Source organism: Gilliamella sp. B3892, assembly GCF_026536305.1.
Taxonomy (GTDB): Bacteria; Pseudomonadota; Gammaproteobacteria; order Enterobacterales; family Orbaceae; genus Gilliamella.
This window is the reverse complement of record NZ_JAFNOK010000003.1, coordinates 57,672-115,342: the sequence shown is the minus strand read 5'-3', so window position 1 is coordinate 115,342 and position 57,671 is coordinate 57,672. Positions and strand designations below refer to the sequence as shown.

The following is a 57,671-nucleotide window of genomic DNA, read 5'->3' as shown; positions in this document are numbered from 1 at the left end:
AGTGAAATAATCGGTTTTTGCTCGATATTATCAAAAACAAACTGTTGTTTGGCTTCGGTTAAATTTAATACATGATTAATCGCTTGCTGATTATGTGTCAGGGCAATTGTTTCGCCATTATGTTGATACAACTCGATATCAACCGGAATATGCAGCGGGCTTTTTTGTGCTTGATCTTGCGTCGCTGGGGTTGTTTGCTCAATGGTTAAGGTGTACTGTTTGGCGTTTGCATCATAACTATCGGTTATGGTTAATTGCGGTGTGCCCGATTGGCTGTACCATAATTTAAATTGCGTTAAGTCAATACCCGAAGCATCTTGCATTGCGGCGACAAAATCGTCACAAGTCGCTGCGCTGCCGTCATGACGCTTGAAATAGAGTTTCATTCCAGCTTGAAATTTCTCTTCACCTAATAGGGTGTGCATCATGCGAATAACTTCAGCCCCTTTTTCATAGACAGTGACGGTGTAGAAATTGTTCATTTCAATCACTTGATCCGGACGAATAGGGTGCGACATTGGGCTGGCATCTTCGGCAAATTGTACTGTACGCAGTAATTTGACGTCGGCAATACGCTTAACCGCTCTTGATCCTTGATCGGCAGTAAACTCTTGATCTCTAAATACGGTTAAGCCTTCTTTTAAACTTAGTTGGAACCAATCCCGACAAGTGACACGATTGCCTGTCCAGTTATGAAAATATTCATGACCAATGACCGATTCAATGCCGATATAATCATCGTCAGTGGCGGTTTGTGGTTTGGCCAGTACATATTTAGAATTGAAGATATTGAGTCCTTTGTTTTCCATTGCGCCCATGTTGAAAAAATCAACCGCCACAATCATGAAAATATCTAAATCGTATTCTAAGTCAAATCGGGTTTCATCCCAGCGCATGGCATTTTTTAAGCTGGTCATTGCCCAGTGCGAACGGTCTAAATTACCTTTATCAACGTAAATTTCAAGCTCGACTTTACGATTTGATCGAGTGATAAACTCATCTTTTAAAATATCAAAATCTCCGGCAACTAAGGCAAATAAGTAAGCTGGTTTTGGAAACGGATCTTGCCATTGTACCCAATGACGTCCGTCAGCAAGTTCACCTTGAGCAATGCGATTACCATTGGAAAGCAGATAAGGATACTGTTGTTTATTGGCTGTGATTCGAGTTGAAAAACGAGCTAAGACATCTGGTCGGTCCAGATAATAAGTGATGTGGCGAAAGCCTTCGGCTTCACATTGTGTACATAGCGCTTCGCCGGAAACATATAATCCTTCCAGTGCGGTATTATCAATCGGTTTAATTTCATTAACAATTGTTAAGGTAAATTCATCTGAAGGAACATGATGAATAATCATGCCACTATCGGTGATTTGATAATCTGTCCAAGGTTGTTCATCAATATTTATAGAGACTAATTTTAAATCTTCGCCATCTAACACCAAATCTTTTGCTTGTGCATTTTTTTGGATAACCCGGCTACGAGCAGTTACTGTTGTAATGTCGGCTGACAGATTAAAATCAAGATCGATGTCAGTAATAGTAAAATCCGGCGCCTTATAATCCAGACGATATTTTGCCGTTGGTTGGGTATGGGGTTTGTTTGTACTCATTATTATTAACCTTATTAATCAAACACAATTAATCTTCAATTTAGTTTACTAGTATAGCCTAATAAAAATAATCTTATTAGATAATTGATCTATCTCTTCACTATTATTCTGCTATAATCTTTGCAATTTTATAAATGTACTGATAATAGATTCACATGTTACCAGCTATAATTACATCAATACTTGATACTGATGCTTATAAATTGCATATGCAACAAGCTGTTTTTCATCACTATCCGAATGCGACTGTGGTTGCTGAATTTCGATGCCGTAGTGATGATTTATTAGGCCACTATGCAGATCAAATAAAGCATCAAGTTAAATTAATGGAATCATTAACTCTCACTGATGATGAGTTTAACTATTTGTCCAACATCTCTTTTTTTCAAGCTGACTATTTGAATTGGTTAAAAAATTGGCGATTTAATAGCGATTTATTAACTATTCGCAATGAAAATGGCCGGTTAGTTATCCGAATTGAAGGCAAATGGTTAGATGTGATCTTATGGGAAGTGCCACTGCTGGCGGTTATCAGCGAAATTGTCCACCATGATCGTTCGCCTTATATCGGTGTAGCTGAGGCAATAGATCGATTGAAAGACAAACTGGAAATATTTAACCAGCAAACGGCAAATATCGATATGTCCGGGTTTAATTTAATGGACTTTGGTACACGTCGTCGCTATTCATTTGCCGTGCAAGAAGCCGTTATCGGTTATTTAAAAGACCATTTTGATAATTTTCATAGTACCAGTAATTATTTATTGGCTTATCGTTTGGGGTTGACGCCGGTGGGTACGCAAGCGCATGAATGGTTTCAAGCGCATCAGCGTTTAAGTCCGTCTTTACCAGATTGTCAAAAAACTGCGCTACAGGTTTGGTTAGATGAGTATCCTAATGATTTAGGGGTGGCTTTAACCGATTGTATTACTATGGATGCGTTTTTGCGGGATTTTGATTGGCATTTTGCCTCTCGCTATCAAGGACTGCGCCATGATTCGGGTGATCCGATTCAATGGGGTGAAAAGGCGATCAGCCATTACCAGCAGCTGGGTATCGATCCTAAAAGTAAGTTATTAGTCTTTTCTGACAGCCTCAATTTTGATAAAGCGCTGAAAATTTACCAGCATTTTAATCAGCGAGTAAAATTGGCCTTTGGCATCGGCGGTCATCTGGCATGTGATATTCCCTCGACAGTGGTTAATACTAAAGCCTTAAATATTGTTATAAAATTGACTGAGTGTAATCGTCAGTCAGTCGCTAAATTATCGGACAGTCCCGGTAAAACCATATCGCAAGACCAAGCTTTTATCGATGAATTAAAGCGTACTTTTAGGGTTAAGCATTGACAATTAACGTTATGTTAATGTCAAAAAAATCAGTAATTACGTTTTTTGCATATCAACTTATTTGGGTGCTTACTTAATCAAGTTGCGAAACATCATTTAGCAAAAACACGATTACTTAAATTATGATGAATAGATAAATTAATATAGAGATGGATAATTAAAATGAATTCAGTTGCACCTATTGTTGACGTGCTTCAAGGCAAAATTGCTGTTGGGAGCACTATTTCTGTACAAGGTTGGGTAAGAACCCGACGTGATTCTAAAGCCGGCATTTCATTTTTAGCTGTTTATGACGGGTCATGCTTTGATTCTATCCAAGCTGTAATTGAAAAAGATCTGGCAAATTATGAACAAGATATTTTACGCCTAACTGCTGGCTGTTCAGTCAAAGTCACCGGTAAAGTGGTTGAATCACCGGGGCAAGGTCAAAAATATGAACTGCAAGCTACGCAAGTTGAAGTTTATGGTTTTGTTGACGATCCGGAAACTTACCCAATGGCGGCAAAACGTCACTCCATTGAGTATTTACGTGAAGTTGCCCATTTACGAGCCAGAACAAATATTGTTGGTGCCATTACTCGTGTACGTCATACTTTAGCGCAAGCTATCCACCAGTTCTTTGATGAGCGAGGCTTTTTTTGGCTTTCAACTCCGATTATTACCGCATCGGATACCGAGGGGGCTGGCGAAATGTTTCGTGTGTCAACGCTCGATATGTTAAATCTGCCAAAAACGGATAGCGGTAAAGTTGATTTTGATAAAGACTTTTTCGGTAAAGAAGCATTTTTAACCGTATCGGGGCAATTAAATGCTGAAACTTATGCTTGTGCATTGTCAAAAGTGTATACCTTTGGTCCAACTTTTAGAGCTGAAAATTCCAACACAACCCGCCATTTAGCTGAGTTTTGGATGATGGAGCCGGAAGTCGCCTTTGCTGATCTTGATGATAACGCTAAACTTGCTGAAGATATGCTTAAGTATGTATTTAAAGCGGTGCTTGAAAAACGCGCTGATGACATGCAGTTTTTTGCCCAGCATATCGATAAAGAGGCCATTAATCGTCTTGAAAGCTTCATTAATGCCGATTTTGCTCAAGTTGATTACACTGATGCAATTACCATTTTACAAAACTGTGGAGCGAAATTTGAAAACCCGGTGAGTTGGGGTATCGATTTAGCGTCGGAGCATGAGCGTTATTTAGCTGAACAGCATTTTAAAGCGCCGGTAGTGGTAAAAAACTATCCGAAAGATATCAAAGCGTTTTATATGCGCATGAATGATGACGGCAAAACGGTGGCCGCAATGGATGTGTTAGCGCCCGGTATCGGTGAAATCATTGGCGGTTCACAACGTGAAGAGCGTTTAGACATGTTAGATAAACGTATGGATGAAATGGGGCTGAAAAAAGAAGATTATTGGTGGTATCGTGACTTGCGTCGTTATGGCACCGTACCTCATTCTGGTTTTGGTCTTGGTTTTGAGCGACTGATTGTTTATGTAACCGGGGTACAAAATGTAAGGGATGTGATCCCATTCCCGAGAACGCCACGTAATGCGCATTTTTAACGTAAAAATAAACCGGCAAATTGCCGGTTTATTTAATCTAACTTATTGTAGTGTAATTTGATTTTTGTAAAATTTGTAAAAATAGTTGAAAAAGTAATCAAACAGTCGATATTTTAGACTTAGACACTGCATTTAACGAAAAGTTCACTTGATTTTAAAAAAAATTTATACATAATTTACAGTACTTGAATAAAGTACATAAAAATAATAATCGAATTATTATTTTTGGATGAATTATTGTAATGAAATTGACACTAAACTTATGGGACGTGTCTTTTTAGAAAATAACCATGAGGGTAAGAAATGAAACGTAATCTATTAGCAATCGCTATTCCCGCGCTTTTAGTAGCAGCTAGCGCAAATGCATCTATCGAAGTTTGGAACAAAGACGGTAATAAAGTTGATTTTTATGGTCGAGTAAAAGCAGCTAACAACATTACTGATCGCGGACAAGTTGGTGAAGGTGATGATACTTCAGCTCGTTTAGGTATGTCTGGCCAAACTCAAATCACTGACAGCCTTACTGGTTATGGCCGTTGGGAATACGAAGCTAAAGCAGGTAAAGATTCACATAACGAAGTTCGTTATGCATTTGCTGGTTTAAACTTCGGTGATTTAGGTTCATTCGACTATGGTCGTAATGACGGTGTAGTTAAAGCAATCACTGCTTACACTGACGTATTACCACAATTTGGTGGTGACGCAGCTAACAACGACTGGCATGTATTATCTGCACGTACTAAAGCCGTTGCTACATACCGTAACAACAACTTCTTCGGTTTATCTGACGACTTCAGCTTTGCTCTTCAATATGCAGACAATGGTGATAACTCAAATACAAAAGACGCTATCCATAGTGGATCAAGAGAAGCTTACGGTGCTAACGCTCAATGGCGTATTTTTGACACTGGTCTAACTGCTGGTGCAGCTTATGCTCGATCATCTTCAAGCTACTACCGTCACAGCACTTGGACTGCTGGTCTTAAATATGAAAACTACGATTTATATTTAGGTGCTAACTACTTCCAAAGCAAGTTAAAAAATCGTGTAGCTTATAATGATGGAACTGAAGATCTTAAAGTTAAAGGTTTTGAATTAGTTGCTCAATATGGTTTCGACTTAGAAGTGGGTCGTTTAACTCCATCTTTAGCTTATGTTCAACATAAAGTAAGCAGCGATCATTCTCGTTACCACGATCATTCTTCAAGCTCACCTTTAGTTAAATATGTATCTTTAGGTGCAACTTATGATCTTAACAAAAACTTCAGCGCAATTGTTGAATACAAATTCAACTTACTTGATCGTAAAGATGTTGGTGCAGCTGAAAACACTAAAGTACAACGTGGCAAATATGCTAACAAACCAGGTACTAAAGATGTGTTAGGTGTTGGTTTAATTTACCAATTCTAATTGCTTAAGACTTAATTCTTAAAACTTAATAAAAAGGGCACTTCGGTGCCTTTTTTTTCGCCTTCTATTAATCTTTTCAAACAAAAACACATTTTATGCTTAAAAAATTTGATATTTAAGATTAAAATAAACGTAAATTCGCAGAATTAATCTAATTATCATTGTTAAATAGATAGTGTGTACAATAAAATCTATATACTACATATTAAGAATAGATATCACAGTAATAATATAATTGCTATTAGCTAGCAGTTATTTATTAAATCGAGAGCAAAGTAATTTGCATCTTCAATAATAAAATACCTAAGAGGGTAACAAAATGAAACGTAATCTATTAGCAATCGCTATTCCTGCGCTTTTAATTGCAGGTACTGCTGGCGCTTCTATCGAAGTGTGGAATAAAGACGGTAATAAAGTTGACTTTTATGGTCGAGTTTATGCCTTAAACTATATTACTGATCGTAACAACCAAACAGGCGAAGGCGACAAAACTACTGCACGTCTAGGTATGTCTGGTCAAACTCAAATTACTGACAGTTTAAGTGGTTATGGCCGTTGGGAATACGAAGCAAAAACAGGTGCTGATGCAGATAACGAAACTCGTTATGCTTACGCTGGTTTAAACTTTGGTGACCTTGGTTCATTCGATTATGGTCGTAATGACGGTGTGTTAAAAACCTTAACTTCTTATACTGACGTTTTACCTGAGTTTGGTGGTGATGCTTCTGATAACAATCTTTATGCATTAACTGCACGTACTAAAGCGGTTGCAACTTACCGTAACTCTGACTTCTTCGGTCTAGTAGACGGTCTTCGTTTTGCTGTTCAGTATGCGGATAATGGTGATAATAGTTCAACTGGTCGTTTCAATAAACACGATCGTAATGGCCACAATAGTGCAGAAGCATGGGGTGCCGTGGTTGATTGGGATGTGTTAGAAACTGGTTTATCAGTTGGTGCCGGTTATGCACAAACTGGTGGTCATAAAGATGCTAAAGCTTGGTCTGCTGGTGTTAAATATGCCAATGATAACCTTTACTTAGCTGCATTATATATTCAAGGCAAACAAAAATATGGTTGGGATAATGGATCAGCGTCAACTAATGCTGATGATTTAAAAACCAAAGGTTATGAATTTGTTGCACAATATGGTATCGACTTCGAAGTGGGTCGTTTAACTCCATCTGTTGCTTATATTCAACATAAAGTAAGCGATGCATCTCGTTATTCAAGCGATGCTGGTCTTAAAGGTAATGACTTAGCAAAATATGTTGATGTTGGTTTAACTTATGACTTCAACAAAAACTTACAAGCTCTTATCGATTATAAAATCAACTTGTTAGATAAAGATGATATCGGTGCTCGTCGTGCTTTATATAATGACAGCACATTTAGCAAATCACAAATCAAAGCTACAACAAAAGATACTGTAGCACTTGGTTTAATTTACCAATTCTAATTGATTGCAATTTGCTATCAAATAAAAGGCACTTCGGTGCCTTTTTTATTGGCTTTATTTTAATCAAATATTTCTTGCACTTTCGTCGATACTCTGTTAAAAATTGCAAAGATAATAATAGATTAGGATAAAATCAATGCGCTTAACCACCCGTATATTACCTGCCAAAAAGAGTATCGCTTTAGTCGCTCACGACCACTTAAAAGATTCACTGCTTGAATGGTGCAAGAAAAATTATCATGAACTGACTCATCACCATTTATGTGGCACCGGCACTACCGGTACTTTAATTAAAAAAGAGACGGGACTTGAAATTACCCCTATGTTAAGTGGACCAATGGGCGGGGATCAACAAATAGGCGCTTTAATTGCAGAAGGTAAAATCGACATTCTTATCTTTTTTTGGGATCCGCTTAATGCTGTTCCGCATGACCCCGATGTTAAGGCGTTGCTTCGCCTGTCAACCGTCTGGAACATACCGGTAGCGACTAATCAAGCAACAGCTAACGCTTTAATACAATCATCTATTTTTGCTCAAGAGGTCGAAATAGAGATCCCGGACTATCAAGGTTATTTAGCGCAAAGAGTCAAATAGATGCCAATTCCTTCGCAAATCCGTAAAACCGGTCGAAAAATATTATTATTTGATAATTTATTTATCGTATTAGGATTTTATGTCGTTTTTCCGCTAGTTTCGACTCATTTTGTCAGTCAAGTTGGCTGGAGTGCATTATTTGTCGGTTTTGCTTTAGGATTTCGGCAATTTGTACAACAAGGCTTTGGTATTATTGGCGGTGCCATAGCCGATAGATTTGGCGCTAAGCCAATGATCGTCACCGGTATGTTTTTGCGTTCCATTGGTTTTATCTCTATGGCAGTTGCCAACGAACCATGGTTATTACTGCTATCGTGCTTGCTCTCGGCACTTGGCGGTTTATTGTTTGATCCGCCACGTATGGGATTAACCATTAAATTTACTCGACCGCATGAGCGTGGCAAGTTTATCTCTTTGCTAATGATACAAGATAATGCTGGTGCGGTGATTGGTGCATTAATCGGCGGTCTGCTGATCGATTATGATTTTCATCTGGTCTGTTGGTGCGGCGCATTTATCTTTTTCTTATGTGGCATTTTTAATGTTATCTATTTGCCGGCCTACCATATCGCAATTGGTAAAGCGCCCATTATCAATGGGATGAAAATGGTTGTCAAAGATCGCAAATTTACCCGTTATGTGTTGACCTTGACCGGTTATTATGTGCTTTGGGTGCAGATCATGTTGATGTTGCCTTTAACTATAACCAATGTGTCGGGCAGTCCTAGTTATGTCAAATGGATGTATGCCATTCAAGCTTGCATATCATTAGTGTTACTTTATCCATTGGCGCGATTAAGTGAGCGCTATTTTCGATTAGATCAAAGACTTAAATTTGGTCTGTTTCTGATGACTTTTGCCTTTATTATCATTGGCTTTACGCATCATTTATCTATCTTATTGTCTCTTATTGCACTGTTTTATTTAGGGGCAATTATTGCTGAACCTGCGAGAGAAACGCTATCAACAGTGTTAACCAATCCGAAAGCAAAAGGAAGCTATATGGGATTTAGCCGACTAGGCTTAGCTTTAGGCGGATTTATTGGCTATACCGGTGCCGGCTGGTTATATGATGTTGCGCAGGCGATAGGTTTCCCGCATCTTCCATGGATAGTTTTAACCTTTGTCGGCTTGCTGACTTTAGGTTATTTACAATATCTATTTAAAGATGAGCAACCTATGGTACGTATTAAGACCAGGAAGATTGGATAATCTCACCATTTTTAAATAACATCGCATCGCCGGTATTTAATTTATGCCATGTTTCATTCGAAGTTAATGGCAAAGTCGAAATAATAGTGACCACATCATCAGGTGTGGTATGTTTTTGAAAATCAATTTCCACATCTTCGTCAATCAATTTTGCTTTACCAAATGGCGCTCGGCGAGTGATCCAGTGCAAATTGGTTGAACAATAAGCAAAAACATATTGTCCGTCAGACAGTAACATGTTAAATATCCCTAGTTTATTTAATTCATCAGCGCACTGTCTAATGTCATTAAAAAGTTTGATATCATCAGTCGGTTTTTCCGGATATTTTTTAAGTAATTGATTGATCAAATAGCAAAAAGCATACTCGCTATCGGTCATGCCTACCGGTTCAAATATACCTCTGTCTAAACTTTCATAATCGGTTAATTGACCATTGTGAGCAAATGTCCAGTTTTTCCCCCATAATTGTCGAGTAAAAGGGTGGGTGTTTTCTAACGCCACTCCACCCCGATTCGCTTGACGGATATGGGCGATAACTGCGGTGGATTTGATTGGGTAGTTTTGTACCATTTTAGCGATAGGCGAATAGCTACATGGCTCCGGATCTTTAAATGTCCGGCAGCCTTTTCCTTCATAAAAAGTGATGCCCCAACCATCTTTGTGGGGCCCTTTATCGCCACCACGTTTGATTAAACTGGTAAAGCTAAAACAGATATCGGTTGGTACATTGGCACTCATACCCAATAGTTCGCACATTTTAAGCCATCTCTTTTTCAATTAGCATTATAAGAATATGGATAACTTTGATATGGATTTCTTGTACTCGATCGGCATAGCCAAAGTGTGGTACACGAATATCGACATCAGCCAGTCCATTCATTTTTCCACCATCTTTACCGGTTAAGGTGATAATCTTCATGCCTTTTTGTTTTGCCGCTTCGATGGCTTTTAGTACATTTGTTGAATTGCCGGAAGTTGAAATACCTAACAGCACATCGCCCTTTTGCCCAACACCTTCAACGTAACGAGAAAAGATATAATCGAAACCAAAATCGTTACCTACGCACGATATATGGCTAACATCGGATATGGCAATGGCTGGGTAGGCAGGGCGGTTATCACGATAACGACCGGTTAATTCTTCAGCAAAGTGCATTGCATCACAATGAGAACCACCATTTCCGCACGATAAAACTTTTCCGCCTTGTTTAAAACTATCAGTAATTAAAATAGCGGCTTGCTGAATTTGTTCAAGATTTTTATTATCCGAAACAAAATTGGCTAACACGTCAATAGCTTGGTTTAACTCATCACGAATATTATCAATGTACATTAATATAACCTCATAAATAGAAATTCTATTTAGTATTGTAAATCGTTCAAGATAGCTTGCAAGCGATAAAAAATAAAATGCCTATCCTTGTCAAGAACTTTCAGAAACAACCTACGTTTAAGCATAATTTTTCTGAGAAAAATCCTAGAGTTAAACAGCTGTTATTTTTGCCTTACTCTTTTTCCAAAAATAAAATGATTTGATTGGTTAAATGTTATCGATCAATTTTCAAAAAATTATTTATTAAAACGTTGTTGTAGCGTTATATCCTAATAGGACAAGCCTTTAAATTGTGATAAAATGGCAAGATTATTTTCGCTTACCGTAATAGTTAAATAAGTGGTAATTAAATAATTGTGAGTTAAATAGCATTTAAAATTAATCTATAAGGAATTGATATGCAAACAGTAAAAGGTAAAGTTGCGGCACCCAAAGCTAAAGTAGCTATAATCGTCGCTCGTTTTAATCATTTTATTAATGACAGTTTAGTTAATGGTGCTGTTGATGCATTGACCCGTATCGGGCAAGTTGATGATAAAAATATTACTGTAATTTGGGTTCCGGGCGCTTATGAAATTCCACTTGCTGCTAAAGCCGCAGCACAATCAAAAAAATATGATGCTATTGTTGCGTTAGGCACAGTGATTCGTGGTAGTACTGCGCATTTTGATTTTGTTGCCGGTGAGTCAAGTTCTGGCTTATTAAGCGCCAGTTTAGATTTTTCAATTCCGGTAGGGTTTGGTATTTTAACAACTGAAAGTATAGAACAAGCTATTGAACGTGCAGGCACTAAAGCCGGTAATAAAGGCGCTGAAGCTGCTTTAACTGCACTGGAAATGCTAAATATTATTAAAGCAATTAAGGAGTAATTTAGTGGCGTTAGTGAATCCTCGTCGCCGTGCAAGAGAGTGTGCCGTTCAAGCAATTTACTCTTGGCAAATTTCACGCAATGATCTTGCTGATGTTGAAGCAAGTTTTATGGCTGAGCAAGATATGAAAGGCGTTGATGCCAAATATTTTAGAGAGTTACTTAGTGGTGTGGCTAAAAACACTGCTGAACTCGATGAAAAAATGTCACCTTATTTGACCGAACGTAGTGTTGATGAGTTAGGGCAAGTCGAGTTAGCCATTTTAAGAATTGCACTTTATGAATTAATGAAACGTCATGATGTGCCATATAAAGTTGTGATTAATGAAGCTATTGATCTAACCAAAACGTTTGGCGCTCAAGAGAGCCATAAATTTATTAATGGTGTTTTAGATAAAATTGCACCCACTATACGTACTCGCTAACTGAACAATATTGAGACAAATATGAACGATAATACTGAAAAAAATAAACCCACTGTTTACTATGCTAAAAAACAAGAGAATCCAAAACACTCTTTTGCGACTAAAGAGAAATCGAAAAATAGCCGAAATAAGCATAGGGAAGATTCTTTTCAGTCTAATTCAAGAAGCAAACGTGATTTTAATGATCGCATTGAAACGTTTCGACCTAATGTTAGTGGCAGAAAACCAGATAACAAAGCTCGATCCGATCAATCTCAATATGATTTAAATGATTCACCATGGCAAAAGAAAGTTCGTAATAATGAGCAGACTCCGACTTTTGGGTTTGATGAGTATCGTCAACGTAAAGAAGAGTCTTTAGTCTATAGTGAAAACAGTTGTAAAGCGGTGTTTAAACATCGTCGTTTAGCGATAGTCAAACTGTTTATTACTCAAGAGATGACTTATCAATTTAAAGATTTAATTAATTGGTTAGTCAAGCAGCGTTTGGGCTATGATGTTGTATCATCTGAGCAAATCACTAAAATTACCCAGACTCCTCATCACGGTGGTGTGTGCTTAATTGTAAAAAAACGTGTTCCACTTAGTTTAATTGACTATTTAGCTAAACAAAGTGATAAAACTCAAGATTGCCTTTTGGCTATTGATGATGTGAATAATCCTCATAACTTAGGTGGCTTGATTCGTAGTGCGGCTTTTTTTGATGTAAATGGTGTAATGTTACGTCAAACCAATTTACTCGATAGTGGTGCTGCTATGCGGGTTGCCGAAGGGGGTATTGAAGCGGTTGAATCAATCAAAAGTGATGATTTTATTGCTTCGTTAGATCTATTAAAACAACATGGCTATCAAGTTGTTGCGCTATTACCGTGTCAGGTTAAATCAATGGCATCAACTGAGCTACATAAAGCACATATTAATCAAAAAGTTGCTTTGGTCATTTTCCAGCAAATTAATTTAAAATTAGTTAATTGTGCTGATGTAGTTGTTCATCTTAAAGGAAATGATAATATGCCTGCACTGAATATTTCAGTTGCTACAGGGATTGTATTATCGCATCTGCAAAATCAGTAGTGTTTATGTTGCAGATGAGTTGGATTAGCTTTTTTGTCATTTAATATTTCTAAATAGCATCATTTGAATAGAAAATGGTTATTTTTTCTGTACATTGGTAGCTAGTTATTCTGTTCTGGTAATCATTATGGTGTTGAAACATAAAGTTGGTTTAATTTTTGGTAAGTTCTATCCTTTACATTGTGGTCATATCTATCTGATTGAAAAAGCGATGAGTCAAGTTGATGAATTGCATATTATCCTTGGCTGCGAGGCTGAACGTGATAAACTCCTTTTTCAAAAAAGCCAATTACCAAAACAACCGCAAGTCTACGATCGCTTTTCTTGGTTACAAGAAACTTTCAAAGATCGTCACAATATTCATGTACATATTTTAGATGAAGCCGGTATTGAATCTTATCCCAATGGCTGGCGAGATTGGAGCGATCGTGTTAAACATATTTTAGCTGAGCACAAAATTGAACCTACCGTCGTGTTCACCAGTGAGCCGCAAGATGCTAAAAATCATGAACACTATTTTGGCTGTCCGGTTGTGATTGTCGATGCCGATCGTGATTTTGTTAATATTAGTGCGACAAAAATTCGTGAAAATCCTTATAAAAATTGGAATTTCATTGCAAAAGCGGCTAAACCTTTTTTCGTTAAAAAAGTCGCTATTATCGGACAAGGTAAATTTAACGATTTACCCCTTCAGCTTGCCAATATATACAATACTCAATATGTTTCTAATGGCTATATTAATTACATTCAACGCGAAATAACCACACCGCAACATCAGCGTTATTTAAGTGAAAATGATTATATGCGAATAGCTATGCTTCATGTTGAACGTGTGGCGAAAGCGGTCGAAACTGCCAATAAACTGGTCTTTACATCGATTGATTTTGATAGTTTAGCGAAAAACTACAATCAGATTTTTAATAAACAAAGTGATGCGTTAAGAGATTTAAAAATCAATTGTCCTTTTGATTTAGTCATACATGAGTCAGATTTACCCGCAAATAGCTCACCTTTAGAACATTTTGAAACGGTGACGAAAATGGTTGAGTCATTATTGATTTAGTTCATCACATTTATTAATGCTTATGCTAAAATACCCTAAATCTTTATGATAGGTGTATTTTTATGTCTCAATCTTCTGATAAACAAGATAATAATCAAGAGAAAATCGATTTCGGTTATACCCAAGTTTTAAAACAAGATAAAGTCAAACGTGTAGCAGAAGTTTTTCATTCGGTTGCAGATAAATATGATGTAATGAATGATTTGATGTCATTTGGGATTCATCGTATCTGGAAAAAAAACACCATTGAGTATAGCAGTGTCCGTAAAGGTCAAAAAGTTCTCGATCTCGCTGGTGGAACCGGTGACTTGACCGCTAAATTTGCCCAGTTAGTTGGTGATGATGGCTTAGTTGTGCTTGCCGATATCAATGAATCGATGTTAAAAGTTGGTCGTGATAAGTTACGTGATAAAGGCTTATTTAAAAACATTGAATATGTGCAAGCAAATGCTGAACAATTGCCGTTTGCCGATAACTATTTTGATTGTATTACTATTTCTTTTGGTTTACGAAATGTTACCGATAAAGAGAAAGCCTTGCGTTCGATGTGGCGAGTTCTAAAGCCGGGCGGACGATTATTAATTCTTGAGTTTTCCAAACCTCAATATCAAATCTTAAATAAAGCGTATGATTTGTATTCCTTTACCATGCTGCCATTAATGGGCAAGTTGGTGGCAAATGATTCAGAAAGTTATCGCTATTTAGCTGAATCAATTAGAATGCATCCGGATCAAAAAACGTTGAAAAAGATGATGGAAGATGCCGGATTTGTTGATGTGAAATATCACAATATGACCGGTGGCATTGTCGCTTTACATATTGGCTTCAAATTTTAATACGATAAAACATCATGACATTTTTTCGACTTTATAAAATTCTGGCAATTTTTCGGGCTTATCGATTAGATGAGTTGTTGCCCGCTCATCAGTCATCCAAATGGCTGCGATTTTTATTGATCTGCTTATTTTGGGTCAGACCGAAAGCGAAACATCAACCAATTGGCGAACGCTTACGTCAAGCCCTTCACGAACTTGGTCCGGTTTGGATAAAGTTCGGGCAGATGATCTCGACAAGGCGTGACATATTACCTGAGCATATTGCTGATGCGCTGGCTAAGTTGCAAGATCAAGTCCCGCCTTTTGACGGGAAAATAGCGAAACAACTCATTGAGTCTGCTCTTGGTAAGCCGATTGATACCTATTTTTCCGATTTTGATGAAATTCCATTAGCTTCAGCGTCCATTGCGCAGGTACATACTGCGACATTAAAAAGTAGTCAAGCTGAAATAGTGATAAAGGTGTTGCGACCGAATATTTTGCCCGTGATTCAATCCGATATTCGATTGATGTATTGGGTGGCAAGACAGCTAACTAAACGCATCAAATTTGGTGAAAGGTTGCGAGCGGTTGAAATTGTTAATAATTATGAAGTAACGTTACTTAAAGAGCTCGATTTACAGCAAGAAGCTTATAATACTATTCGCCTGCGTGAAAACTTTATTAATAGCGATATTCTTTATATTCCTTACATCTATCAAGAGTTATCTCGTAAAACGATTTTAGTTGAACAGCGAGTTAGAGGCGTTGCGATAGCCAATATTGATGAGCTAAAACGCAATAACGTTAATATGAAATTACTCGCCGAGCGTGGTGTTCAAGCCTTTTTTACACAAGTATTTCGGGATAATTTTTTCCATGCAGATATGCACCCGGGCAATATATTTGTTGATATCACCGATCCGCAAAACCCTCGCTATATTGGTATTGATTGTGCCATTGTTGGCATTCTAACTGAAGAAGATCAGCGCTATTTAGCTGAAAATTTTCTGGCCTTTTTTAATCGTGATTATCGTAAGATTGCTGAAACTTATATCGCATCGGGCTGGGTACCGGAGACAACCGATCCCGCTGCGCTTGAAATGGCGATGCGCAATGTGTGCGAACCGGCTTTTGCAAAACCACTGGTGGAGATTTCGTTCTCACAAATATTATTGGATTTATTTCAAGTTGCCCGTCAGTTTGAAATGGACATTCAGCCGCAATTAACGTTGCTGGAAAAAACGTTATTTTATATCGAAGGATTAGGTCGTCAGTTATATCCTGAGTTGGATTTGTGGCAAACAGCTAAACCTTTTTTAGAAAAATGGTATGAAGATAAATACAGTGCTAAAAAGATCTTACAACAAGCTTGGGCTTCACTGCCGGAATGGCGGGCAATTTTACCCAATTTACCGGCAAAATTGAATGATCAATCACGAATCACAAAGCAGATTAATCAACAATTAGTCAGCATCAATCAACAATTACAACGCAATAAGAAAAGCCAACGTTATTTATATTGTATCATTGCTGTTGTGAGTACTTTATGTGTTGCATTATTGATACTTCGCTAATTTGGTCACTTTAGAATCTTATTATTTAAGTGTATAATTTATTTATTTAACCCCTTTGGAGATAGTCATTATTATGCTAAGTATGCCCAAACTCCTTATAATTATTGCCGTTATTGTATTATTGTTTGGAACGAAAAAACTACGCTCTTTAGGATCAGATCTTGGCGCATCGATTAAAGGTTTTAAAAAAGCCATGAATGATGATGACGAACAAGATAGCAAAAAAGAGGCAGGTGACAGTTCAGCAAAAGTTGAAGATCTGACTTCAACTGATGATGACAATAATAAAAAAGAGTAACTTATGTTTGACATAAGCTTTGGTCAATTATTATTAGTGCTCATTATTGGACTGGTTGTGCTTGGGCCTGAGCGCTTACCTGTGGCGATTAAAACTGTCGCTGGTTGGATTAAAGTTATGCGCCGCATGTCTGCAACCGTGCAATTAGAGTTAAGCAAAGAGCTGAAACTACAAGAGTTACAAGACAGCTTAAAAAAAGCTGAGCAAAGTGGTTTAAAAACCCTTACCCCTGAAATTCAAGAATCAATTGATGAATTAAAACGGGTGACCGAATCATTACAAAAAGAGATTGATTCGGCTACCCATATAGATATTGAACACTCAGACAAAGATAAATCATGACAGACGACGCAACTCAACCTTTAATTGGACATCTTGTTGAACTTAGAACACGGCTACTACGTTGCATAATCTGTATTTTAATCGTGCTGGCTTGCTTACTCTATTTTTCGAATGATATTTACCATATTGTTGCTAATCCTTTGATTAGACAATTGCCTACCGGCAGTAGTATGATTGCAACAGACATTGCAGCGCCTTTTTTTACCCCAATAAAGTTAACTGCGGTTGTGGCAATATTTGTCTCGATTCCGTATGTGCTTTATCAAGTTTGGGGATTTATTGCCCCGGCACTTTATCAGCATGAAAAACGCTTAGTCATGCCACTGATTATTTCAAGTACGATTCTATTTTACATCGGTATTGCTTTTGCTTATTTTATGGTCTTTCCATTGGCATTTTACTTTTTTATTCATACCGCACCAGTGGATGTGGCAATTAATACCGATATTACCAAATATCTTGATTTTGTCATGACGCTTTTTATTGTATTCGGATTTGCATTTGAAGTACCGGTAGCCATTATTTTACTTTGTTGGACAGGGGTGACAAATCCCCAAAGCCTACGAAAAAAACGCCCCTATATTATTGTTGGGGTTTTTGCTGTTGCGATGTTTGTTACACCACCGGATGTATTTTCACAAATCTTATTAGCAATACCAATTTGCTTATTATTTGAAATCGGTACTTTTTTTGCACGATTTTACCAACCACGTAAAAATAGCCAACTTGACAATGAAAGCCAACAAGATTTAAATGAAAATCAATAAATAGTTAAGTTATAGCTTAAATGACTAGTAAAGGATAACTCATCATAATGAAAACATCATTACCAGACTTTAATTTTGCCAATATTCTTGTTGTTGGTGACATTATGCTAGATCGCTACTGGTATGGCGGCACTAATCGTATTTCACCTGAAGCGCCGGTTCCGGTTGTGAAAATTGATGCGCTCGAAGAGCGCCCGGGTGGCGCTGCGAATGTGGCGATGAATATCACAGCGCTTGGCGGTCATGTGCGGCTCATTGGCTTAACAGGCATTGATGAACCAGCTAAAATCCTTGATGAACAATTAACCCAATACCATGTGCAATGTGACTTTGTCTCCGTTTCAACGCATCCAACGATTACTAAATTAAGAGTGCTTTCTCGCAATCAACAGCTTATCCGAATTGATTTTGAAGAGGGCTTTGATAATGTTGATCCTTCGCCAATGCTCGAACGTATTAAAACCGCACTCGCCAGCCATAATGTATTGGTGCTGTCAGATTATGCCAAAGGGGCATTATCTTCTGTTCAAGCTATGATTCAACTGGCTAATCAAGCTAATGTGCCTATTTTAGTTGATCCTAAAGGTACAGATTTTGAACGTTATCGAGGCGCCACACTACTCACACCAAATATGTCGGAGTTTGAAGCGGTGGTGGGAGCTTGCCATAATGAAGAGCAGATCATCGAAAAAGGCTATGAGCTAATTAAGCGATTTGATCTCAAAGCATTACTGGTCACCCGTAGCGAAAAAGGCATGACGCTACTCCAGTTAGATAAGCCGGTTTATCACTTACCGACTCATGCCAAAGAAGTCTTTGATGTGACCGGAGCAGGCGATACCGTGATTGCTACATTAGCTACAGCGTTAGCCTCGGGCCAATCTTTAGAAGAAAGCTGCTTTTTAGCCAATGCCGCCGCAGGTGTGGTTGTGGGTAAACTAGGAACTTCAACCGTTTCTCAAATTGAGTTAGAAAATGCCATTCGAGCCCGTAAAAATAATGGTTTTGGGGTGATGACTGAAGATGAGTTAAAAGAAGAAGTCCGAAAAGCAAGGTTACGTGGCGAAAAAATTGTGATGACCAATGGTTGTTTTGATATCTTGCATGCAGGCCATGTCTCTTATCTTGCTAATGCCAGAAAACTTGGCGATCGCTTAGTAGTTGCTGTAAATAGTGATGAATCAGTAAAACAGCTCAAGGGTGAATCCCGACCAATTAATCCGTTAAGGCAACGTATGATTGTATTAGGCGCACTTGAATCAGTAGATTGGGTTGTGCCATTTGTTGAACAAACGCCACAGCGACTCATTAGCAATATTTTGCCTGATGTTTTGGTCAAAGGTGGCGACTATAAACCGGAAGATATCGCTGGCGGTAAAGAGGTCATTGAAGCAGGTGGAACGGTAGAAGTTTTAAACTTTGAAGATGGTTGCTCCACCACAAATATTATCAATGCCATAAAAAATCAATAAACCATTCTTAGGCAAAATTGGCGACCAACAGGTGGCCAATTTTTTGTTTACAATGTCAATTCTCACCACTTTAGCTGTCTGTTGTATTAACAACATGATGTACAAATCGTTTAGCTAAACATCTATCCAGTTTTTTGATTAACAACAATCAGTAGTGCTTCGTTTGTTTAATTAAAGAATTTTTTATTTATTTCGATAATCAATAGATAATAACTATTGTTAAATTTTAGAATAAATACTTTTTTTATTGCCCACTTTGTGCAAAGCTATTAACCATATTGAATCAGTAAGCTTAAAGGATAGATAATGACCAAACATTATGATTATATTGCTATCGGTGGCGGTAGTGGCGGTATTGCATCGGTTAACCGTGCAGCGTTATATGGCAAAAAATGTGCAATTATTGAAGCAAAATCATTGGGCGGAACGTGTGTTAATGTAGGCTGCGTTCCGAAAAAAATTATGTGGTATGGCGCGCAAATTGCCGAAGCAATCAATCATTATGGTCCCGACTATGGTTTTGATACCACTATTAATCAATTTAGTTGGGATAAATTATTAGCAAGCCGTAACGCTTATATCGATCGTGTACACCAATCGTATGACCGTGTGCTAACCAATAATAACGTAGATGTGATTTATGGCTATGCAAAATTTGTTGACTCACACACAATTGAGGTTAACGGTGAACAATACAGTGCCGATCATATTCTTATTGCTGTCGGTGGAAAGCCAACCATTCCGGACATACCTGGCGCCGAATATGGTATTACATCGGATGGATTTTTTGCCTTAAAAGCCTTACCTAAACGTGTGGCCGTGGTTGGGGCAGGTTATATTGCTTGTGAAATTGCCAGCGTTTTACATTCGCTAGGTGCGCAGACGCATCAATTTGTTCGTCAGGCAACACCTTTACGCAGTTTTGATCCACTGATTATTGAAACTTTAATGGAAGTGATTGCCGCTGAAGGTCAACAGTTACATACCTTTGCAATTCCAAAACAAGTGACTAAAAATAGTGATGATTCATTAACCCTAACATTGGAAAACGGTGAAAGTTATACTGTTGATTGTTTGATTTGGGCAATTGGTCGTCAGTCAGCCACTGGTGATATGAATCTAGAAGCTGCCGGCGTTGATGTTGATGATAATGGTTTTGTTATCGTCGATAAGTACCAAAATACTAATGTTGCAGGCATTTACTCGGTTGGTGATGATACCGGTGCCACCGCATTAACTCCTGTTGCCGTCGCTGCCGGACGTCGCTTGTCGGAACGACTTTTTAATAATAAAAAACATGAATATCTCGATTACACTAACATTCCAACCGTGGTATTTACTCATCCGGCTATAGGTACTGTTGGATTGACTGAACCGCAAGCTATTATTCAATACGGTCAAGAAAATGTAAAAGTTTATAAATCCACTTTTACCGCTATGTATACCGCTGTCACTGCACATCGTCAACCTTGCCGAATGAAGCTGGTTTGTGTGGGTAAAGATGAAAAAATTGTCGGTATTCATGGTATCGGTTATGGCATGGATGAGATATTACAAGGCTTTGCTGTCGCACTTAAAATGGGCGCAACCAAAAAAGACTTTGATAATACTGTGGCAATTCATCCAACTGCTGCTGAAGAGTTTGTCACTATGCGTTAATAAAATTAATGACTGCAAACTATAAAATAAAAAGCAGGCTAATGCCTGCTTTTTTGTACTTCTTACTTATCGATTATTAGACTCACTTCGCCAGCCTTGTTTGGCTAATGGATAAAAGCCTACAGCGACGGCGATTAATGCCACAAATGAGATATAAATTCCCGCACCAAGATAACTATATTGACCCAGTAAATGATCCGGACTTAATAGATAAATGGTTAACGTTGGCGTAATTGCACTAAACAAGGCATAGGCTAAATTATAAGAAAATGACAGTCCCGAATAGCGGATAGCGGGTGGGAAAGTTCTGGTGCCAATAATTGGTGTCATTGCGATAGAACCAATAAATAATCCAAATATCGCCCAAATTGAATATAATTTGCAGAGCGAAATGTCAGGCGATAGACTGCTATAAAAATAGAGGCTAACAATCGCAAGGCCACCCCAAGAAAGGATAACGGTTTTAGTGGTACCGAGCTTATCTTCTAACCAACCCGAAATAATACAGCCAATGGTTAAGGTTAATGCTGCAATACAACCACCGATTCGCCAATCAAGGTTGGCAAAGTGGTACATCCCCCCGACAATACGCCCCGGGGTAATTAAAATGCCGACCATAATGGCTGTTGATAATGACCAAGTTAAAAGCGCCACAATCATGCAAGCGGTTTTGTGTTTTTTCAAAACGGTCACAACTGGAATATTTTTTTCAATAGCTTTACGGGCAGCCAATTCTTTAAAAATTGGCGTTTCAGATAAGAATCGGCGTAAATAAACTGAAATAACACCAAAAATGCCCCCGACGATAAAGGGAATACGCCAAGCATAATCTAAGATATTTTGGTTGGTAAAACAGAGATCAATAATGATTGTCACAATAAAACCAAGCAAGATACCGCCAGTTATGCCGGATGTTAAGGTGCCAACGCCAAATCCGTAACGTTGTTTTGGCACATGCTCTGCAATAAATACCCAAGCACCGGGCATTTCCCCGCCAATGGCTGCACCTTGTAGCATACGCATTATCAACAGCAGTAGTGGCGCCATAATCCCAATAGTTTCATAAGTGGGTAATATACCTATAATAAAAGTCGGTAAAGCCATCATGGCTACACTTAGCGTGAACATTTTTTTACGTCCGACTTTATCGCCAAAGTGCGCCATGATAATTCCGCCAACCGGACGAACTAAATAACCAGCGGCAAAAATTCCCCAAGCAAAAAGATCCAAGGTTAAAGGTGATAATGTATGGGGGAGGAAAAGCGGTTTGACAATAGTGTCAATATAGAGCGCGTAAATAACAAAATCGTAAAACTCTAACGTTCCACCTAACGATGAGAGCACTAATGTTTTCAAATCCTTGCAATTTAATGGCCGAGCAACGGGTTGCCATTCGGCGTTGATTTCAGATTGACTCATGAACACAACCTTATTGTTATTGTTAAATAAAGATAACCAAATAATTCATCTTTTTTGACGAAATCTTAAATCGAGACAACATTCTGCCATAAAAATTTGTCCTTTTTTTCATCATAAAAAAATTTCATGAGTGAGACAAAACCGGTTATTTGATTTATAATTCTCGGAAAAATTTGGAAAAATTCAGCTTGTTTATAGAAATTTATGTAAGGAAAACTATCTATGTCAACCCCACAATCAAGGCGCTGTAGCTGGGTATCTAATGATCCTTTGTATATCGATTATCATGATAACGAATGGGGAATTGCTCAATATGATAGCCTTAAATTATTCGAAAAACTTTGTTTAGAAGGGCAACAAGCTGGATTATCATGGATTACAGTGCTAAAGAAACGAGAAGAGTACCGTCGCTGTTTTTTTGATTTTAAGCCGGAAAAAATTATTCAATTAACGGCAGAAAATATCGAAGCTTTATTGCAAAACAAAGGCTTAATACGCAATCGTTTAAAACTCAACGGAATAGTAAAAAATGCACATGCCTATTTAAATATGCAAAATAACGGTGAAGATTTTTCAACATTTATCTGGTCATTTGTCGAGGGAAAACCGATTATTAATCATTTTAACGATATGAGTGAAGTGCCTATTACTACCGATATTTCTGACAGCATGTCAAAAGCTTTAAAAAAGCGAGGTTTTACTTTTGTTGGTTCGACTATCTGTTATGCTTTTATGCAATCAATGGGATTAGTTAACGATCATTTTCAATATTGTGATAAAAAATAAAGGAAAAAATGACTATGCTCACTAAATTGATCAAGATTTGCTTTATTTTAATCTTTACCTATTTTGTTATTGCCAATATTGTTATTTATTTGTATGCCAATAAAAAACCGGTATCAAATGCGGATACTTTAGTGGTACTCGGCTCTCAAGTTATTGGCAAGCCGGCTGTTGCGCACCCTACATTAGCTGTAAGATTGGATGTTGCGTATGATTACTTAAAAGATAATCCCCAAACCAAAGTGGTTGTTTGTGGCGGGCAAGGTAGGGATGAGTCGGCAACTGAAGCTAGCGTTATGGCACAATATTTAATCGATAAAGGTATCGAACCTAGTCGAATTTATCAAGAAGATAAATCAACCCGAACAGCACAACAATTTATCTATGCAAATCATGTATTACCTTTAGGTAATACGGTTGTGGTAACCAATGATTTTCATCTGTTGCGTTCAATTATGTTAGCCAAACGTTCAGGTATTAGCCAAGTATCAGGGCTATCAGCGCCATTAGCTTGGGATAATATCGATAAATATTATGCATTGATTCGTGAGCCACTTGCACTGGCAAACTCCTGGCTATTTGATCACCCAAGCGATGATATGAAAAACGAGCAATAATTTTAAATCAAAACCTTTAATCAATCGCGGTAAAGCCATTAGTAGCTAATGTTTTTACCGTGCTTCCATGCTATTATTAATCATCAAATTTTAAATTGTTATAGATAAATATGAAATCCGATACAATTGTTGCACAAGCAACGCCACCGGGTCGAGGTGGTGTTGGAATTTTGCGTATTTCCGGGCCTCAAGCTCAAACAGTTGCGCATGCGGTATTAGGAAAATTACCAAAACCTCGATATGCTGAGTATCTTCCCTTTTTAGCGCCTGATAATACAACGTTAGATGAGGGGATCGCATTATATTTCCCTAATCCTCACTCTTTCACCGGTGAAGATGTGCTTGAATTACAAGGGCATGGTGGTCCGGTAATTTTAGATCTGCTACTTAAACGAGTGCTTGAGATTCCTAATGTGCGAATTGCAAGGCCGGGTGAGTTTTCAGAGCGTGCTTTTTTAAATGATAAATTAGATTTAGCCCAAGCTGAAGCCATTGCCGACTTAATTGACGCCAGTTCTGAACAAGCAGCAAAATCAGCTATATCATCCCTGCAGGGGGTATTTTCTAAAAAAGTTAATGCGCTAGTTGAATCATTGATTCACCTAAGAATCTTTACGGAAGCTGCTATTGACTTTCCTGAAGAAGAGATCGACTTTTTGTCGGACGGCAAAATAGAAGCGCAACTTAATGAAGTGATTGCTCGCTTAAACGAAGTTCGTCAAGAGGCTAAACAAGGCTCACTGTTACGAGAAGGCATGAAAGTGGTGATAGCCGGGCGCCCTAATGCCGGTAAATCAAGTTTACTTAATGCACTTGCCGGGCGTGAAGCTGCAATTGTGACCGATATTGCCGGTACGACTCGTGATGTGTTACGTGAACATATTCATATTGACGGTATGCCTCTACACATCATTGATACTGCCGGATTGCGTGAAGCCAGTGACGAAGTGGAAAGAATCGGTATTGAACGAGCATGGCATGAAATAGAGCAAGCCGATCGAGTCTTATTTATGGTAGATAGCACAACGACTAATGAAACAAATCCGGAAAAATTGTGGCCAGAATTTATCGAGCGTCTGCCAAAAAATATGCCTGTCACTGTGATTCGTAATAAAGCTGACTTAACCGGCGAGGCGTTAGGTTACAGTGAAATAGATGGCTACTCGCTAATTCAACTTTCAGCCCGTACCGGTGACGGTATTGCGCTACTGCGTGATCATCTTAAACAAGCTATGGGCTTTAATGCGAGCACTGAAGGTGGCTTTTTAGCGCGCCGCCGCCATTTGCAAGCACTGGAAAAAGCCGCTCAGCACTTAAGCAATGGGCATTATCAATTAATGACTTTTCATGCCGGTGAATTACTCGCTGAGGAGTTAAGACTTGCGCAAGAAGCTTTAAGTGAAATTACCGGAGAGTTTACTTCTGATGATTTGCTAGGGCGCATATTTAGCTCATTTTGCATTGGTAAATAGAAGATGTAATTCAACTGTTAAGCTAAGCTAAATAACCGCTTATTTATTGTTTTATCATAGTAAGTTGGTAGTTTGGTTTTAGGCTGTTTTGGCGTAATATATAAAAACTTTTTCATTTTTAGCATAGCGTTTTGTTAAATAGCTAATCTATGCGCTCAGCGGATTAATTATTTACAAAACCATGTTATTTCCAATAAAACAGAGGGTTAATTATGAAATTAATAGTCGATAATATGAGTTGTCAGCACTGTGTTAATGCTATCACTAAGGCGATTAACGATATCGATCCAAAGGCTAAAGTGACGGTTGATTTAGCTAAACATGAAGTTGATATCGACGGCGGAACCATTTCGCAAGAAGCCGCTATTGCTGCGATTAATGAAGCCGGTTATGAATTTGTTGGTATTGCCTACTAGTTTTAATGATTTCAATTATGACGGTTTCGGGCAAAATTTCAGTTAAATAAAAAACAGTGTTAATTTGTCCGAAACCTCAGTTATCAATCGATCACCACCATTGGTAAAAGTGGTGAGTTGGTCCAATACCTTTTCCGATACTTAAATCATCAGCATGGCTAATGGCGCCATATAAATAATCTTTCGCTTGTTTGACTGCCTGCGCTAAACTGCGTTGAGGTAATAACGCAGCAATTGCGGCAGATAAGGTGCAACCTGTGCCATGGGTATTTTTGGTTTGAATTCTTGGTGAAGACATAGTGATAATTTCATCATGTGTGATCAAGTAATCCGGGCTTTCATGCCCCGGCAAGTGTCCGCCTTTCATTAGCACAGCTTGACAGCCTAATTTAAGCAGCGCTTGCCCCTGTTTTAGCATATCATTTTCGTTGCTAGCTTCGTCACAATCTAACAAGGCAGCCGCTTCCGGCAAGTTTGGGGTGATAACGGTTGCCAGTGGTAATAATTTTTCACGAATTGCAGTGACAGCGTCGGATTTTAATAAGCGGTGCCCACCTTTGGCAACCATAACGGTGTCTAGCACAATGTTATTTATAGGATTATTTTTTAATAAATGATAGACCGTCGACACTATCTCTTTGTTCATCAACATACCGATTTTAACACTGTCGATGTTGATATCCTGATATAGCGTATTAAACTGCGCTTCAACAAATTGTGGCGATATAGCCAGCACGTCATCAACGCCTTGAGTGCTTTGTGCAGTGAGAGCAGTAATTACCGACATCCCATAAGCGCCTAATGCTGAAAATGTTTTTAAATCAGCTTGAATACCGGCACCACCACTTGGGTCGGATCCGGCGATGGTTACGGCGATTGTTGTCATAATATTTTTTCCTGTCGAGCTTGTTGTATTTTATTAATCAGCGATGCGGTTGCCTGTGCGACATTTTTTTGTCCACAAATGGCGGAAACCACAGCAACGCCGTTAATACCTGTTTGAATAACTTGGCTAATATTATTGATATCAATGCCACCAATGGCTACAGCCGGGCATTTTTTCAGTTTTACTTGTTGGGTCAGCAGCTCAATTCCCATAGCTGTTGCCGCATCTTTTTTGGTTGATGTTGGAAAGATTGGGCCAATTCCCAAATAATCGACTTGTTGCCAGTCAACCGCATTAAGTTGCTCTTGATTGGAAACTGAAAACCCTAACCATTTATCCTTACCGATTAAACGGCGAGTAACATCGACAGGCAAATCACTTTGCCCAATATGGACTCCATCTGCGTCAATAGCAAGTGCAATATCAATATGGTCATTAATAAATAGGGGGACAGGGGTGTCGGCTAGTGCGGTTTTCAGTGCTAAGGCGGCATGATACCACGCTTTACCTGTTAGCGCTTGCTCAGATCTTAACTGCACAGCAGTCACGCCATTAGCAACAGCAATTTGGGTCGTGTTTACCATACCATTAATACCACCACACAATAAGGGATCGAGAACTAAATATAAGTCCAAATTCAATTGTTTTTTCATCAGATTTCCTTATCCATGGTGTGAATTAAACAGTGAAAGCTTGTCGATAATTGATACGGCATAACTGCCTAAGCCATGGTGTTTGTTAGCTTGTTCACCCGCTTTTTTCATCATCAAACAGGCCGAAGCACAAGCTAATAACGTATCGTCTGAGCTAGCGATAAAGGCCGCCACCATTGCCGACAGTGAGCAACCGGTTCCGGTTACTTTCGTCAATGCAATATCACCACCTTCAATGCGGTATGTGATTTGACCGTTAGTCACATAATCAATATCACCGGTCATTGCAACAATGGTTTGATACTTTTGTGCTAACTGCTTTGCCGCTTCAAGCGCCTGTTCGGTTGAATCTTGGCTATCAGGCCCGTTTGAGCAAGATTGCTCACCGCTTAATGCCAAAATTTCTGATGCATTACCTCGAATGGCAGTGGGCTTAAATGCCAATAATTGATGAGCTATTGCGGTGCGATAAGGCAATGCGGGACCAACAGCGACCGGATCGAGCACCCATGGTGTTTGGCTTTGTTGTGCTTGCTTTGCAGAAAGCAGCATGCTTTGCGCAATATTATCCTCAATTGTTCCAATATTAACCAATAAACTGCTGGCAACGCTAACAAAATCGGCAACTTCTTGCTTGGCAACAATCATTGCAGGTGATGCGCCAATAGCCAGTAACACATTGGCAGTGAAATTTTGTACTACATCATTTGTTATACAGTGGACCAGGGGATGTTGTTGTTTGACGTTATTAATAAAGGGAGTGGCTTGGGCTAAATCAAACATTTTGGCTTGTGACATATTCATTCCTTATCATCTATTTATTGGGAAGAATTTGCCAGATTAAGCGCAATGTGGCTCAGACTTCCCTACGCTGGTATGATCCAGATCAGGTTCAACGGGTAAACTCTCAGTTTTTTGCAAAAGGCAAAAAACACCCCGAGTCAAATTTTTTTAGTTATTATGAACTTACTTTCGGTTTTAAACAAGCTATTGTAATAATCTTTCGATATCTGTTATCACTTTTCTTTCCGGTAGGAAGATAATTAAATGATCGCCATCTTCAATAGTTAAATCCGTGTTGACGATAATGACATCTTCACCACGAACAACAGCCCCAATAGTTGCGCCGGACGGTAATTTTAGTCCGTTGATATTTTTGCCGACCAGTTTCGAGCTCTCATTGGTGCCATTAGCCACCACTTCGACAATTTCCGATTCGCCTTGTCGAAGTGAAATCACTTTTACAACGCCGGTTTGTCTTACATGGCTCAGTAGCTCTGAAATCGTTGCGTGTTGTGGGGAGATAGCAATATCAATCACACTATCATTAATCAATTCCAAATAAGCCTGCTTTTGGATTAAGACAATAACTTTTTTGGCGCCCATTCTTTTGGCCAGCATTGAAGACATTATATTTGATTCATCATCGCTGGTTACAGCAATAAACAGATCGGTTAATTCGACCTGTTCTTGCGATAAAAGCTCTTGGTCGGACGATTCACCATGTAAAACGGTGGTATTAACTAACTGTTCAGCAATAAATTCTGCCCGTTCCGCATCCCGCTCAATCAACTTGACTTGATAGTCGTTCTCTAACCGCTTAGCTAAGGCAACCGCAACCCCGCCACCACCGCTAATTATAATTCGTTTGTAAGGTTTCTCTAACCGTTGTAGCTCGCTGGTTACCGCTTTAATATTCACCGGAGGAGTAATAAAGTAGACCATATCACCGGCTTCAATAAGTGTAGAGCCTAATGGACGAATAAAGCGATTTTGGCGATAAATCGCCACCACTCGAGCTTCAACATGGGGGAGATGCTCTTTGAGTTCGGACAGTTCACTACCGACTAAAGCGCCACCATAATATGCAGTAACGGCAACTAGGCAGACTCGATTATCGTAAAACGAGGCAAATTGTAGAGCGCCGGGGTATTGAATTAATTGACTGATATGATTTGTGATTAAATTTTCTGGTGCAATAATGTGATCGATATTAATACAATCTTTATTGAAAAAAGGGTATCGTTCATCATTGTATTCCGGCGCACGAATACGGGCGACTTTTTGCGGAATGTTAAACATGACATGACCAATCTGACAAGCCATCATATTAACTTCGTCAGAATTGGTAACCGCAACGAGCATATCAGCCGATTCAGCACCAGCGCTTTCCAACACTTGTGGATAAGAAGATTTTCCTACAATGACTTGTAAATCAAAACGCTCTTGCAAAGATTGCAATTTTTCGTGATCTTCATCAACCACAGTGACATCGTTTTGTTTATCGGTTACCAGATACTCAGCCAGCGCACTGCCGGTTTGTCCTGCACCAAGAATTATAATCTTCATTGTTAACCCATAATAGTTAAATGGCTTTAAAGCTTACAGAGTCAACTTTTTTGCTTACTAAAGCCAATTAATATTGTTCAATGTTTATCGCGACTTGTGTCGTTTGTCGAATCGTAGTTATACAAAACCGATAGCATCGTACACTTTTCTCAACGTCGGCTCAGCTTTTGAGCGTGCTTTATCAGCACCTTCACGCATAATTGAAAACAGGTACGTTTCATCGTCACGGTATTGGTGATATTTAGCTTGTAAAGCCGTTAACATATCAATAACTTGTGTTGCTACTTCAGTTTTCAAGTGGCCGTACATTTTGCCTTCAAATTCTTTTTCAAGCTCAATTATCGGTTTGCCCGTGATGCCGGTTAAGATATCTAACAGATTAGAAACTCCCGCTTTATTTTTTAAATCATAACGTACAACCGGTGGCTCATCAGAATCGGTCATGGCTCGCTTAATTTTTTTCTCAATGTCTTTTGGATTTTCAAGTAAACCAATGACGTTGTTACGGTTTTCATCTGATTTAGACATTTTCTTAGTCGGTTCTTGAAGTGACATCACTCTAGCACCGACTTTCGGAATAAAGGGTTCTGGTACCGTAAATATCTCACCATAAAGCGCATTAAAGCGCATCGCAATATCACGTGATAACTCAAGATGTTGTTTTTGATCATCACCAACTGGCACTAAATTAGCTTGATAAAGTAAAATATCGGCAGCCATAAGTACCGGATAATCAAATAAGCCGGCATTAATATTCTCACTATGACGTGATGATTTATCTTTAAACTGTGTCATACGGCTCAGCTCGCCAAAGTAGGTGTAGCAGTTTAATGCCCAGCCAAGTTCGGCATGGGCTGGCACATGTGATTGAACAAAAATGGTGCTTTTTTGCGGATCGATGCCACAAGCTAAATAGAGTGCTAAGGTATCGAGCGTCGCTTTGCGTAGTTTTTGTGGATCTTGACGTACCGTTATCGCATGTTGATTGACGATACAGTAAACGCAATCATATTCATTTTGCAAAGCCACCCAATTTTTTAAAGCACCTAAGTAGTTGCCAAGTGTTAGTTCTCCTGATGGCTGAGCGCCACTAAATACAATCGGTTTACTCATAATTTATTCCTAATCTGTTTTCTCTTTATTTGTGCTAATTATTTGTGCTAATTATTTGTGCTAATTATTTTTTTGCGTCAGCTTTGGGCTGAGGTAATAAAGTTAATATATCTTTAAAATCATCCAGTAAAAAATCGGGATGACTGGTTGCAATAGATATACCATAATTATAACCATAGCTTAATGCAACTGTTGGGCAATTGGCATTTTTTGCCGCATCAATATCATTTTTAGAATCGCCGACAAATAATAATTGCGAGCTAAATAGTCCAAACGTTGCCATAACTTGATAAAGTGGCGCCGGATGCGGTTTTAATTTAATCACATCCCCACCGCCTAGCACTAACGAAAAATAGTCTTTAATGCCTAATGAACTGAGCAGTGCAGGTAAGAAATGCGCTGGTTTATTGGTCACTAAAGCTAAAGGGTAGTGATTATCGTGTAGGGTTTTTAACGTTTCTTTAACATGCGGAAACAGTTTTGTTTGGGCATCCATGACTTTGTCATAGTGTTGATTAAAGCGATCTTTTGCTTGATGAAATAATTCTGTAGAAGGTGTTACCTCAATGGCTTTAAACACACGTTCTAGCATAACATCAATACCATTACCCACCCAATTTTTTACTTGTTCATTGGTAACTGTCGGCAGATTTAAGTCGGCCAACATTTGCTTAGCAGCTAAGGCCAGTCCGGGCACACTGTCAACTAAAGTGCCGTCGAGATCAAAGGCAATTGCCTGAATATCATCAAGTTTAGGCATGTTTTACTCCTGATAACGCTTTTCGCATGGCATCAATAACGGTTTTATAGTCGGGTTGACCAAATATAGCTGAGCCGGCAACAAACATATCGGCACCAGCTTTTGCTATTTCGGCGATGTTTTCAACTTTTACCCCGCCGTCGATTTCAAGTCTGATATTTTGCCCTGATTCGACAATCCGCTTTTTCACTTGTTGTAGTTTTTTTAGCGTTGAGGGGATAAATGATTGTCCACCAAAGCCGGGATTGACACCCATTAATAAGATAACATCGACTTTGTCCATGACATAATCTAAATAATCCAATGGTGTTGCCGGGTTGAAAACCAAACCGGCGGTACAACCATGATCTCTAATAAGTTGTAATGAGCGATCAATATGAATGGTCGCTTCGGGATGAATAGATATGTTAGTCGCGCCGGCTTTCGCAAAAGAGACAATCAGCTCTTCAACCGGCGATGCCATTAAATGCACATCAATTGGCGCTTTGATTCCATAGTCACGAAGTGCCTTGCAGAACATTGAACCCATAGTTAAATTTGGCACAAAGTGGTTATCCATTACATCAAAATGGACTACATCCGCCCCGGCATCAAGTACTTTTTGGGTATCTTCGCCAAGACGGGCAAAATCGGCTGATAGTATTGATGGCGCTATAATAAACTCTTGCATAACATACCTCTACTGATAAAGCCTTTATCAATATCACTTTATGACTTTTGATATAAGGCTAAAATTTCATCAATTTTTTTGCGCCCTTCACCTGCGCAACTAATTGAGCGACGCATTTCAGCACGATAAAGATATCGCGCTTTATTGTATAAAGTTCTTGTATAATCAGTATCATGATTAGATACCAGAACCGGAACATTATTCTCATAAGCCATGTTTTCGGCTAATTGCGATAATTTCTTATGCTCATCAAATCCAAAATTATTGGAGTAGTAAGCAGTAAAACCTGCTGAGTCATTGGGCGAAAGATAGGGAGGATCGCAATAAATCACTGAATTATGTTTAGCTTGTTTCATGACATCATGATAAGGCGCACAAATAAACTCAGCATTTTGCGCTTTTTTAGCAAAAAAATAGAGCTCTTTTTCAGGGAAATAAATTGTTTTATAACGTCCAAATGGCACATTAAATAATCCACTGTTATTATAGCGACAAAGACCGTTGTAACAGTGGCGGTTTAAATAGACAAACAGAAGCGATCTAATATACTGATCTTTGCTCCCATTAAACACATCTCTTAACTGATAAAATGCATCAGCTTGGTTATTTTGTTTACTAAATAGTAATTTAAGATCGCTGATAAACTTATCAGGACTTGTTTTTAATAAGTTATAAAGTGCAATTAAGTCATGATTGATATCAGCTAAAATATAACTTTTATAATTGGTGTTTAAAAAAACGGAGCCAGCGCCAACAAAAGGCTCAATGAGTTGATCCCCTTGTGGTAGATATCGCTTAATCGTGTCTACGAGCTCATATTTTCCTCCAGCCCATTTTAAAAAGGCTCGCTGCTTCTTCAACGGAAACTCCTATTTTGTTATTGCCAGGATAAATGAACGATATCCTTTATTATTTTGCAGTTTTTTCTTTATTGATCGTTGCACCAGATTTGATCCATGGTTTGTCGTTTTGTAAAGCATCGGGTAATGATTTAATCGCCTTTTTCGCTTCATCAGCGGTGGCGTAATTACCTTGAACTAAAATATACCAAGTTTCATTGTTACGTTTGGTTTCGTAAATCTGGTAATTGGTCAAATTATGTTGCTTAACGAGTTTTCTTAATCCCTCAGCTGATTTAGACGCACTAAGTTGGACAGCATAGTGTTCGTCTTTAATTATCGCTGAGTTTGTTGAAGTATTAATTTCTGGTTTATGACTAACAGGCTCAGGCTTCTGCGTAGTTTGCGGCGAAGCTGGCGGCGGTGTAGTCGGTTGGCTAGTGCTTGCTCCATTAGCCGAATTCGGTGCTTGTGTTGGGTTATTGCTATTATCATTGCCGCCAGATTGCGTAACATGGCTCTGTGCACTATTTGAGCTACCATTAGTTGTCTGACTATCAACCGGTTGTGGCGGTTGAATAGCAGGATTAGGTTGCTGCTCGGTTACGCTATTTGGCTCTTCCGGCGGAACGCCATTGACTACCGGCGGCGTTAATGAAGTTGGTTCGTTATTTGTTGAAGGACGAAATACGACTAAGCTAAGTAATAACAGAATTATTACAACTGCCATAAGCATAATAGTCAATTTTCTTTTTGAGTAGTTTTGAAGAAAATTTGGCAATTGCATAAAAGGCGTAGACTTCTTGTAAGAATTTTCTGATACATATCGATCATTTTTATCTACACGCATATTCTCTCCTTAACCCAACATCTGGTTTATTGCTCAACAATTCAAGCCACTGAAGAATGTCAATGACTTAGATTTGCTCTATTTTCTCAATGATATAACCAGCAACACCTTTAGCACTTTGCTCATCAGTTTTTATTGTGATATCTGCTATCTCTTCATAAAGTGGTTCACGTTCACCGGCAAGCTCTTCATAAAGTTCTCTTGGGGTGTTACCACCTTGTAATAATGGACGGCGTTTATCTTTTTGAGTCCGTGCCATCTGTTTCTCAATGGTTGTTTCAAGATAAACAACAATACCACGTGCTGATAATCGATTCCGTGTCTCTTTAGATAAAACCGATCCGCCACCTGTTGCCAGTACAACACCTTGTTTTTCAGTCAATTCGTTAATGACTTTCTCTTCTCTGGCTCGGAATCCGTCTTCACCTTCTAAGTCAAAAATCCATGCAATATCAGCACCCGTACGTTTTTCAATCTCTTGATCGGAGTCAAAAAATTCCATGCCCAACTGTTGTGCAATTTGTCGGCCTATTGTGCTTTTTCCTGCCCCCATTGGGCCAATTAGAAAGATATTTCGCTTTTCTGCCATTGTAGTTTCATCATCTATTAATTTTGGTTAAAATTTACAACACAATATCAACTCGTTATGATTGGTAATATCATTTTGGTTTGTCATTGTGTAACTTTTCTTGGATCTCCGTCTAACGACAAAAATTTAGGTCGGTAATTATCTCAATAGATAGCCCCTTTTTGCAATAGGTATTTATCAATAGTTTTAGCTTATACCTGCTTGGTGCAAATCATGAATGTTTAAAGCACCGACTAATTCCCCTTCGCTATTGACTACTGGTGCAGCGGTAATGTTATGATCATTAAATGTTTTTAATGCTTCTACTGCTTTCCAGTTTTCGGGGATTCGATAACCCGGGCTGGTCATCACTTGGGCAATACTATCTTGTAAAGTGCCATTTTTTAACAATAAACGGCGCAGATCACCGTCTGTAAATACGCCGATTATTTGGTTATCGTTATGGCATATAGCAACCAAACCAACACCGGTACGACTTAATTCTAGCATAGCATCAAGGACGGTTGCACTTTCCGGCACTTTAGGAATTAAATCACCTGTTCGCATGACATCTTTAACTTGATTAAGTAATTTTGCCCCTAAGCTTCCAGCCGGATGTGAACGCGCAAAGTCCTCTTCTTTAAAGCCTCTGGCACGCATGACAGCAATCGCAAGCGCATCGCCCATTAGCAGCGTGTTAGTTGAGCTTGAAGTCGGCGCCAGTCCCATAGGACAAGCCTCTTTTTCAATTGAGATATCCAGTACTGCTTGTGCCGCCTTAGCTAGCGGGGAGTCCAGCCCACCAGTGATAGCTATTACCGGAATATTCATGGCCGATAGTATCGGTAAAATAAAGTTAAACTCTTTAGCTCGCCCGGAGTAGGATATTAAAATCGCAATATCATTTTCAGTCACCATACCCAGATCGCCGTGTAAGGCTTCAGACGGGTGCATAAAAAAAGCCGGACTGCCGGTACTGGCAAGCGATGCTGCAATTTTTTTGCCAATGTGACCTGATTTTCCAATGCCGGAAACCACCACTTTGCCTTTGGTCGATAAGATCAGTTGGCAAGCTTTGATAAAATCTTTACCGAGTCGATTAGGTAACTTTTGTGCTTCTTGCAGTTCGAGCTCAAGCAGTTCTCGACCATACTGTAATAATTTATCCATTTCAATTAGCCTAGCGTTTGGGTAAATGTGAATGACAACTTTTTATGATTGAAACGATAAGTTAAACGAATATAAAAAGTCTGACTGTCAACAGTTTAACAATTAACTATTGAATATTCAAAAAGAAACGTTTTTTGTCAAGAAGTTTCAGAAAATGTATACGTTTCAGTATAAAACAGATTTTAAATTACGCAAAATATTTAAAATCCTAATGCGACTTTCACCCCTAATATAATAAGTATCACGCCCAGTAATTTATCAATCAAAAATTGAATTTTAAAATAGCGCCGTTGGACGGTTTGGGTCTGAAAAATAAAAACGACAAACGGCCACCATAACACAGCTAAAAGCCAGATAATTAGCGCCACTAAGCATTTATCTAAAAATGAAGATTGCGCATTGAGTAGTTGGGTAAAAATCGCTAAAAAAAACAGCGTTGCTTTGGGATTCAGTAAATTACAAAAGAGACCTTGCATAAAGGCTGATTTAGCAGAGATTTGGTCTCTAACCACGCCTTGACTGATATAGGTAGTCCCACCATTTCGGGCAAGCAGCGCTTTAATTCCCAGCCAAAAAAGATAAATCGCCCCGGCATAACGCAGTAAATCATAAATTAACGGTGTGGCAGTAATGAGCATAGCAATACCTGCGACACAATAACTCATATGAATTAAAATTGCCGTTATCACGCCAAAACATGTTAGCAGCGCTGTTTTTCGGTTATAACTTAAACTGTTTTTCAGCACCAGAAAAAAATCAGGACCGGGCGAAACCATACCCAAAAAGCTGACGGTTGTAACTAAAACGATTGTATCAAGCGTCATTATTTGTCCTGTTTATACTCTTGAGCGGCATGATTTAACGTTGCTATATTGGACTTATTTTGTTCAATGAACTGTTTTTTATCAAAATTTGGAGTGGTTAAATAGTCCGTTAAAAATTTAGCGTTGGTATTAACTTGTGCACCGTTTAAGATTAAACGAGGTAGATCAATTTGATAGATTGTTTGATCTGTTGATTTTTGTAGATTCTCCGTTTTGGCATTAGTTAATAAGTAAAGTTTGCGTTCTTTTTCAGAAAGGCGATTGATTGTTGGTGTGCCTGACCCCATCATGAGGTGATCGGGAAAGATATAAAACACCGTATCATCTAATAAATTATTTTCTTTTAAATAGGCAATAAATTTCCCTACATTATGATCAAGGGATGCGGCCACAAACGACATGTTATCATCCTTTGGTGATATGACTGATGTCATGCGCTCATCATTAAAACCATTTGGCGCATGCGTTGAAATGGTTGAGATAAATAGCGCAAAGGGCTTGCCGGAATTGTGCAACTGAGTAACCTGTTTTTGGGCGATATCTAAGATATCTTTATCATATAATCCAAATGGCGCAACCGGATATTGTCCAACATAATTTTTTTCAGAGATAACTTGCATGCCTAATAGTTCTGCGATGTGTCCAATACCAGCAAAATCGGGGCCAGACATAACATAGCGTGTTTGGTAGCCCGCTTGCTGAAGTACATCTCCCAAACTAACCAGCTTAGTTTTGTCCGCTTTCATTAAAGGCGAGGTGCTATATCCGCCAATTAAAAACGGCATACCCGTCATATAAGTATACATCGAGGCGGTTGTCCAGCTACTTCCTGCTGCCATTGGCATATTCGGGAAAAAGGTAAACTCTTGGCGTAATTGTCTTAAGTTAGGGGTGATATCGGCAAAATCAAAAAAGCCTTGCTCGAAGGATTCTAACGATAGAACGATAATATTTTTACCTTGCTGTGTGTGAACTTGTTGTTTATGTGGATAATCAACCATGTTCATCGATTGTAACGCTTGGTCGAAGGGTTTTTCATCGGCAGTGGTGACTTGATATATTTCGTATAAACGACTGAAAGGTCCGTTATGATAACTGAGCGATGCAATAGCTAAAGTGGCTAGCAATAAACGGTAAGGTAGACGAAATTTACGCCTACAAAAGTTCGCCAATTTGATTAATCCAATGATTAAGGCAAAAAAAACAGCAATGACTAAGACAGCTTGAAATTTAAAGATGAATAATCCTTCAATAATATCATTTATATTCAAGTTGACATAGAACTGATAGTCTATAAACCCGCCACTAAAATAGATAGAGGTCAGTTCCATAACAATAAAAACAGTCATTAACACAATTGTGTCTCGTCGCAAATCTCTGCTGCCAATTAAAGAAGCAGAAGTAATCGCTAAAATAAAAAGGGGTAATATGACCCATGTAGATAAAGGCATAAAATGTTGTACTCAAATTTTCAATAAAGCAATTAGCATCAGTATATACTTAATGATAAAAAAAATAAAAATCGCTATTTATAGGTAGTGATAGAAGTTAGCTGGTTTTTGATTAATTTACCAACTAAATTTTTAATTTTATCGAATAAATTAGTAAATCCTTATATTTTATAAGGTTGTGTTTAATGATAATTATTGCTATTTAATGTTGATAATTAACAATAATAGCAATAAGATATGGCTAAAATTTTATCAAGGTTCTAGAGGTCTGCTATGCCGTGCCTATTACGGAAGATAGTTGTCATATTGTTCTTGTGCATTTCTCCTTTGTCTCTCTGTTATGCAGACATGTCTTTGCCTTCTCCTCAAACTCAAGACGGTATGAGTTTATTCGAAAGCCTAAAAAAACGCTCTTCAACGCCTGGTGGGGGTTTTCCGGTAGGTGCTATTTCAGATGAGGAGCTTTCGAACATACTTTGGGCTGCCAGTGGCTTAAATCGTGGTAAAACGGGTTGGACAGTGCCAATGGTAAAAGGCAAAGCTCCGTACGTTCGAATTTATGTCACTGGTGAGAAAGGTACCTTTTTATACGAATGGGAAGGACACTATCTGCGTGAAATAAATAATCAAGACTTACGTGGCGATATTGCTATGCAAAATTTCACCAAACGTGCTGCTTACTCTTTAATTTTTGTCTCTGATAGCGAAGCATTAACCGACTTTTCGCCTGATCAGGCCAATGATTTTAGTCAGATAGCTGTCGGTGCGATGAGTCAAAATGTCTATCTTGCCGCGACAGCTTTAAAACTCAATGTTAGATATATTCATTCAATCAAACCAGATGTAATATCACAACAATTGCAACTACCGGAAAACAGCAAGCCAATTGGAATAGTGTTACTAGGTAAATAAGGAGTAAGGAAGTGAAACGATTTTTAACATTAGCATTGTTGCTTGTTGCCAGTATCGTTACTTTTGTACCAACATCTTATGCCACTGATAAAAAATATGAGTCTTGGAATGCCATTGTCGATGAAATGGATATCATTCTAAATGATGCTTATGACATCTACTTTATGAAAGATATTAACAAGGCAAAAGATCGTGTCAATAATGCCTATTTTGGCTTTTATGAAAAACATGGTGTAGAACGGGCGGTAATGTCCTATATTTCCGGTAAACGAGGCACCGATACCGAATATCAATTTGCTAAAATTAAACGTTTAATGACATCTAATGCACCGAATAAAGTGGTGCGAGCCGAAATCGATGTGATTTTAAAAATGCTGCATGAAGATGCTAATGAATTAGACGGCAAAAAAGAGAGTGGTTGGAGTGTTTTCTTCGCTTCATTTATCATCATATTCCGTGAAGGTTTAGAGGCGATATTGGTTGTTGCCGCAATCTCAGCTTATCTGGTCAAAACCAATAATAAACCGATGTTAAAAGTGGTTTACCTAAGTTCATTGTTTGCTATTTTTGTTAGTATTTTAACCGCAATTGCCTTACATACTATTGTTGGTTTGAGTGGCGCTAATCAAGAGATTATGGAAGGTGGCGCCATGTTATTAGCCACGGTAGTGCTCTTTTTTGTCAGCAACTGGATGATCTCCAAATCCGAATCTGAAGCATGGAAAAGTTATGTTGAAGGTAAAGTACAAACGGCTGTTACAACCGGTAGTAGTATTGCTTTGGGCTTTGCCGCCTTCTTAGCCGTGTTTAGGGAAGGGGCTGAAACTATTATCTTTTATCAAGCCATGTTAGCCGATGCTAAAGAGCATATGGATATGGTTTGGTACGGACTTGGCGTTGGCGGGATAATCCTTGCCTTCATCTTTATTGTTATTCGTTTTGGTGCAATTCGATTACCACTTAAACCATTCTTCATCTGTACCAGTGTATTGATGTACATTATGGCAATTGCTTTTGCTGGTGGTGGTGTAAAAGAGTTGCAAGAAGCCGATATTATTCAGGTAACACCGGTTGATTTTATCAGTTCTGTTGAAATTTTAGGTATTTATCCTACGGTTGAAACATTAATTCCGCAAGTAGTAATGGTAATGCTCGTAATAGTATCTGTCTTATATTACAAATTTAAATCGACAAATAAGGCAGTTTCTAATTAAGTAACAAGATTGATTGTGACACAATGGGAAATTGTGTCGCATTAAAAGAGTAACAACACATAATCATAAACGAAGTTAAGGAGTATTCAATGAAAAAATTAGTTTTAGCCGCAGGTATTTCTTCAATCCTTGCATTTTCATCATTCGCCAATGCCGAAGCACCCGCACCCGGTGAGGAAAAAGGCTTTGAGGAGTTTCCAATTGGTGAAGAAGTGACAGTCGGTCCATTAAATGTGAGTGCTGTTTATTTCCAACCTGTTGATATGGAACCTGCTGGCATGGGCGGATTACCTGCATCAAAATCAGATATGCATTTAGAGGCAGATATCTCAGCTAATGAAGATAATGTTCTTGGTTATGGTATCGGTACTTTTGTCCCTTATCTAACAGTGAAATATAAAATCCAAAAAGAAGGGAGCGACAATGTTATCGAAGGTAACTTTATGCCAATGAATGCTTCTGACGGTCCACATTATGGTAATAACGTTAAATTAGACGGTGCAGGTAAATATAAAGTGACATTTATTATTGAAAGCCCGGAAAAACAAGGTTATTTACTACATGTTGATAAAGAAACCGGTGTTGAAGGTCGTTTCTGGACTACACCGTATGAAGTATCTTGGGACTTCGATTTTATTCCACGTGCATGGTAATTATCGTTTTTTTAAATAAATTTTTTTAATTTATGCAATAAGTCATATTGTTGGCGAGTAGCAAGCTCGCCAATGATATTGTAATAATTAGGCAATGGTTATGCTTCAATACCTTATCAATGTTACCGATAATACGTTTGTTCCTGTCATTATGATAGCGCTGCTAAGCGCAGTTATGGTTAAATCCAATTACTCTCATTGTAAAAGATACATTACCGTTGGTTTTTTATTAGGTTTTGTTGCCGCACTCATTTACGCCATTTTAAAACGCACTACCGGCATTGCCATTCGGGAATTTTATGATCTCGGTGTGATTATTCCTTGGTTGGTTATCGCTTTACCGCTATTAATTTGTCTACTGGTAAAATCTAGCCATAATCGATTTAGTCAAGCGCTGTTGATTGTTTTATCCGGTTTAGCTATTGGCTTATTATCTGCTCAATTTGTCCCGAATTTACTGCTTTATCCTTTTGAATTTGATGTTGGCATGGAGTCAATTTTTAATCATGATTACCTGTCTAAGTGGGTGGGCTACGGTTTTGCCTTACTTGTCACACTTTTAATTGGCTTATTTGCTTACAGAATGTGCCTCAGACTCGCTGATAAATTTGTGGTATTGATAACGGCACTTGCAATCACTATTTTAATTCTTGCAAATGGCATCAATTTTATCCAAATTTTAATTGTCCGGCGTTTTATTGCGCCACAAAAATGGATGATGGAACTAGTCATTTTTGTGTTAGCGCATGTTAATTTATTTATCTTTGCATTTATGGCCATAGCGCTTTGCCTTACCGCCGTTTTATATTTTAAAGCCAATACAACCTCATTAGTCGGGAGCAATCCTGCGCAAGTGCGTAAACTCAAAGCTAAGTTACGTCAAGATAGGCGAACTTCCCTATGGATGATTGCCACAGTAGCCATAACTGCCTACACCGTAACCCGTGCCCGATACATTTTTGAAAAAGGGGTTGAACTTACCCCAGCTGAGCCAGTTACGCCCGATGCCAATGGTTTAATTGTCATCCCGCTTGAGAAAGTCAATGACGGTAATTTACATCGTTATGGCTATAAGGCAACCGACGGCACACTTGTTCGTTTTATTGTCATCAAAAAAAGTGAAAATGCTTACGGCGTAGGGTTTGATGCTTGCGATATTTGTGGGGCAAGCGGTTATTATCAACGAGGCAATCAAGTTGTCTGTATTTTGTGTGATGTCGTGATGAATATTGCAACAATCGGATTTTCAGGCGGTTGTAATCCGGTACCGCTTAAATATGAAATTATCGACGGTAATATGGTGATTCGCCCGGCTAATTTAGAAGCAGAAAAAAGCCGCTTTAAATAAAAGGCGATTTGCAAAGGAAGAAAATATGTTTCGCAGAATGTTACTTAGCGTTTTAGTTCGTCAAAAAAAGAAGCTGTTTTTGATTGCCTTAACCGTTGCATTGGGCGTCTCACTAGCAACGGCTATGTTAAATGTGATGTTTGATGTAGGGGATAAAGTTAACCAAGAATTAAAAGCCTACGGTGCAAATCTCAATATCGTGCCCAAAGGTACAGCCTTAGTTAGTGAAATGTATCAGCTTGATAATAGTGAAACCGAGCAAGCAGTACAATACATAAAGCAAGATGATTTAGTCAAAATAAAGATGATTTTTTGGGCCTATAACATTGTCGATTTTGCCCCTTACTTAACCGCTCAAGCAACCTTCCACGATAAACCGGTTACCGTTGTTGGAACATGGTTTAACAAACACTTAACCATTCCAACCGGTGATGAAGTTGATACCGGCATGTTAGCAATGAAATCCTGGTGGACTATAGACGGTAACACGATAAAAGATGATAATTTACAGGGTGTTATGGTTGGTGAAGCGATTGCTAAACAGTGGAATTTGCAAATCGGTGATAAAATTGAATTAACTTCACCTTATACCCAAAACCGGGCTACTTTAACCGTTAATAACATTTTCCACAGTGGCGGTATTGAAGATTCACAACTTTATGTCTCTTTACCTGTGGCGCAAAATTTAGCGAATAAAGCCGGATTAGTCGAGCGGGTTGAAGTCAGTGCCTTAACTACCCCGGAAAACGATCTAGCCCGAAAAGCCGCACAAGACCCTTCCAGCTTGTCACGTACACAGTGGGACACATGGTATTGCACTGCTTACATTAGTTCAATAGCCTATCAATTAGAAGAGTTAATGCCGGATGTCAAAGTGAAAGCAATTATGCAAGTTGCCGAATCGGAAGGCTCAATTTTGCAAAAAACGCAATTACTCATGTTACTGTTAACCATTTTATCGTTGATCTGCTCAGCGTTGGCGATTTCGAATCTGGTTACGGCTAATGTGATTGAACGCAGTACCGAAATCGGTCTATTAAAGGCTTTAGGGGCGACAAATACGTCGGTGGCAATGTTAATCTTAACTGAGATTTTAATTATTGCGCTATTAGGCGGCATAGCAGGTTATTTTATTGGATTAGGTTTTGCACAAATCATTGGGCACACGGTCTTTGGTTCGTTTGTTCAGCCTAAAATGATTATCATACCGTTGGTGCTTATTATGGTCAGTTTGATAACCATTCTCGGTAGTTTACCGGCACTACGGATTATGATGTTTTTACGCCCAACAGATGTGTTACATGGCAGGTAAAGGAAAAGGCAAAGATCATGATAAATAAAAATCAACGATTTATTATAAAAACGCTTGTCAGTTCCCTTATTCGTCGGCGTTCTCGAATGGCAATTGCTTTACTTGGAGTAGCTATTGGCGCAACGGTGTTACTGGGTATGGTAACGCTTTGTTATGATATACCACGGCAAATGGGGCAAGAGTTCCGCTCTTACGGCGCCAATATGCTCTTAATGCCCGCCAATAACCAATCGACTATGTCAATGGCGGATGTGACTAAAGTCGTTAAACTGTTACCGCAAGATAAGCTACTTGGCGTTACCCCATTTCGCTATGACGCAATACGCAGTAATCAACACCCCTATACCATTGTTGGGACTGACTTTAAGCAGGTTATTAAAACCAGCCCTTATTGGCAAATTGAAGGGAAACTTCCTGAGCATCCAAATGAAATTTTGATCGGAACCGATATCGCTAATTTTGCAAAATTGACCATTGGTAGCACGATGCCTGTCACAGGTAAATCGAAACAAAATGCCCGCTTTGATGAAGATTTAACTATTACCGGTATTGTTAAAACAGGTCGCTCAGAAGATAGTTTTATTTTTATTGCTTTGCATGATTTAGAGCAGTTTCTTGAAGAAAGCGATCAAGCTGAGGTGGTTGAAGTAAGTATTACCGCCACTCAAGATGAACTAAAACACGATATTGAGATAATAAAAAAGCAGTCCGATAGTATTGAGCCGCATCTAATTAAATGGGTAACACAATCGGAGTCCTCAGTATTAGGTAAGCTTTCTTCCTTACTTTATCTGGTGACGTTTGTGGTATTAATGTTAACGATGATATGTGTCGCAACCACCATGATGACCGTTGTAATGGAACGACGCAAAGAGATCGGGCTAAAAAAAGCAATCGGGGCGAATAATCGAAGCATTGCCAAAGAGTTTCTAGCTGAAGGGCTAATTTTAGGTGTTTTGGGGGGAATTATTGGTGTGATTTGTGGGCTGATCTTTGCACAGGTCATTAGTACCAATGTTTTTGGGCGCACTATTAATGTTGAATTTTACCTTATCCCAACGACAGTTGTGGTATCAGCTATTGTGACAGTCATTGCGTGTTTAATTCCGGTAAAACGAGCGCTCGAAGTGGAGCCGGCATTAGTTTTACGTGGCGAATAGGATGTAAAGAATGAATATACTTCAAGTCAATAATGTATCAAAGATTTATGGATCACTTCATGCCTTATCAGAGGTGAATTTAACCGTTGAGGAAGGTAAATGGTTATCGATTATGGGACCGTCAGGGAGTGGCAAAACGACGTTAATGAATATTATCGGCTGTATGGATAAACCGTCGTTAGGATCAGTGATTTTAGATGGGCAAGATATAACTCAGCTCTCTTTACCGCAGTTGACTGAAATTCGTCGCGATAAAATTGGATTAATCTTTCAACAATTCCATTTAGTGTCCTATTTAACTGCGTTAGAAAATGTGATGGTTGCCCAATATTACCACAGCATGGTCGATGAAAAAGAAGCCTTACAAGCCCTTGAGAGAGTTGGGCTTGCCGCTCGAGCTAAACATTTACCACGTCAGTTATCTGGTGGTGAACAGCAACGTGTCTGCATTGCTCGAGCCTTGATAAACTATCCAAAGTTAATTTTAGCTGATGAACCAACCGGTAATTTAGATGAAAGTAATGAAGCCATGGTCATGAACTTATTACATCAATTACACGAAGAGGGCAGCACCATTATTGTCGTAACCCATTCGCCCGAAGTATCAAAACATGCACAAACAACTGTTGTACTTGAGCATGGCAAAGTTGCACAAGTAATTAATAATTAAGAAAGGTTAGTAAAATGAAAAATCGTATGCTTTCATCATTCTGTTTTATGTTTCTCGGATCAATGATTATCTTATTCCCCCTTTATATTTTACCCGTTTGCCCACTCCCCGAAGTGGCATCAGTGCCGGCTGATACTATGGCCAGTGAAGCGGCTAATGCAGGGCATATGCATAGCAGTGGTGGCAAGATAATGAAATGTTTTTGGACTGCCAAAGCCGAACTAGGTGTGGGCGCTTTGGTTATGGCTATCGGTTTTTTGATGCTATTTTCTCGCACCGTATTTATCCGTATGGGATTAAGCATGGCCTTAGCTTGCATTGCGATATTAGCAGGCGCAATTCCAACTGTTTTAATCGGTGTTTGCGGTAATGAAATGATGCGATGCAATATCGGCGCAAAACCAGCGTTAGTGTTACTGTCATTAGTGTTATTTATTGTAGCTATTATCAATATTGTTAGTTTGAATAAAATGACCAAAAGAAATTGGATGTAACTTAAGAAACTTTGAGTTTATTTTTCTTAAGACAGATTAGTAAAACAAATCAATGAATGACTGGAATTAAAACATGCAAGAAAAACCTATAACCATAGCTAGTTTAGCATGGCGAAATATTCAACGGCGACCGTTTCGTAGTTGTTGTTTGATTATCATCATTATGCTTTTTTCTGCAACGCTATTTGGTGGTAGTGTGCTGATGAAAAACCTCAGCTTGGGCATTGCCGGTATGGGCAATCGCTTAGGGGCTGATATTTTGATTGTGCCACATGGTTATGAAAAAAATCTTGAAGTGGCGCTGTTGCGTGGTGAGCCGAGTAGTTTTTATCTTAAAGTTGATTTGATTGATAAAATTAAGAATATCAAAGGAATTGATGCCATTTCGCCTCAACTTTTTATTGCCTCGTTAAATGCCGGCTGTTGTAGCTCCAAAGTGCAATTAATTGGCTTTGATCAGCATAGTGATTTTGTGATTAAGCCTTGGCTTCAAACCCAATTATCTCAGCCACTAAGCGATAATCAAGTAGTGGTAGGGGCTAAAATCACATCCGAAGTGGGCGATGAAATCAGGTTTTTTAATCATCCATTCAAAATTGCGGCGAAAATGGATAGCACCGGAATGGGGTTTGATACTTCAGTTTTTATGACTATGTCAGCAGCGCAAGCATTAATGAGAGACGCCAAATTAATCGAGGGTGATGTTGAACACTTTAATAACTATGCTTCATCTATTTTTATCAAAGTCGATCCAAATTATTCACCGAAAGATGTGGTCAATCAAATTATGCCCAAATTTGCTATTGACTATAACCTTGATTTTGTGATGACTAAAGGGATGTTAAGTAATATTGCTAAATATCTAAATAGCTTCTCAACAATTGTTTATAGTTTATCTGCTCTATTTTGGGTACTGGCAATTATTGTGATCTTCGTTATCTTCTCTTCATCACTAAACGAACGTAAACGGGAAATTAGTATTTTACGGATTTTAGGCGCTTCACGTCGTGATTTAGTGAAAATGTTATTACGTGAATCACTAATTATTAGTGCATTAGGTGGAATTGCCGGAATAGTGATTGCCGGCGTATTGCTATATGCCTTTAGTTTATTGATCTGCCAATCAATAGGGCTTCCTTGTGTTAATATCGGATTATTAGATGTCTTAATTTATGCTAGCGTGGTGTTTGTTTTAACATTAATAATTGGACCATTTTCAAGTATCTATTCAGCCTTATCCATGACTAAATTTGATACATATCGCACGCTGCGAGAGGGTGAATAAATGCTATTAGATATCAAAAATTTACGCAAAGATTATCAACGAGGTGAGCAAACTTTTTCGGCAGTGAATAATGTTAGTTTTTCAATGGCTGAAAATGATTTTATCTGTATTATGGGTAAATCAGGCAGTGGCAAAACCACACTCCTTAATATGATTGCTGGCTTACTGACCCCAACTCAAGGGAAAATTATCATTAATGGCACTAATTTGTTTGAGCTTAATGATCAACAAGTATCTGCTTTTCGTAATCAGCATATTGGTTATGTTCCGCAAGGGAGTAGCTTGCTCCCTAACTTAACTGCGCTGGAAAATATTCGATTACCCTTTTATCTGACTAAGCGCCCAAATCAAAGCACATTGAATTTAGCGAAACAATTGCTGGAAAAAGCGAAAGTCGCTGATTTACAAAATGCTTATCCGGCAAATATGTCAGGTGGAGAGATGCGGCGCATTGCCATATTACGTGCACTGATTTGTCAGCCCAAAATCATTATCGCTGATGAACCGACAAGCGATTTGGATGAAGAGAGCGCCACTGAAATTATGCAACTTTTGTCAGACATTCATCAGCAAGGTACGGCTTTATTAATTGTTACCCATGATAATGATGTGGCAAGCTATAGCCAAAAAATTGTGAAAATGTCATCAGGTCGTTTAATTGACCAATCAAATAAGTCAGTTTAATGGTTAAGTAAACACTGACTTAGGCGATTAAAAGCGGGTTATGCCCCATTTTTATCATGATTTTATTCAATGTTAACAGTGGTAAACCAATCAGCGAATTAATATCATTGCCTTCGAGCTTGTCAAACAGGGTAATACCCAGTTCATCACATTTAAAACTACCTGCACATTGCAAAGGCATCTCTTTAGCAATGTAAGCATCAATTTCGGCATCAGTTAATTGTCGAAAAGTGACTTTAAATGGTTCGCAAATAGTGGTTGATTGCATCGATTGGGTATCAATTACTGTCATGCCGGTAAAAAAATAAAAAGTGTTGCCACTACTTTTTTTCAATTGTATACGAGCGTTTTCAACCGTGTGAGGCTTACCCACAATTTGATCATTAAGCACACCCACTTGATCAGAACCAATAATTAAACTATTGGGATACTTTGCAACTAATGATTGAGCTTTAAGCTTTGCTAGTCGTACAACCAATTGCTCTGCCGATTCACCCGGTAGCGGGGTTTCATCACAAACAGGCGGAACACACTCAAAGGGTATCGCTAACTTTTCCAGTACTTTCTTACGTGATAGTGAAGTTGAGGCTAATATGATTTTCATGTTAAGGCTTCTTATTTAATATCCAAGCTGAAGGGTGAGCATTAAACCCTATGTGACCATAATAATCAACTGCCGAAGGCGCGGCCAGTAAGGTTATTGAACACTGCTTGTCGGTATTTTGCTTAATATGATGAATTAATTGTTTGCCAATTCCCTGTTTTTGATAATTTTTATCAACGGCGAGATCGGCTAAATAAGTGATATAGACAAAATCGGTTAAACAACGGGCGATACCGACTAATTGCTTTTCATGCCATGCGGTGATAATGAGATTTGCATTATCTAACATAGCTTGAAAACGCTTTGCATCGTCAATTGGTCGACGTTCACCTAATGAACAGTTTTGATAAAGTATTTGGGTTTGTTCAAGTGTTGGCTTAACATCTGAACGATAAATAATACTGTGCATTTTGATCTCCGTCATATAATGAATAAAAACTTATTTCAATTTTCTCAATTAATTTTAGGATATCATTATAGGTTAATTGAGCATATGACAATATAAAATATTGGGTGTATCAATCCTAAACTAGTAGCATAATAGTTGAGTAAAAGCGTTAACGCAGGTTAATGATTCAAGTTTACATTTATCGAGTTGGGGGGAGTATTATGTACAATAAAATTTTGGTGCCAATTGATATCACCGAAGAGGATTTAACTAAAAAAGTTATTCCGCATGTTGAGCGCTTAGCAAAACTAGCTAATGCTCAAGTGATCTTTTTTCATGCTTTGCCGGTTGCTTCGGCTATCGTCAATGCTTACTCCTTTGGTTTTGATGAGTTTAAAGACAAAGCAACTGTTCAGACTGAGCAATACTTACATAAATTAATGGAATCGATTAATTTACCACAGGAAAATTTATCTTTTTCGATCGCCTTTGGCAATCCTAGAGATGAAATTTTATCGTTGGCCAATGAAATTAAGCCTGATCTCATCATCTTAGGCTCAAGACGCCCAAATATCACAACCCACTTACTTGGCTCCAATGCCTCGGGGGTGGTGCGTGGCGCTCAAACCTCGGTGCTGGTGGTAAGATAGCGATTGTCAACAATGCGTTTTAAGCTATAGAGCAGGGGAGTGATTAAATCATCCCCCCTCTTTGTTACAGTGATGTTTTTTAATAACGTTGTAGACTATTGATGTTTAACAATAAAACAGCAGTGTATCTGTTTGTTACGCTTAAAATCTAATGAGAGCGTTTTGTTGGTAATATCTTGATAAGTCAACCCTAGCTTTTGCATACCTTCGGCATCCATTTTAAAACCACGCTTATTATTTGAAAAAATAATTGTGCCATTAGGTCTTAATAAACGTTTTAGATCTGCCATTAATTTTAAGTGATCCCGCTGAACATCAAAGGTATTGTCCATGCGTTTTGAGTTTGAAAATGTCGGTGGATCGATAAATATTAAGTCAAATTGATCCTCGCTTTGGGCTAAATAAAGTAGGCAGTCAGCTTGAATTAATCGGTGTTTTTTGCCGGTTAAACCATTTTGCTTTAAATTGCGATCCGCCCATTGTAAATAGGTTCTCGACATGTCGACAGTCGTGGTGGTTTTTGCCCCGCCAAGACCGGCATAAACAGTTGCCGTGCCGGTATAAGCAAACAGGTTTAAAAAGTCTTTGCCTGCGCTCATTTCGCCAATCATTTTACGCGCTAAACGATGATCTAAAAACAGCCCGGTATCTAAGTAATCGGTCACATTAACCCAAAATTGGGTTTTACGCCCGCCGATAGAATATTCGTGAACTAAGAAGTAGTCCTGTTTTTGCCCCAATTTTTGATACTGTTGTTTGCCTTTTTGTTTTTCCCGTGTTTTTAAGATAAGTTGATCCGCTGTCAATTCAAGCACTGACATCGTGGCGTTAATGATATCAAATAGGCGCTGCCGTGTTTTTTGAGGATCGATATTTTTCGGTGCTGCGTACTCTTGAATGACAACTTTATCTTTATAACGGTCGATTGCAACATTGTATTCGGGCAGATCAGCATCGTAAAGTCGATAACATTCAAGTTGTTCAAGCGAAGCCCATTTTTCAAGTTTTTGCCTGTTTTTGCGTAAGCGATTGGCAAAATCACTTGCCGCAATGGTTTGTACTGGTGTCGATTCGGCATTATCACGTTTAGCAATAGCATAATTTTTTTGCACACAGTCTAACGGACCATTTTTGGCTTTGAACTGTTTATCTGCACGCATTTGTAGGCAATCTAACAATTGGGGTGCGCCGCTAAAAAGTGACAGTCTCCAGCCGGCAAAGTTTTGTTTTATTTGCTGTCCTAAGGCCGAATGTAAAGCAATCAGTGCCGGTTCGCTCTCTAAACGTTCGCCATAAGGCGGATTACTAATAATCATCCCGGTTGTTGTATTGGGTAACGGGTTGGTTAATTGTGTCACATCTTGCAAGGCAAAGGTGATTAAATCAGCAACGCCAGCTTGTAATGCATTTTGTTTTGCTCGCTCAAGTACTGCCGGGTTGTTATCGTAGCCGATAAATGGCGTAGTTGATTTACAAATATTATGTTTGGCCGTAAAAAGTATGTCGTTCCAAAGTGTCGGATTAAATCCTTTCCAGGCAAAAAATCCCCATTGTTTACGATGTAAACCCGGTGGGATTTTCGATGCAATCATGGCGGCCTCGATCAATAAGGTGCCCGAACCACACATCGGATCGAGTAACGGCTCGTCGGTTTGCCAGCCAGAACGCTGAATAATCGCCGCCGCTAGGTTTTCTTTCAGCGGAGCTTGACCGGTTTGCTGGCGATAACCACGTTGGTGTAAGCTATTACCACTTAAATCTAATGATAGCGTTACTCGGTTTTTATGCAAATAAGCATGAATACGAATATCAGGATCTTGCTTTGCAACACTCGGTCTTAAATCGGTATGACGAGAGAAGTTATCAACAATGGCATCTTTGATTTTTAATGCACCATATTGGCTATTACGAATAAAGTCATTAACACCAACGAAATTGATCACAAATGAATTATCGACAGCAAAAATATCGGTCCATTTTATATTAAATACGCAAGAGTAAAGATCTAAATCACTATAGATATCAAACTCTGCAATCGGCAGTAAGATGCGTGATGCTAAGCGTGACCATAATAGCGATTGATATAAGGTCTGTTCATCAGCATCAAAATAGACGCCGCCTTGAGCAATTTTACAATTGGCAGCGCCGATGTGTTCTAACTCTTTTTTTAATAACTCTTCAAGCCCGCGCGATGTGCTGGCAAATAGTGCTTTCATGCATAATCCACTTAAAAATAAAATTGCTGGCATTATACCGACTTATTAATGCAGTGGGAAATAAAGCCGATATTTAACCATTTTTTTACGACAATCAAATAGGCTCAGTTGCTTAACTGTTCTGTTTTTATCGTTATTTTGCTGTTAATTGCACTGTACTTATTATCGATTCATTAAGCTTTAGGCAAAATAATCGATTTTTTGTTTATTTACAATTCTAAGCGTGAGATCGGTAATGGCAATAATCAGAGCCGAACGGATCATTTGTTGATAGCGGTGTTGATACATGGTTGATTTTAACGTATCGACAATACCCAGTTCTTTTACTTGCTCATGCTGATCAGCCCAATTGGGGGGGAGTACCATATCATGGAGTAAACTAATCGGCCCTAATATTTCATCATCCAGAAAGGTATATTTTTTATCGTCTTGTTCTAATTCATCTAAAATCGCTATCAGCAGTTCGATATCTTCATAATCTTCACGGGTAATAATGCCCAGCGCATAAAGCAGTTTTAAGCAAACCGAAGTATCATTAAGAGGGCCATTTTTGCCGACTAAAGTGGGGATAACAAATTTAATGGCGTGCGTATCTTTACGAAAAACAGTTAAAATTAATTGATTAACACTTTGGTTAATGAGCTTAATTGCAACCGTCAGCAAGCTGTAAATATCAGCTTGCTGATTGAGTTTTTCAAGTATCGTGTCTTCTGCTAATATCGTGTCGGGCATCTTTGCTTAATATTGATGATTTTGCATAGCAGTATAAAGTTGTTCAATTTGCGGAACAATAGGATTATCGTTTTCAATGCCAGAAATCGAACAAAAAGCTTGCGTAATGCCATGCTGTGCAATTTGATTGGCTAAATCAACGGCTTGTTCGTCTTCATGATTTCGATAATTGAGCGCAGCGGCAATACCAATTAATAAATTGCTATTGGTTAGTTGATGCTCAAATGTGCCCAATAAAGGTTTAATCAAACGGTCACCGGTAGCTAATTTTCGCATTGGCTGGCGACCCACTCGGGCGGTATCGTCATGCAAGTACGGGTTTTCAAATCGAGTAAGAATCTTTTCGATATAAGCTTGATGTTTGGTTGGATCAAATTGATATCGTTTGATTAAAACTTGACCGCTTTCTTCCATTGCGCCACGTACTACCTCTCGAATTCGATCTACTAAAATGGCTTCACGAATTGTGGCGATATTATGGTAGTACCCTAAATAGGCTGTAATGGCATGACCGGTATTGAGGGTAAATAGTTTGCGTTCGACAAACGCCATTAAATTATCGACAGGCTCCATACCTTTGATTGCTGGGATAGGGCCAATAAATTGATTTTTATCGACAATCCATTCGCAAAAAGTTTCAACGGTGACTTCTAATATATCACCCGTTTTTGACGTTGCAGGCGGCACGATGCGATCGACGGCAGAATCGACAAAGCCAATATGGCTATTGACCCAATGATGAAGATCGTCGGGTATTGTTTTAAAAATTTCTTGTTTAAATTGGCTGGTACCTCGAACCATATTTTCACATGCGATGATATTTAATGGTGCGTTATTACCTTGTTGATGTCTTGCGATAATGCCTTTAGCTACTGTCGGCGCTATGCGAGCTAGTATTTGTGGACCTACGGCGGTTGTGACTAGATCGACTATAGCAATGTAATTTATCACTTCATCGGAAGTGCTGTTAATTGCATCAACATTGCGGACAATTTCCGTGGTTGAGTTTTCACCAACTACATTGACAGGATATTGATGGCGCTTTGCCAATTCGTCGATAACTTGTTGATTGACATCAGCAAAAGTAACATGTATTCCCGCATCTGATAATAATTTGCCAATAAAACCACGTCCAATGTTCCCGGCGCCAAAATGTAATGCTTGCATAATAATTGACCTTCTTATTTAATTTTAATTATTTAACTGTTTTATTATTCATTACCCACATCCTGATTTCAAAATGTGGGTAATATTTACGCTTGTTAACTCAGTATTGTTAAAACTTCTTCGATGTTACAAGTCGTTGCAAGTTGTGCGATGATTTTTGGATCATCCAGTGCATTAGTGAGTTTGGCGATAACATCTAAATGTTCGTTATTACGCGCTGCAATACCAATAACAATTCTTGCCTGATCTTGTTCTTCCTCACCAAATTGTACGCCTGCTGGATACTGGCAAAATACAATACCGGTTGTAATAACATCATCTTTTGCTTCAATCGTGCCATGCGGTACGGCAATCGATTCACCTAAAAAGGTAGAGGTTAACCGTTCTCGTTCAAGCATTGCTTCAATATAAGCCGGTTTAACATAGCCATTATCGACTAATTTTTGCCCGGCATAGCGAATCGCCTCTTCTTTACTGTTTGCCGTTAGGTCTAAAAAGATATTCTTTTCAGTGAGTTTAAATAGTGGTGTGTTTTCAACCGCAGATTGGCGATTTTGTTGGGCATCGGATAAATGGTTAGTTTGCGCATCGGTTAATTCAACAACCAATCGGCTGTATAAGTCACTATCTAAAAAGTTAGTTAAAGAAATATGGTGTGCATCTGGCGCATACTGTTTTGCCCGTTCAGTGAGATCTTTGTGTGTAATAACGATATCAGCATCATTAGGTAAATTGTTAATGGCTAAATTAATGACGTTAATATCTAAGTTAGCATCTTGTACTTTTTTACGTAATACGCCAGCACCCATTGCACTTGACCCCATGCCGGCATCGCAAGCGACAATAATTTTTTTCACCTCGGTAAGGGTAAAGGTTTTATTTTCTGAGCCTTTTGCCTCGTTTTTCATCATGGAGACATCAGATTTAGCATCTTCAAAACTTTTATCGTTATTTTTTGTGGTTTTTAATAAAATTGCTGAAACTACAAATGATACTGCTGTTGCGGCAATAACTGATAGTGTTACACCTAAATATGACCCTTTTGCCATACTCATCACTGCAAATATTGAACCCGGCGAAGCTGGCGCAGTTAATCCGGCATCAAATACGGTTAAAGTGAAGATACCGGTCATGCCACCTAAAATAACTGCAATGATTAAGCGAGGATTCATCAACACATATGGGAAGTAAATTTCATGAATACCGCCAAAGAAGTGAATGATTGCTGCGCCACTAGCTGAACCTTTTGCCGCACCTTTACCAAAGAACATGTAAGCGAGCAATAAACCTAAGCCCGGACCCGGATTTGCTTCGATTAAGAAGAAGATTGATTTACCGGTTTCTGCAACTTGTGTTACGCCTAATGAGGTAAATACACCGTGATTAATGGCATTGTTAAGAAATAGTACTTTTGCCGGCTCGACAAGGATTGAGGTAAGCGGTAATAAACCATGATCGACCATAAATTGCACTGCGACAATCAATATACCGGTTAACCAAGTCACCGACGGACCAATTGCGAAAAAAGCAATCAACGCAAGAATCATGCCCAGTATGCCCGCTGAAAAGTTATTGACCAGCATCTCAAAACCACTTTTGACTTTGCCTTCTACGGCTTTGTCAAAGATTTTAATTGTCCAGCCACCTAATGGTCCTGATATCATGGCACCTAAAAACATCGGAATTGATGCACCAACAATAACACCAAATGTTGTGATAGCGCCTACTACTCCTCCACGCTCACCATAGACAAGTTTACCACCGGTATAACCAATGAGTAATGGAAGGAGGTAGGTAATCATCGGTCCAATGAATGAAGTAGAAATCGCTTCGTTAGGCAGCCATCCGCCTGCGCTAGGATCTTTGGCGTTGAATAAAAATATGGCTGTAATAAAACCCCAAGCAATAAATGCGCCGATGTTTGGCATCACCATATTACTGAGAAAGCGTCCGAAATTTTGGACTTTTAATTTGATATTTGAGGTACTCATAAATTAATCTTTCCTTGTTGATTGATATAATCATAATGCTGTTATTGTAGAAGTATTCACTTATCTGATTCATCAAAAATAATTGATAAATGTGACCAATATCACACACCTAAGAGTAGGGTATTTTTATTTTTTGTGATCGAGATCACGCTAATGTGGCGATAGACTGCTTTTAAGGTAAGTTTTACTAAATTTATTGGTTGTTTGAACTGGGGGCTTGCGATTTAGACAAGGTCATGTTTTGCCACAAACTTAAATTAATTTTAAGCGTTATCCGTAATTTTTATAGTTTTACTTCCTTTTGCTGCCAATCAAAAATGAGTAAAAGATAAATACATTGCTGTTTTAATTATTTCGCATTTTTTTGCAATAAAACGTTCTAAATACTTCATTCACATGCTTGAGCAAGAATAGTTAAATATGTATGACACATTTTATTTTCTGCTAATTAGATAATTTTGGATGATGCTATCAGATGACATTATCTTTTTGCTTAAACGTATACATTTTCTGAAACTTCTTGACAAAAATAATTCTTTTGTTTACAAAAATTAACTAAACAATATAACTAATGCTCTGATTTTTATATCAAATTTAATTTACTTTTATCTGTATTTTGATATCATAACCGACGCTTTGGGAAAGCACTTACTAAAGTAAGTTATTATTTGATAAAGGATTCGATGAAGGATCATTCTTTTACATTGAGGTAAAAATGAAAGCACTATCTATTGTAGCGTTAATTTTCGCTATCATCTCTATTTTTGTTCCTATTGTTGGGCTATTTATTGCTATGGGTTGTAGTGTTTTAGCATTAATTAGTTTTCGTGGACAACCTACCATTTCCGGCATTACTTTTGGGGTTAATATAATCAGTACTGCATTTCTATCCCCATCATTATTAATCGCATCTGGCGCTCAAGGCCAAGAAGGCGTGGGTACTTATGCGTTCTATGTCGGTTTTCATGTTGTTGCAATGTTAATTGCATTTGTTTATTTCTTCATCATGAAAAAAAGATAAAAACAAAGCATAATCGATTCGACAAACGATAAAAAATAGATATTAAAATAACCCAATGAATCCACAGTGTTCATTGGGTTATTTTATGTCGTTGAAATGGATTGAAGATTTCAAATCATTATAGGGTGTCAATAATTGTTTATTTGTCACCTTAGCATCAAATAAAGAACATTGGTTATATTATATACAAATAGCAATAACTGATTGATTAAATAATATTTGTTTTCGCCTTTTTAGGTTTCATAGCGATAAACTTAGTGAAGGTAGTATAAACTTTTTAGCATTTTTAAAATCAAATGAAAAACAATATTATCACTATCATTTAATGATTAGTATTAATCCAAAGTATAAAGATTACTTTAAACGATTATGTGATAGGTTTTGGAAGAAAAGAGTTTTAGTTGGTACTACTGGCATATAAGATATTATTGATCCAATTGGTTTAAGTCAGTACGTTACTAAAGAAGAGTACAAAACAGAAAATCAAGCACATCTTTATTGTTTCACGTTATAGATAAGTTGACATTTATGCCAACTTTGAACGCATTTCAAAATGACAATATTTTAATTAATCAATTGTGTGTATAATCAATAAAGATTCTCTATCATTTATAGCGTAAAAATAATGGATATAGGAAACAAGTAGGTATGAAAAAATTAATATTATTCGTTCTATGTATTCTTAGTAATTATTCGTATGCCGAAGTAAACACAAAAGTATACAACAGCTACATCGGATTATATATACCAGAAATAGCACCTTATTCAAAGTTAATAAAACAACAAGAAATTTATACAACTGTTAATTACATGGATGCCATGAGATTCGTTGATGGAAAATTAATTATTAAATCTAATAGTGATGGTTTAATAATTTTTAGTGAGAGCGAGAAATATAAAACAGTACAGTTTTAAGATTATGTTGAAGGTCTTTTTAAATGGGATATAAATAATAAACCTTTTACTCAAATTAAGATAACTCGCAATGAAGATGAAAACATTATTGAATTGTCATCATTAAATAGTTTCAATTTCCATTATCGCTATAATTATGATGAACTCAAAAGATTAGTAATGTCCATGGGTGAAGGAATGACCACAAAGGCAAAAATTGAATTTTTCTATACAAATAATAATTTAGTAAAATCTATTGATTTTAAAGCAAATGTCTCTAATCGACCCAACAATAGAAAAATAGATTTTATTTATGATGATGACAATAAACTAAAAGAAACAATACAAACCAATTATTCAGATGAAAACAATTCAAAAATAGACAAGACAATAACTTGCTCTTTCTCTGATTATAATGAATATGGAGATTGGACAAAAGGCCAATGTATTAAAAATGGTAATATTGATTTAGGTACTATTACGCGAAAATTAGAATATTAATAATAAAAAAGAATATAGATGAAAAAACTAGGTACTC

At 38.2% G+C, this 57,671-nt stretch carries 56 protein-coding genes, 2 pseudogenes and 1 riboswitch (1 of these 59 only partly in view); of the genes and pseudogenes, 35 read left to right on the top strand and 23 right to left on the bottom strand.

Annotation, left to right across the window (positions count from 1 at the left end; genetic code table 11):
• Positions 1 to 1,613: the 5' portion of an aminopeptidase N gene (gene pepN, locus J3U74_RS04785; protein ID WP_267328623.1), read on the bottom strand. It extends 1,024 nt beyond the left edge of the window; only the first 1,613 of its 2,637 coding nucleotides appear in the window; its start codon is at positions 1,611 to 1,613; its stop codon lies off the left edge, out of view.
• A 155-nt stretch (positions 1,614 to 1,768) separates the two neighbouring features.
• On the opposite strand from pepN, the gene pncB reads away from it, so the two are divergent.
• The 6 genes from pncB (at position 1,769) to mdtH (ending at position 9,204) form a co-directional block, all read left to right on the top strand.
• Positions 1,769 to 2,962, top strand: a complete 1,194-nt coding sequence (gene pncB, locus J3U74_RS04780; RefSeq protein ID WP_267328622.1) for a nicotinate phosphoribosyltransferase — start codon at positions 1,769 to 1,771, stop codon at positions 2,960 to 2,962.
• A 162-nt stretch (positions 2,963 to 3,124) separates the two neighbouring features.
• Positions 3,125 to 4,528, top strand: a complete 1,404-nt coding sequence (asnS, locus tag J3U74_RS04775; protein ID WP_220219008.1) for an asparagine--tRNA ligase — start codon at positions 3,125 to 3,127, stop codon at positions 4,526 to 4,528.
• A 303-nt stretch (positions 4,529 to 4,831) separates the two neighbouring features.
• On the top strand, positions 4,832 to 5,938 hold the full coding sequence (locus J3U74_RS04770) for a porin (RefSeq protein WP_267328621.1): 1,107 nt from the start codon (positions 4,832 to 4,834) through the stop codon (positions 5,936 to 5,938).
• Between the two features lie 319 nt (positions 5,939 to 6,257).
• Positions 6,258 to 7,397 (top strand): porin, encoded by a 1,140-nt coding sequence (locus tag J3U74_RS04765; protein WP_220219010.1) that lies wholly within the window; start codon positions 6,258 to 6,260, stop codon positions 7,395 to 7,397.
• 136 nt (positions 7,398 to 7,533) lie between these two features.
• Complete coding sequence (locus tag J3U74_RS04760) at positions 7,534 to 7,992, top strand: methylglyoxal synthase (protein WP_220219011.1); 459 nt, start codon at positions 7,534 to 7,536, stop codon at positions 7,990 to 7,992.
• Positions 7,993 to 9,204, top strand: coding sequence for a multidrug efflux MFS transporter MdtH (mdtH, locus tag J3U74_RS04755; protein WP_267328620.1), 1,212 nt, complete (start codon positions 7,993 to 7,995; stop codon positions 9,202 to 9,204).
• On the opposite strand, the gene J3U74_RS04750 is transcribed toward mdtH, so the two are convergent.
• Positions 9,182 to 9,961 carry a class II glutamine amidotransferase gene (locus tag J3U74_RS04750; RefSeq protein WP_267328619.1) on the bottom strand — a complete coding sequence of 260 codons (780 nt, stop codon included), beginning with the start codon at positions 9,959 to 9,961 and terminating at the stop codon, positions 9,182 to 9,184. The genes mdtH and J3U74_RS04750 overlap by 23 nt on opposite strands.
• Position 9,962: 1 nt before the next feature.
• Positions 9,963 to 10,538, bottom strand: coding sequence for a D-sedoheptulose 7-phosphate isomerase (gene lpcA, locus J3U74_RS04745; RefSeq protein ID WP_267328618.1), 576 nt, complete (start codon positions 10,536 to 10,538; stop codon positions 9,963 to 9,965).
• Positions 10,539 to 10,936: 398 nt separating this feature from the next.
• Between lpcA and ribE the strand changes: the two genes are divergently transcribed.
• From ribE to gorA, 11 genes and pseudogenes are all read left to right on the top strand, one after another.
• Positions 10,937 to 11,407, top strand: coding sequence for a 6,7-dimethyl-8-ribityllumazine synthase (gene ribE / locus J3U74_RS04740; RefSeq protein WP_294832750.1), 471 nt, complete (start codon positions 10,937 to 10,939; stop codon positions 11,405 to 11,407).
• Positions 11,408 to 11,420: 13 nt separating this feature from the next.
• Positions 11,421 to 11,831: a transcription antitermination factor NusB gene (gene nusB, locus J3U74_RS04735; RefSeq protein ID WP_366518656.1), complete on the top strand. Its 411-nt coding sequence runs from the start codon at positions 11,421 to 11,423 to the stop codon at positions 11,829 to 11,831.
• A gap of 21 nt (positions 11,832 to 11,852) precedes the next feature.
• Complete coding sequence (locus tag J3U74_RS04730) at positions 11,853 to 12,905, top strand: TrmH family RNA methyltransferase (RefSeq protein ID WP_267328617.1); 1,053 nt, start codon at positions 11,853 to 11,855, stop codon at positions 12,903 to 12,905.
• Between the two features lie 127 nt (positions 12,906 to 13,032).
• A complete protein-coding gene (gene nadR / locus J3U74_RS04725; RefSeq protein ID WP_267328616.1) occupies positions 13,033 to 13,968 on the top strand; it encodes a multifunctional transcriptional regulator/nicotinamide-nucleotide adenylyltransferase/ribosylnicotinamide kinase NadR in 936 nt (311 codons plus the stop codon).
• Positions 13,969 to 14,030: 62 nt separating this feature from the next.
• On the top strand, positions 14,031 to 14,804 hold the full coding sequence (ubiE, locus tag J3U74_RS04720; RefSeq protein ID WP_267328615.1) for a bifunctional demethylmenaquinone methyltransferase/2-methoxy-6-polyprenyl-1,4-benzoquinol methylase UbiE: 774 nt from the start codon (positions 14,031 to 14,033) through the stop codon (positions 14,802 to 14,804).
• Between the two features lie 14 nt (positions 14,805 to 14,818).
• Positions 14,819 to 16,330, top strand: a pseudogene (ubiB, locus tag J3U74_RS04715) (ubiquinone biosynthesis regulatory protein kinase UbiB); the annotation flags it as partial.
• A gap of 103 nt (positions 16,331 to 16,433) precedes the next feature.
• A complete protein-coding gene (tatA, locus tag J3U74_RS04710) occupies positions 16,434 to 16,658 on the top strand; it encodes a twin-arginine translocase TatA/TatE family subunit (RefSeq protein WP_416379752.1) in 225 nt (74 codons plus the stop codon).
• 3 nt (positions 16,659 to 16,661) lie between these two features.
• A pseudogene (gene tatB, locus J3U74_RS04705) lies at positions 16,662 to 16,982 on the top strand (Sec-independent protein translocase protein TatB); the annotation flags it as partial.
• 14 nt (positions 16,983 to 16,996) lie between these two features.
• A complete protein-coding gene (gene tatC, locus J3U74_RS04700; RefSeq protein ID WP_267328612.1) occupies positions 16,997 to 17,767 on the top strand; it encodes a twin-arginine translocase subunit TatC in 771 nt (256 codons plus the stop codon).
• 47 nt (positions 17,768 to 17,814) lie between these two features.
• Positions 17,815 to 19,239 (top strand): bifunctional D-glycero-beta-D-manno-heptose-7-phosphate kinase/D-glycero-beta-D-manno-heptose 1-phosphate adenylyltransferase HldE, encoded by a 1,425-nt coding sequence (hldE, locus tag J3U74_RS04695; RefSeq protein ID WP_267328611.1) that lies wholly within the window; start codon positions 17,815 to 17,817, stop codon positions 19,237 to 19,239.
• Between the two features lie 306 nt (positions 19,240 to 19,545).
• The gene (gorA, locus tag J3U74_RS04690) at positions 19,546 to 20,898 is read left to right on the top strand and encodes a glutathione-disulfide reductase (protein ID WP_267328610.1); all 1,353 of its coding nucleotides are present in this window, start codon (positions 19,546 to 19,548) and stop codon (positions 20,896 to 20,898) included.
• A gap of 66 nt (positions 20,899 to 20,964) precedes the next feature.
• Here gorA and J3U74_RS04685 read toward each other — a convergent pair whose 3' ends face one another.
• The gene (locus tag J3U74_RS04685; protein WP_220219024.1) at positions 20,965 to 22,317 is read right to left on the bottom strand and encodes an MFS transporter; all 1,353 of its coding nucleotides are present in this window, start codon (positions 22,315 to 22,317) and stop codon (positions 20,965 to 20,967) included.
• Positions 22,318 to 22,539: 222 nt separating this feature from the next.
• Between J3U74_RS04685 and J3U74_RS04680 the strand changes: the two genes are divergently transcribed.
• The 4 genes from J3U74_RS04680 (at position 22,540) to J3U74_RS04665 (ending at position 25,605) form a co-directional block, all read left to right on the top strand.
• Positions 22,540 to 23,103: a DNA-3-methyladenine glycosylase I gene (locus J3U74_RS04680; protein WP_267328609.1), complete on the top strand. Its 564-nt coding sequence runs from the start codon at positions 22,540 to 22,542 to the stop codon at positions 23,101 to 23,103.
• A gap of 14 nt (positions 23,104 to 23,117) precedes the next feature.
• On the top strand, positions 23,118 to 23,717 hold the full coding sequence (locus J3U74_RS04675) for a YdcF family protein (RefSeq protein ID WP_267337947.1): 600 nt from the start codon (positions 23,118 to 23,120) through the stop codon (positions 23,715 to 23,717).
• A 110-nt stretch (positions 23,718 to 23,827) separates the two neighbouring features.
• Positions 23,828 to 25,189 (top strand): tRNA uridine-5-carboxymethylaminomethyl(34) synthesis GTPase MnmE, encoded by a 1,362-nt coding sequence (gene mnmE / locus J3U74_RS04670; protein ID WP_267328607.1) that lies wholly within the window; start codon positions 23,828 to 23,830, stop codon positions 25,187 to 25,189.
• 212 nt (positions 25,190 to 25,401) lie between these two features.
• The gene (locus J3U74_RS04665) at positions 25,402 to 25,605 is read left to right on the top strand and encodes a heavy-metal-associated domain-containing protein (RefSeq protein WP_220219028.1); all 204 of its coding nucleotides are present in this window, start codon (positions 25,402 to 25,404) and stop codon (positions 25,603 to 25,605) included.
• Positions 25,606 to 25,696: 91 nt separating this feature from the next.
• On the opposite strand, the gene thiD is transcribed toward J3U74_RS04665, so the two are convergent.
• From thiD to J3U74_RS04600, 13 genes are all read right to left on the bottom strand, one after another.
• Positions 25,697 to 26,491, bottom strand: coding sequence for a bifunctional hydroxymethylpyrimidine kinase/phosphomethylpyrimidine kinase (gene thiD / locus J3U74_RS04660; RefSeq protein WP_267328606.1), 795 nt, complete (start codon positions 26,489 to 26,491; stop codon positions 25,697 to 25,699).
• Positions 26,488 to 27,144, bottom strand: coding sequence for a thiamine phosphate synthase (thiE, locus tag J3U74_RS04655; protein ID WP_267328605.1), 657 nt, complete (start codon positions 27,142 to 27,144; stop codon positions 26,488 to 26,490). The genes thiD and thiE overlap by 4 nt, the downstream gene beginning before the upstream one ends.
• Before the next feature lie 9 nt (positions 27,145 to 27,153).
• Positions 27,154 to 27,942: a hydroxyethylthiazole kinase gene (gene thiM, locus J3U74_RS04650; RefSeq protein WP_267328604.1), complete on the bottom strand. Its 789-nt coding sequence runs from the start codon at positions 27,940 to 27,942 to the stop codon at positions 27,154 to 27,156.
• A gap of 48 nt (positions 27,943 to 27,990) precedes the next feature.
• Positions 27,991 to 28,093, bottom strand: a riboswitch (TPP riboswitch).
• A 38-nt stretch (positions 28,094 to 28,131) separates the two neighbouring features.
• Entirely contained in the window at positions 28,132 to 29,493 is a 1,362-nt protein-coding gene (trkA, locus tag J3U74_RS04645; RefSeq protein WP_220219032.1) for a Trk system potassium transporter TrkA, read from the bottom strand.
• A gap of 117 nt (positions 29,494 to 29,610) precedes the next feature.
• The gene (gene trpS / locus J3U74_RS04640; RefSeq protein WP_220219033.1) at positions 29,611 to 30,606 is read right to left on the bottom strand and encodes a tryptophan--tRNA ligase; all 996 of its coding nucleotides are present in this window, start codon (positions 30,604 to 30,606) and stop codon (positions 29,611 to 29,613) included.
• A gap of 64 nt (positions 30,607 to 30,670) precedes the next feature.
• On the bottom strand, positions 30,671 to 31,366 hold the full coding sequence (locus J3U74_RS04635) for a phosphoglycolate phosphatase (RefSeq protein WP_220219034.1): 696 nt from the start codon (positions 31,364 to 31,366) through the stop codon (positions 30,671 to 30,673).
• Positions 31,359 to 32,036 (bottom strand): ribulose-phosphate 3-epimerase, encoded by a 678-nt coding sequence (rpe, locus tag J3U74_RS04630; RefSeq protein ID WP_267328603.1) that lies wholly within the window; start codon positions 32,034 to 32,036, stop codon positions 31,359 to 31,361. Before rpe ends, J3U74_RS04635 begins: the two co-directional genes overlap by 8 nt.
• Before the next feature lie 38 nt (positions 32,037 to 32,074).
• Positions 32,075 to 32,896, bottom strand: a complete 822-nt coding sequence (locus J3U74_RS04625) for a Dam family site-specific DNA-(adenine-N6)-methyltransferase (protein ID WP_267328602.1) — start codon at positions 32,894 to 32,896, stop codon at positions 32,075 to 32,077.
• Positions 32,897 to 32,945: 49 nt separating this feature from the next.
• Positions 32,946 to 33,725 carry an SPOR domain-containing protein gene (locus tag J3U74_RS04620; RefSeq protein WP_267328601.1) on the bottom strand — a complete coding sequence of 260 codons (780 nt, stop codon included), beginning with the start codon at positions 33,723 to 33,725 and terminating at the stop codon, positions 32,946 to 32,948.
• 67 nt (positions 33,726 to 33,792) lie between these two features.
• On the bottom strand, positions 33,793 to 34,314 hold the full coding sequence (gene aroK, locus J3U74_RS04615) for a shikimate kinase AroK (RefSeq protein ID WP_065634798.1): 522 nt from the start codon (positions 34,312 to 34,314) through the stop codon (positions 33,793 to 33,795).
• A 186-nt stretch (positions 34,315 to 34,500) separates the two neighbouring features.
• Positions 34,501 to 35,463, bottom strand: a complete 963-nt coding sequence (gutQ, locus tag J3U74_RS04610) for an arabinose-5-phosphate isomerase GutQ (RefSeq protein ID WP_220219038.1) — start codon at positions 35,461 to 35,463, stop codon at positions 34,501 to 34,503.
• Positions 35,464 to 35,663: 200 nt separating this feature from the next.
• A complete protein-coding gene (locus J3U74_RS04605; RefSeq protein ID WP_267328600.1) occupies positions 35,664 to 36,287 on the bottom strand; it encodes a LysE family translocator in 624 nt (207 codons plus the stop codon).
• Positions 36,287 to 37,738, bottom strand: a complete 1,452-nt coding sequence (locus J3U74_RS04600; protein ID WP_267328599.1) for an LTA synthase family protein — start codon at positions 37,736 to 37,738, stop codon at positions 36,287 to 36,289. The genes J3U74_RS04605 and J3U74_RS04600 overlap by 1 nt, the downstream gene beginning before the upstream one ends.
• A 348-nt stretch (positions 37,739 to 38,086) precedes the next feature.
• Between J3U74_RS04600 and J3U74_RS04595 the strand changes: the two genes are divergently transcribed.
• The 10 genes from J3U74_RS04595 to J3U74_RS04550 all read left to right on the top strand — a co-directional run bounded on the left by J3U74_RS04595 (position 38,087) and on the right by J3U74_RS04550 (position 47,470).
• Positions 38,087 to 38,650: a nitroreductase family protein gene (locus tag J3U74_RS04595; protein ID WP_267328598.1), complete on the top strand. Its 564-nt coding sequence runs from the start codon at positions 38,087 to 38,089 to the stop codon at positions 38,648 to 38,650.
• Between the two features lie 11 nt (positions 38,651 to 38,661).
• Positions 38,662 to 39,864 carry an FTR1 family iron permease gene (locus J3U74_RS04590; protein WP_267328597.1) on the top strand — a complete coding sequence of 401 codons (1,203 nt, stop codon included), beginning with the start codon at positions 38,662 to 38,664 and terminating at the stop codon, positions 39,862 to 39,864.
• 89 nt (positions 39,865 to 39,953) lie between these two features.
• Positions 39,954 to 40,517, top strand: a complete 564-nt coding sequence (locus J3U74_RS04585; RefSeq protein ID WP_220219043.1) for an iron transporter — start codon at positions 39,954 to 39,956, stop codon at positions 40,515 to 40,517.
• A gap of 100 nt (positions 40,518 to 40,617) precedes the next feature.
• Positions 40,618 to 41,865 carry a Fe-S-containing protein gene (locus J3U74_RS04580; RefSeq protein WP_267328596.1) on the top strand — a complete coding sequence of 416 codons (1,248 nt, stop codon included), beginning with the start codon at positions 40,618 to 40,620 and terminating at the stop codon, positions 41,863 to 41,865.
• Between the two features lie 25 nt (positions 41,866 to 41,890).
• Positions 41,891 to 43,177: an ABC transporter permease gene (locus J3U74_RS04575; RefSeq protein ID WP_267328595.1), complete on the top strand. Its 1,287-nt coding sequence runs from the start codon at positions 41,891 to 41,893 to the stop codon at positions 43,175 to 43,177.
• A 17-nt stretch (positions 43,178 to 43,194) separates the two neighbouring features.
• Complete coding sequence (locus J3U74_RS04570; RefSeq protein ID WP_220219046.1) at positions 43,195 to 44,337, top strand: ABC transporter permease; 1,143 nt, start codon at positions 43,195 to 43,197, stop codon at positions 44,335 to 44,337.
• 10 nt (positions 44,338 to 44,347) lie between these two features.
• Positions 44,348 to 45,007, top strand: coding sequence for an ABC transporter ATP-binding protein (locus tag J3U74_RS04565; RefSeq protein ID WP_267328594.1), 660 nt, complete (start codon positions 44,348 to 44,350; stop codon positions 45,005 to 45,007).
• A 14-nt stretch (positions 45,008 to 45,021) separates the two neighbouring features.
• Positions 45,022 to 45,501 (top strand): DUF4418 family protein, encoded by a 480-nt coding sequence (locus tag J3U74_RS04560; RefSeq protein ID WP_267328593.1) that lies wholly within the window; start codon positions 45,022 to 45,024, stop codon positions 45,499 to 45,501.
• A gap of 73 nt (positions 45,502 to 45,574) precedes the next feature.
• Positions 45,575 to 46,786: an ABC transporter permease gene (locus J3U74_RS04555; RefSeq protein ID WP_267328592.1), complete on the top strand. Its 1,212-nt coding sequence runs from the start codon at positions 45,575 to 45,577 to the stop codon at positions 46,784 to 46,786.
• Positions 46,787 to 47,470: an ABC transporter ATP-binding protein gene (locus J3U74_RS04550; protein WP_220219050.1), complete on the top strand. Its 684-nt coding sequence runs from the start codon at positions 46,787 to 46,789 to the stop codon at positions 47,468 to 47,470.
• Between the two features lie 19 nt (positions 47,471 to 47,489).
• On the opposite strand, the gene J3U74_RS04545 is transcribed toward J3U74_RS04550, so the two are convergent.
• Positions 47,490 to 48,074, bottom strand: coding sequence for a Maf family protein (locus J3U74_RS04545; RefSeq protein ID WP_267328591.1), 585 nt, complete (start codon positions 48,072 to 48,074; stop codon positions 47,490 to 47,492).
• Position 48,075: 1 nt separating this feature from the next.
• Positions 48,076 to 48,483, bottom strand: a complete 408-nt coding sequence (locus tag J3U74_RS04540; RefSeq protein WP_267328590.1) for a GNAT family N-acetyltransferase — start codon at positions 48,481 to 48,483, stop codon at positions 48,076 to 48,078.
• 200 nt (positions 48,484 to 48,683) lie between these two features.
• On the opposite strand from J3U74_RS04540, the gene J3U74_RS04535 reads away from it, so the two are divergent.
• Complete coding sequence (locus J3U74_RS04535; RefSeq protein ID WP_220219053.1) at positions 48,684 to 49,112, top strand: universal stress protein; 429 nt, start codon at positions 48,684 to 48,686, stop codon at positions 49,110 to 49,112.
• A 95-nt stretch (positions 49,113 to 49,207) separates the two neighbouring features.
• On the opposite strand, the gene rlmKL is transcribed toward J3U74_RS04535, so the two are convergent.
• The 4 genes from rlmKL to J3U74_RS04515 form a co-directional block, all read right to left on the bottom strand.
• Entirely contained in the window at positions 49,208 to 51,328 is a 2,121-nt protein-coding gene (gene rlmKL / locus J3U74_RS04530; protein WP_267328589.1) for a bifunctional 23S rRNA (guanine(2069)-N(7))-methyltransferase RlmK/23S rRNA (guanine(2445)-N(2))-methyltransferase RlmL, read from the bottom strand.
• A gap of 180 nt (positions 51,329 to 51,508) precedes the next feature.
• Positions 51,509 to 52,060, bottom strand: a complete 552-nt coding sequence (locus tag J3U74_RS04525; protein WP_267328588.1) for an MltR family transcriptional regulator — start codon at positions 52,058 to 52,060, stop codon at positions 51,509 to 51,511.
• A 6-nt stretch (positions 52,061 to 52,066) separates the two neighbouring features.
• A complete protein-coding gene (locus tag J3U74_RS04520; protein ID WP_267328587.1) occupies positions 52,067 to 53,227 on the bottom strand; it encodes a mannitol-1-phosphate 5-dehydrogenase in 1,161 nt (386 codons plus the stop codon).
• 95 nt (positions 53,228 to 53,322) lie between these two features.
• Positions 53,323 to 55,218 carry a PTS mannitol transporter subunit IICBA gene (locus J3U74_RS04515; RefSeq protein WP_267328586.1) on the bottom strand — a complete coding sequence of 632 codons (1,896 nt, stop codon included), beginning with the start codon at positions 55,216 to 55,218 and terminating at the stop codon, positions 53,323 to 53,325.
• Between the two features lie 715 nt (positions 55,219 to 55,933).
• Between J3U74_RS04515 and J3U74_RS04510 the strand changes: the two genes are divergently transcribed.
• The 3 genes from J3U74_RS04510 (at position 55,934) to J3U74_RS04500 (ending at position 57,634) form a co-directional block, all read left to right on the top strand.
• Positions 55,934 to 56,239 carry a hypothetical protein gene (locus J3U74_RS04510; protein ID WP_220219058.1) on the top strand — a complete coding sequence of 102 codons (306 nt, stop codon included), beginning with the start codon at positions 55,934 to 55,936 and terminating at the stop codon, positions 56,237 to 56,239.
• Between the two features lie 648 nt (positions 56,240 to 56,887).
• Positions 56,888 to 57,154, top strand: a complete 267-nt coding sequence (locus J3U74_RS04505) for a hypothetical protein (RefSeq protein ID WP_267328585.1) — start codon at positions 56,888 to 56,890, stop codon at positions 57,152 to 57,154.
• A gap of 159 nt (positions 57,155 to 57,313) precedes the next feature.
• On the top strand, positions 57,314 to 57,634 hold the full coding sequence (locus tag J3U74_RS04500; RefSeq protein ID WP_267328584.1) for a hypothetical protein: 321 nt from the start codon (positions 57,314 to 57,316) through the stop codon (positions 57,632 to 57,634).
• Positions 57,635 to 57,671: the final 37 nt, after the last annotated feature.

Bases quoted from the DNA above. Each gene is read 5' to 3' on its own strand.
- J3U74_RS04765 (WP_220219010.1), top strand. From the start codon at position 6,258: ATGAAACGTAATCTATTAGCAATCGCTATTCCTGCGCTTTTAATTGCA.
- mnmE (WP_267328607.1), top strand. From the start codon at position 23,828: ATGAAATCCGATACAATTGTTGCACAAGCAACGCCACCGGGTCGAGGT.
- J3U74_RS04635 (WP_220219034.1), bottom strand. From the start codon at position 31,366: ATGCCTAAACTTGATGATATTCAGGCAATTGCCTTTGATCTCGACGGC.
- J3U74_RS04685 (WP_220219024.1), bottom strand. From the start codon at position 22,317: ATGAGTCAATCTGAAATCAACGCCGAATGGCAACCCGTTGCTCGGCCA.
- hldE (WP_267328611.1), top strand. From the start codon at position 17,815: ATGAAAACATCATTACCAGACTTTAATTTTGCCAATATTCTTGTTGTT.
- J3U74_RS04770 (WP_267328621.1), top strand. From the start codon at position 4,832: ATGAAACGTAATCTATTAGCAATCGCTATTCCCGCGCTTTTAGTAGCA.
- J3U74_RS04680 (WP_267328609.1), top strand. From the start codon at position 22,540: ATGTCAACCCCACAATCAAGGCGCTGTAGCTGGGTATCTAATGATCCT.
- J3U74_RS04605 (WP_267328600.1), bottom strand. From the start codon at position 36,287: ATGACGCTTGATACAATCGTTTTAGTTACAACCGTCAGCTTTTTGGGT.
- gorA (WP_267328610.1), top strand. From the start codon at position 19,546: ATGACCAAACATTATGATTATATTGCTATCGGTGGCGGTAGTGGCGGT.
- thiM (WP_267328604.1), bottom strand. From the start codon at position 27,942: ATGTCACAAGCCAAAATGTTTGATTTAGCCCAAGCCACTCCCTTTATT.
- J3U74_RS04525 (WP_267328588.1), bottom strand. From the start codon at position 52,060: ATGCCCGACACGATATTAGCAGAAGACACGATACTTGAAAAACTCAAT.
- J3U74_RS04595 (WP_267328598.1), top strand. From the start codon at position 38,087: ATGTCTTTGCCTTCTCCTCAAACTCAAGACGGTATGAGTTTATTCGAA.
- J3U74_RS04545 (WP_267328591.1), bottom strand. From the start codon at position 48,074: ATGAAAATCATATTAGCCTCAACTTCACTATCACGTAAGAAAGTACTG.
- J3U74_RS04540 (WP_267328590.1), bottom strand. From the start codon at position 48,483: ATGCACAGTATTATTTATCGTTCAGATGTTAAGCCAACACTTGAACAA.
- thiE (WP_267328605.1), bottom strand. From the start codon at position 27,144: ATGAAAAAACAATTGAATTTGGACTTATATTTAGTTCTCGATCCCTTA.
- nadR (WP_267328616.1), top strand. From the start codon at position 13,033: ATGGTGTTGAAACATAAAGTTGGTTTAATTTTTGGTAAGTTCTATCCT.
- J3U74_RS04620 (WP_267328601.1), bottom strand. From the start codon at position 33,725: ATGCGTGTAGATAAAAATGATCGATATGTATCAGAAAATTCTTACAAG.
- J3U74_RS04565 (WP_267328594.1), top strand. From the start codon at position 44,348: ATGAATATACTTCAAGTCAATAATGTATCAAAGATTTATGGATCACTT.
- trpS (WP_220219033.1), bottom strand. From the start codon at position 30,606: ATGAGTAAACCGATTGTATTTAGTGGCGCTCAGCCATCAGGAGAACTA.
- J3U74_RS04535 (WP_220219053.1), top strand. From the start codon at position 48,684: ATGTACAATAAAATTTTGGTGCCAATTGATATCACCGAAGAGGATTTA.
- J3U74_RS04555 (WP_267328592.1), top strand. From the start codon at position 45,575: ATGCAAGAAAAACCTATAACCATAGCTAGTTTAGCATGGCGAAATATT.
- J3U74_RS04675 (WP_267337947.1), top strand. From the start codon at position 23,118: ATGCTCACTAAATTGATCAAGATTTGCTTTATTTTAATCTTTACCTAT.
- tatC (WP_267328612.1), top strand. From the start codon at position 16,997: ATGACAGACGACGCAACTCAACCTTTAATTGGACATCTTGTTGAACTT.
- J3U74_RS04500 (WP_267328584.1), top strand. From the start codon at position 57,314: ATGTCCATGGGTGAAGGAATGACCACAAAGGCAAAAATTGAATTTTTC.
- gutQ (WP_220219038.1), bottom strand. From the start codon at position 35,463: ATGGATAAATTATTACAGTATGGTCGAGAACTGCTTGAGCTCGAACTG.
- tatA (WP_416379752.1), top strand. From the start codon at position 16,434: ATGCTAAGTATGCCCAAACTCCTTATAATTATTGCCGTTATTGTATTA.
- aroK (WP_065634798.1), bottom strand. From the start codon at position 34,314: ATGGCAGAAAAGCGAAATATCTTTCTAATTGGCCCAATGGGGGCAGGA.
- J3U74_RS04730 (WP_267328617.1), top strand. From the start codon at position 11,853: ATGAACGATAATACTGAAAAAAATAAACCCACTGTTTACTATGCTAAA.
- J3U74_RS04665 (WP_220219028.1), top strand. From the start codon at position 25,402: ATGAAATTAATAGTCGATAATATGAGTTGTCAGCACTGTGTTAATGCT.
- lpcA (WP_267328618.1), bottom strand. From the start codon at position 10,538: ATGTACATTGATAATATTCGTGATGAGTTAAACCAAGCTATTGACGTG.
- rlmKL (WP_267328589.1), bottom strand. From the start codon at position 51,328: ATGAAAGCACTATTTGCCAGCACATCGCGCGGGCTTGAAGAGTTATTA.
- ubiE (WP_267328615.1), top strand. From the start codon at position 14,031: ATGTCTCAATCTTCTGATAAACAAGATAATAATCAAGAGAAAATCGAT.
- pncB (WP_267328622.1), top strand. From the start codon at position 1,769: ATGTTACCAGCTATAATTACATCAATACTTGATACTGATGCTTATAAA.
- J3U74_RS04760 (WP_220219011.1), top strand. From the start codon at position 7,534: ATGCGCTTAACCACCCGTATATTACCTGCCAAAAAGAGTATCGCTTTA.
- trkA (WP_220219032.1), bottom strand. From the start codon at position 29,493: ATGAAGATTATAATTCTTGGTGCAGGACAAACCGGCAGTGCGCTGGCT.
- J3U74_RS04750 (WP_267328619.1), bottom strand. From the start codon at position 9,961: ATGTGCGAACTATTGGGTATGAGTGCCAATGTACCAACCGATATCTGT.
- J3U74_RS04575 (WP_267328595.1), top strand. From the start codon at position 41,891: ATGTTTCGCAGAATGTTACTTAGCGTTTTAGTTCGTCAAAAAAAGAAG.
- J3U74_RS04505 (WP_267328585.1), top strand. From the start codon at position 56,888: ATGAAAAAATTAATATTATTCGTTCTATGTATTCTTAGTAATTATTCG.
- rpe (WP_267328603.1), bottom strand. From the start codon at position 32,036: ATGCAAGAGTTTATTATAGCGCCATCAATACTATCAGCCGATTTTGCC.
- J3U74_RS04585 (WP_220219043.1), top strand. From the start codon at position 39,954: ATGAAAAAATTAGTTTTAGCCGCAGGTATTTCTTCAATCCTTGCATTT.
- J3U74_RS04510 (WP_220219058.1), top strand. From the start codon at position 55,934: ATGAAAGCACTATCTATTGTAGCGTTAATTTTCGCTATCATCTCTATT.
- J3U74_RS04520 (WP_267328587.1), bottom strand. From the start codon at position 53,227: ATGCAAGCATTACATTTTGGCGCCGGGAACATTGGACGTGGTTTTATT.
- J3U74_RS04560 (WP_267328593.1), top strand. From the start codon at position 45,022: ATGAAAAATCGTATGCTTTCATCATTCTGTTTTATGTTTCTCGGATCA.
- J3U74_RS04580 (WP_267328596.1), top strand. From the start codon at position 40,618: ATGCTTCAATACCTTATCAATGTTACCGATAATACGTTTGTTCCTGTC.
- asnS (WP_220219008.1), top strand. From the start codon at position 3,125: ATGAATTCAGTTGCACCTATTGTTGACGTGCTTCAAGGCAAAATTGCT.
- J3U74_RS04515 (WP_267328586.1), bottom strand. From the start codon at position 55,218: ATGAGTACCTCAAATATCAAATTAAAAGTCCAAAATTTCGGACGCTTT.
- J3U74_RS04570 (WP_220219046.1), top strand. From the start codon at position 43,195: ATGATAAATAAAAATCAACGATTTATTATAAAAACGCTTGTCAGTTCC.
- J3U74_RS04550 (WP_220219050.1), top strand. From the start codon at position 46,787: ATGCTATTAGATATCAAAAATTTACGCAAAGATTATCAACGAGGTGAG.
- thiD (WP_267328606.1), bottom strand. From the start codon at position 26,491: ATGACAACAATCGCCGTAACCATCGCCGGATCCGACCCAAGTGGTGGT.
- ribE (WP_294832750.1), top strand. From the start codon at position 10,937: ATGCAAACAGTAAAAGGTAAAGTTGCGGCACCCAAAGCTAAAGTAGCT.
- J3U74_RS04600 (WP_267328599.1), bottom strand. From the start codon at position 37,738: ATGCCTTTATCTACATGGGTCATATTACCCCTTTTTATTTTAGCGATT.
- mdtH (WP_267328620.1), top strand. From the start codon at position 7,993: ATGCCAATTCCTTCGCAAATCCGTAAAACCGGTCGAAAAATATTATTA.